Raw genomic sequence first — 55,915 nt, forward strand, 5'->3', positions numbered from 1 at the left:
TGATCGGAATGCCCGCCCTGGAATGTCCACACGAACCCACTTGCGGATCCTCGATTCGGCTGCGTAGGGTCTCATGCGGCGCGTTCGGCCACAGAAAAAACCATTCTTCAATGCCATGGCGGAAGCATGTCGTCCGCCGGACCGCGCCCTTCGACCGCGTCACAGAGAACCGGCGTGGAAACCTGCACCCGGCTCGGATCTTCCCCCGTCTCCCGACGCCCCCAGGGAACGGCACAGCATTCATTGCAGAACCGTCCCGCGTCGCGAAAAAATCGATGCGTCCCGCCGGAACCAGAACTCCCGAAACCGCGTCACCCCCTTCACCCACATACCCCTGGAGACCTGGCGTAACGTCACATCAGATGCTTTCGACCCTTTGCGGTCCTCTCGCCCGTCCCTGTGTTCGCGTCAGGTCATCGCCCCGGATCGGAGTTTCATGCCGCCCGAACTGCCCCCCGTGCTACGGACCGTGGTCGATCAGTCCGCACGCGTTCTTCAGACCTATGAGGTCGATCCAGGGCTCATTCCGGAACACGCGAACGGGGAGAGGCGGATCACCCAGGGCGGATACGGCGACCGCCAGCTTTTCGAGTTGGTCCAGAACGCCGCCGACGAGATCGCCGCCGATCCCGGAGGGACCACGCACGTCGTTCTCACGCGCACCCATCTGTACTGCGCCAACGAAGGAGATGTGGTCACTCCGGAAGGCGCCGAGACGATTCTCCGAATGAGTATGTCGCGCAAACGCGGCGGCCAGATCGGACGTTTCGGAGTGGGTGTGAAGTCCGTTCTCGTCGTGTCCGACACTCCACAATTCTTCGGCCGGACCGGCAGCTTCGGCTTCGACCGCACCTGGTCGCACGACCGGATCAGGGCAGTCCCAGGAGTCGTGGAGCGACTCGGACGCGACTTCGAGGCACCCGTACTACGGATGGCCCGCCCTCTGGACGAGCAGCGGGAGCGCGGAGTCGACCCGATCCTCGACGAACTGCTGGCCTGGGCGACCACTGTCGTACGACTCCCGTTGCTGCCAGGGGCCGATGACCGGCTCGGCCTGGACATGCACGGCGGGCGGGCGCCCATCCGCGGCGAGGAACGCGAGGAGTTCCCCCTCGGCTTCCAGCTCTTCTCCCCGCACGTGTCCAAGGTCGTTCTTGAGGACCGCCGTCCCCGTCCGCTCGCCCGTCGCATGCTGACCACCGAACAGATCGGCGAGCTGCGCACCGTGGTCGAGGAACGCACGGGAAGACCCACGGTCACCGAAGGTTGGCGGGTCTTCGCCACCACCCACGAACCCGGCCCCGCGGCCCGCGCCGACGCGGGCGAACTGCACGACCGGCTCTCCCTCGAAGTGTCCTGGGCGACGCCCGCCCTGGAGAAGGATCCGGAGAGTGGGCTGTATGTCCGTCCCAAGTCGCGGCGCGGGCGCGGTCGTTTCTGGTCCTTCTTCCCCACCAAGTACGAGATGTCCCTGAGCGGATTCCTCAACGGTGCCTGGAAGACCAACGAGGACCGTCAGAACCTTCTCGACTCCTCTCCCTTCAACCAAGAGATGATCAAGGTCTCGGCCGCGCTGGTCGTCGACTCGCTCCCCCGGCTGGCCCCGCCCGAGGACCCCGCCGCACACCTCCCCCTGCTGCCCGGCCGGGCAAAAGAGTCGATCAGTTGGGCCGACGAGTTCCTGACCCGGGAGATCTGGGCGCGGGCCGCGGTCCGGCCGTCGCTGCCGGACCAGGAGGGGGTGTTGCGCGTGCCCACCGAACTGCGGATCCACCCCCGGTTCGACAAGGACCAGAGGCGGCTGGCCGGCTGGCTGTGGATGTGGCACGAGTGCCCAGGTCGCCCCGAGAACTGGTTGCATCCCGCCGTCGAGGCCGACGCGCTGCGGTCCGGGAAGGTCGAGCACGTCCTCGCCGCCGCCGGACACCGCAGGACCGACGTCCGTGAGTGGTTGGAGGCGCTCGTCGAGCGCGGCACCGCCGAGACGTCGGCGGTGGCGATCCGGATCCTGGCCGACATGGTCGAGATCGCCTCCTCGTACGCCGCGGAGGCCAGGAAGGCGAGGGTCGTGCTCACCGAGGAGCACGGCCTCGTCGCCCCCGTGCACGGCAGGGTCTTCCGCCGAGCCGAAGAGGGCGGTCTTCGCGAATCCCTGGTGTACGTGGTCGGCGCGATCGCGCGGGATCCGTCGCTCGCCCACGCGCTCGATGTCCTCGGCATCCGGGAGGCGGATGCCGAGGGCCGGTTCATCAGCGTCCTCGACCAGGGCTTCGACGCCTACGGCGACGCCGACTGGGAGCGGTTCTGGGAGCTGTTCCGCCAGGCAGGGGGGCGTCGTCTCGCGCGGCACGTGCAGGAGCGGGTCCCCGAACCGCGCAAGACGCTGCGTGTACGGACCGCGGACCGGAGGCTCCGTCCAGTGCGCGACTGCATGCTGCCGGGCCCGGTGGTCGACGCGGGGCGCGATCCGGGCATCGCCGTCGACCTCAAGTTCCACTCCGACGACCTCTCGTTCCTCCGAGAACTCGGTTTGCGAGAACTGCCCTCGACCGCGGAGCACCCGGAGGGCGAGGCATGGTTCGAGGAGTACCGGCAAGCGGTCCACGCCGCGTATCTGCGAGGGCTGGACGAGCGCACGCCGCGTCCCCAGCTCAACCGCATGAAGGTGGAGGGCTCCGCGATCGGCGGACCCCTGCACCTCTTCCGATCGCTGTCGGAGGAGTCTCGCGCCGCCTTCCTCAAGGCGCTGCCCGACGACGCTGTGGTGGACCACTGGACCAGACAGATCGGCGCGCAGACGGCCACCCGGCAGGCTGTGGTGTCGCCGATCCGGTGGATGCTCGGGAGGTACGGGACCGTGACCACCTCCCAGGGGATCAAGCCGCTGGCGGAGGCCGTCGGGCCTCAGTTGGCCGCGTACCGCGACGTGCTGCCGGTCGCTGAAATCTCGCCGGAGAAGGCGCGCAAGCTACGGCTGCCGACCACGATCGAGGAGGTGCCGGCGGACCGCTGGGCCACCCTGCTCGACGAGGTGTCCCGCAGCGAGGACGACGTCTTCGTCGGCTCCACCTACGTGATGCTGACCCGCTTCGGGGCCGACTTCCCCGAGGACTCGCTGACCCGTTGTCGGATCGGCGACGTCTGGAGCGCCCGCCACGATGAGGAGATCACCCTCGCGGTCGGCGCCGCCGAGTACCGGGCACTGCGGGCAGAACAGCTTCCCGCGCTCCTCGTGGCGACCCCGGGGGACGCCGAGCTGATGGTCGAGAAGTGGGGCATGCTCCGCTACGCCGACGTGATCAGCCGGGAGACCCGCGAGGTGCCGGAGGGCGACCCCGTACCGCTGGTCGAGCTGTTCCCCGCCCTGCGGCAGCGACTGAACAGCGGGAACCGGAACAGCCTGGTGCAACGGTGCACCGAGCTGGAGGAGGTCACCCGCACACCCAACGGAACGCACGCGTTCCCTCTGGACGCCGTGCGCCAGGACGGGACCGTGAAGGTCCGGGTGCCGCTGGAGCCCGAGGCGATACTGCGGTTGATCGACCGCGAGCTGGTGCTCGGGCTCGGCGCGGCCGGCTGCCGCGCCGTGCTGGAGCACCAGGAGCGGATGGCCCGGGACGGCGAGCTGAAGGCGGCGCAGCGGGCCGTGCGCGAGGCCGAGGACGTGGTGGCCAAGATCGAGCTGCTCGTGGGCGCGGACGCGCTCCGGGCCGGGCTTCCCGAAGGGCTGATGGAGGCCGAGCTACAGGCGACGGACGGGGTGGAGCCGTCGGGGCGTCGGATCGCCCAGATGGCGTTCAACGCGCACGGCGACGGGGTGCTCCAGCAGCACGCCCGGGACATCCAGGGGCGCTTCCCCAACGCGCCTGTCGGGTACGGGGGTTCGTCGGCGGCCGTCGCGTTCGTCTCGGATCTGAGGCTGCCCGTCGCCTTCGCCGGTTCGAGGACTCCGTCCCCGCCCTCGTCCGAGACGGTCGAGGGCCCTCGGGACTTCCCGAGCCTGCACGGCTATCAGGAGGACCTGGTCCGGAACATCTCCACCATGCTGGACCGGCTGGCCCCCCAGCGCGGCATGCTGTCCCTGCCCACCGGCGCCGGCAAGACCCGGATCACCGCCGAGGCCGTCATCCGCTGGGTCAAGCGGGTCGGCGACCTCGACGGTCCCCTGCTGTGGATCGCGCAGACCGAGGAGCTGTGCGAGCAGGCCGTACAGAGCTGGAAGTTCGTCTGGAGCAAGGTCGGCGCCGAGCGTCCGCTCACCATCAGCCGACTGTGGAGCGGCAACGAGGTCGGGGACGTCGTCGAGCACCCCCATCTGGTGATCGCCACCGACGCCAAGCTGGAGCGGTGCCTGGGCACCGACCAGTACGCCTGGCTGCGGCGGGCCGCGCTGGTGATCGTGGACGAGGCGCACACCGCCATCTCCAAGCGGTACACGGAGATCCTGGGCCGATTGGGACTCACCCAGTACGAGACCGGCCGGCATCTGCTCGGTCTGACCGCCACCCCGTTCCGCAACACCAACGAGGACGAGACCCGACGCCTGGCCGTTCGCTTCGGCAACAGGCGGCTCGACCAAGGGGTCTTCCCGTCGGGCGACCCGTACCGCGACCTCCAGGATCTGGGCATGCTCGCCCAGGTCGAGCACCACACCCTCGAAGGCGGCCGGATCGAGCTGACCCGGGACGAGAAGACGCACGCCGATCGCATGGCGATGCTCTCCCGCTCCGCCGAGCAGCGCCTCGCCGACGACCACGCGCGCAGCGGGCGCATCGTCGACTCGGTGACCGGTCTGCCGGACGACTGGCCGACGTTGCTCTTCGCCACCTCGGTCGACCACGCCAAGTATCTGGCGGCGCTGCTCAACGACCGGGGTGTGCCGGCCGCCGCCGTGGACTCGACGACCAGTACGCAGGACCGGCGCAGGCGCATCGAGAACTTCCGAAACGGACGCGTCCGGGTGCTCACCAACTACGGTGTCCTCACCCAGGGTTTCGACGCGCCCGCCACCCGGGTCGTGGTGGTGGCCCGCCCGGTCTACAGCACCAACGTCTACCAGCAGATGATCGGGCGCGGCCTGCGGGGGCCCAGGAACGGCGGCAAGGACACCTGCCTGATCCTCAACGTCAGTGACAACATCGCGAACTTCGACACCCGACTGGCGTTCACCCAGTTCGAACATCTGTGGAGCCGGACATGACCGACGCCTACCTCGACAGCCCCCCGCTCACCGCCGAGCAGCGCACCGTCGTCGACCAGCCCTGGAACGCCCGGGTCCTGGTCACCGCCGGAGCCGGGGCCGGCAAGACCCACACCCTGGTGCGTCGGCTCGACGCGCTGTGCGGGCACGAGGATCCCGAGCAGGCGCTGGAGGCGGCCGAGATCCTGGTGCTCACCTTCTCCCGGGCCGCCGCGCGGGAGTTGCGGGAACGGATCGCCCGGCACGGGGAGCGGGCCCGGCGGGTGCGGGCGCAGACGTTCGACGCGTGGGCATACGGAGTCCTGCTCGGGGCGTATCCGGACGGCGAGTGGGGCGCGGTCGGCTTCGACGAGCGGATCTCGGCGGCGACCCGGGCGGTGGAGAAAGGGGCGCTGGAGGCCGGCGACGCCGTCCCGCCCGCCCATGTGGTGATCGACGAGGTGCAGGATCTGCTGGGCGGGCGCCGGGAACTCGTGGAGACACTTCTCGACCGGTACCAGGACAGCAGCGGTTTCACGGTCGTCGGCGACGCCGCCCAGTCCGTCTACGGGTTCCAGATCGAGGACGTGACCGAGCGCGCCGACGAGACCGGACGGTTCTTCGACTGGCTGCGCCTGTCGTACCCCGACGACCTGGTGGAACTCCGGCTCACCCGGAACTTCCGGGCCGCCACCCCCGAGGCCCGGATCGCGCTCGCGCACGGTCCCCGGCTCCAGCGCGTCACCGACGCGGACGAGGCGGCGACACGCTACGAGGAACTGCGCGACCTGCTCCTGGACCCGACGAACGGGATGGGCGAACTCACCGACCCGTTCACCCTGGACGGCCTGCGCAACCTCTCCGAGACCTGTGCGATCCTCACCCGCGACAACCGCGAGGCCCTGGTGGTCTCCGACCTGCTCCACGAGCACGGGTTGGAGCACCGGCTGCGCCGCCCCCTGGAGGAGCGGCCGGTGCCGTACTGGGTGGCCGAGTTGCTGCGCCGCACCGGGGCGAGCGGCCTCACCGAGGACCGGTTCCGTTCCCTTCTCGCGGAGATCCCCCTGCCGTACGAGCCGAACGCGTCCGCGTTGTGGACGGTGCTGCGTCGCGTCGCTCGGGGCGGCGGGCGCGACACGCTCGCCCCGGACCGGCTGCGTCGCGCGGTCGCCGAGGGCGGGTTCCCCGACGAGGCGGCCGACCCGGAGACCGGCCGGATCGTGGTCTCCACCGTGCACCGGGCCAAGGGCCTGGAGTTCGACCGGGTGATCGTCCTGACCCCGCCGACGGTCGCCGAGCTGCGCAAGCGGTACAAGGACGCGGCGGACCTCCCCGCCGAGGCCCGCGCCCTCTACGTGGCGATGACGCGCGCCCGCCAGGATCTCCACCACGCGGTCCCGCCCGAGTCGCCGATGTTCAGGAGGGCGGGGGACCGGAGGAACGGCCGCCGGTACGTGGGGGGATGGCGGTCGTACGACCGGTTCGGGATCGTCGCGGAGGCCGGGGACGTCTGCCAGGACAACCCGCCCGGTCACGGGACCGACGCCGTGGCGACACAGGCACACCTCCTGGAGCGGGTCGGCCCGGGGACGGCGGTGGTGTGGCGCAAGCGCCACGACCTGCCGTTGGGCGAGCGGCAGAGCCCGCCGTACGCCCTGATCCACGAGGGGCGGGAGATCGGTGAGGCGTCGGAGCGGTTCCGGGAGGAGCTGTTCCAGGTGCAGAAGGTGAACCGGACGTGGGACCCCTGGTGGCCCGACGAGATCCACGGCCTGCGGATCGACACGCTGGAGACCCTGACGGGCAGCACCGCCGCCGGTGCCAACGCGGGCCTCGGTGACCGAGGTGTGTGGATCGCCCCCCGGATCACCGGCATCGGGCGGTACCGACGGGCCGACGACGACAAGGAGCAGCGCGCATGACGCACGGGGCGGGACGACACGCCGAGCACTACCGGGTCCGGGACGAGGATCTCCTGGTGGGGCTCGGTCGGGAGCTGCTGGGCCCTGCGGTGGACGCCGATCCGGCCGACCGGGACGAGGTGCTCACCCAGGACGCGCCGATCGACCGCTATCTCACCGGCGTCCTGTACCCGCGAGCGGCGGACCGGGCCGCGCGGCGCCGGAAGGGCGAGGAGCACGCCCAGCTGGACGGTCTGGACGCCACCCCGCTGCTCACCCGCGACGACGTCGAGGATTCCGGCACCACGCAGGACACCGGCGCCGCGACGGACCGTCGTCCTTCCTCGATGGGTCTGACCTTCGCGGTCGACCCGGCCGTGTGCGACACGATCGTGGTCTCCGCGCGAGCCGCCGTCTACGAGCCCATCGACGCCGACGGCAGCCCGACCGAGGCCCGTCGCGCCGAGGCCCGCACCACGGCCGACCAGCGGGAACGGTGGCGGCGCCGGGAACTCGACCTCCCGGACCGGTCGATCGTCGTGACGGCGCCGGTCGAACCGATCGAACTCGCCCCGGAGGCCGGGCTTCACCTGACCGTCCGGCGTCCCGATCCGGCCACCGGCACGGTCACGATCACGGTGACGCTGATCAACCCGCAGCGGGTCGGCGAGTGGGATCTCCAGGACGCGTTCTCCCTGTTCCAGTGCGGTCTGACGGTACGCGCCGCCGACGGCTCCACCGTGTTCGTGGAGCGCCCCGCCCCCGCCGCGGCCCACGATCCGGAGATCGCCACGAGCCGGCTGTTGCACCGGCACGCCCCGACCTTCGCCGTCGGTCACGGCTGCGCCGCCGCGTGGGACTGGAGCCCGCCGCCGATCGGCGTGACCGACACCGTCCGGGCCGCCGTCGCCGAGGTGCGCAGCACCTTCGTGCCCACCGTGGAGGTGTTGCTCACCGACTCCAACCCGGACATCGACAGCTCGGCGCTGTCCATGCTGGGGCTGGCGGAGCGGTCCGACGCCGAGGTCCTGGCCGCCCTGGAGGAGCTGGCCACGGGCTACGAGCGCTGGATCGACCGCAAGGAGGCCGAGGCGGAGGCCCTGACGGGCGACACCCACGAGAAGCCCGCGCGGGAGCGGGTGGCGGCCTGCCGCGAGGCACTCGACAGGATCCGCGAGGGGATCGGGCTGCTGGGGACCCGCTCCGATCTGATGAGGGCGTTCCGACTGGCCAACCGCGCGATGGCCGACCAGCGGGCCCGCAGCGCCTGGGTGAAGGGCGGACGCGTCGGATCCCCCGATCCGGGCGCCGGGCGCTGGCGGCCCTTCCAGATCGCGTTCGTGCTGCTCTGTCTGGCCGGCATCGACGACCCGGAGCACCGCGACCGGCGGGTCTCGGACCTGCTGTGGTTCCCCACCGGTGGCGGCAAGACGGAGGCGTATCTCGGGCTGATCGCCCTCACGTCGTTCCTGCGCCGCATCCGCAGGGGTGCCGACGGCGGCGGGGTCACCGTCCTCATGCGCTACACGCTGCGGCTGCTCACCCTTCAGCAGTTCGAGCGCGCGGCGATCCTGCTCTGCGCCATGGAGAACATGCGGCGCGGCACACCGGAGCTGGGACGGGAGGAGTTCTCCGTCGGCATGTGGGTGGGGCGTTCGGCCACCCCGAACACGCTCGCCGACGCCGGCCTGAAGCTGGACGAGCTGCGCAGGAGCCTCGACAAGCGCCTCGCCACGGAGAACCCCGTCCAACTGCACGCCTGCCCCTGGTGCGGGACCCGCCTCGACGCCCGCGACTACCAGGTCGACCTGAACGCCGTGCGGATGCGGATCCGGTGCCCCGGCGCGGGCTGTGCCTTCGCCGACGGCCTGCCCGTCCACCTGATCGACGAGGCGATCTACGCCGCCCGGCCGACGCTGGTGATCGCCACCGTCGACAAGTTCGCCTCGATGCCGTGGCGCCCGTCGACGGCCGCGCTCTTCAACCGCGACGACCCGACCGACGCCACCCCTCCCCCGGAACTGATCGTCCAGGACGAGCTGCATCTGATCTCCGGCCCGCTGGGCACGCTCACCGGCCTCTACGAGACGGCGGTCGACGCCCTCGCCGGCCGCCCCAAGGTGATCGCCTCCACGGCGACCATCCGTCGCGCGGCCGACCAGGGCCGTCATCTCTTCGCCCGCGAGGTGCGGCAGTTCCCGCCCGCCGGTCTGGACGCCCGCGACTCGTGGTTCGCCGTGGAGACACCGCGCGAGGAGAAGGCGACCCGCCGCTACGTCGGTCTGCTGGCCCCCGGCACCAGCCAGTCCACCCTGCTGATCCGCACGTACGCCACCCTGCTGCACCGTGCCCAGCGGGCGGACACCAAGGACGAGGTGCGCGACGCGTACTGGAGTCTCGTCGGGTATTTCAACAGCCTGCGGCTGCTCTCGGCGGCCGAACTCCAGGTGCATGACGACGTGGTGGCCTATCTGGAGCTGCTCGCCGAGCGCGAGGGCGGGGCGGTGCGCTCCGTCGCCAACTACTCCGAGCTGACCAGCCGGATCGACGCCAGCGAGATCCCCACCCGGCTCAAGGGCATCGAGAAGCGGCTTCCGGACGAGGACACCGTGGACGTCCTGCTCGCCACCAACATGATCGCCGTGGGGGTGGACGTGGACCGTCTCGGTCTCATGGCCGTGATGGGGCAGCCGCAGACGACCGCCGAGTACATCCAGGCCACCAGCCGGGTCGGCCGCGCCCACCCCGGGCTGGTCGTGGTCATGCTCAACTCAAGCCAGGCCAGGGATCGTTCCCACTACGAGAGCTTCCAGCATTACCACTCGGCCCTCTATCGCGAGGTCGAGTCCACGTCCGTCACCCCGTTCTCCGCCCGCGCCCGCGAGCGGGGCCTGCACGCGGTGATCGTCGCCCTCGCCCGCATCCTGATCCCGGCGGCCCGCGAGAACAAGGACGCCGGCGCGGTCGAGTCCTACGAGGATCTCCTCCGGGACTCCATCAAGCCGCTGCTCCTGGACCGGGTCCGCGAGGTCACCCCGGAGGAGACCGAGGCAGTGTCCCTCGCCTTCGACGAGTTCATCGCCTGGTGGCTCGAAGCGGCGGACATCCACAACAGCCTGGTCTTCGAACCCCAACGGGGCAGTCGTGCCCCGTCGCTGCTGAGGGCGTACGACGACGAGTCGGAGCGCGCCCAGGCATGGTCCACGCTCTGGAGCCTGCGCGACGTCGACGCCGAGTCCGCCCTGTTCATGGAGGGAACCCGATGACCCCGCCCCCCGCCCCCCGTCGGCGGACCGGCGCGAAGGGCGCCGCACCCGCCCAGAATCTCCCGCGCCGCGGCACCGTCCGCCGGGCCCAGGCGATCACCACGTACGGCATGGGATCGCTGATCGCCGTCGACCACGAGTCCTTCGTCGTCTCGGGGCTGGACGGGGCCGAGGAGAGCTGGAGCAGGGACGAGTCCCCGCGGATCCACGAACGCCGGCTGGCCCGGGTGCTCGGCGTCGCCCATTTCCGACTTCCTCCCGCGTCCGACGACAGGAGCAGGGACGGGCTGCGCGTCCGGCGCTTCCCCCTCATGCACTCCTGCCCCGAGTGCACCGAACTGCGGCGGCACCGGGACTTCAACCCGCCCGTCGGCAAGAGCGTCTGCGGCGTGTGCGAGGTCGAACTCGTCCCCTCGCGTTTCGTCGTCGCCTGCGAGGCCGGGCACCTCGACGAGTTCCCGTACTGGGAGTGGGTGCACCGCTCCGCGGAGCGCGGTGCCGGCACGGCGGGCAGGTGCGGGGGGACGCTCCGGCTGCGCACGTCCGGACGCACGTCCTCGCTCCGCTCCATCCTCGTCTCCTGCACCTGCGGGCGGGCCCCCGAGGTCTCGATGGAGGGTTCGTTCCGCAGGAACGCGCTCAGGGATCTGGGCCTCACGTGCCGAGGCTCCCGCCCGTGGCTCGGCACGTCCGCCACCCAGGGTTGCGGATCCGCCTTGCGTACGCTCCAGCGCGGTTCGTCGGCGGTGTGGCAGCCGGTGCTGAAGTCGGCGCTCTCCATCCCGCCGTGGAGCGACGGCCGGGCGGATCCGCTGGCGGAGCACTGGGACGCGCTCCGCTCGTACGACCGGCGGGAGCACATCGAGATCTATCTCCAGGGCGCCTTCCAGGGACAATGTCCCGTACCGCTCGACGAGGTGATGGCCCTGCTCGACGCGGAGCGCGAGGAGGACCCGGCCGACGGTTCCGACGCCACCTTCGACCACCGTTACCGCGCCTTGCGGGAGAAGGAGTACGAGCGTCTGCGCTCGGGCAACGACGAGCGCGAGCACTCCCACGACGAGCAGTTCGTCTGCGAGACCCCGCTGGGCGACGGGAGCGTGCTCGCTCCGCTCGGGATCACCGGCCCGATGCTGGTCAAGAAGCTCCGTGAGGTACGCGCCCTGAAGGCGTTCACCCGGCTCTCCGATCCCGACTCGACCACCGGATCGAAGGAGATGCCGCTCTCCGAATCCCCGCTGCGGTGGCTCCCGGCCATGGAGGTGCGCGGCGAGGGGGTCTTCCTGCGGCTGGACGAGGACCGACTCGACGCCTGGGAAAGGGCGCCGGCCGTGGCGGCCCGGATCGAGCGGATGCGCACCGCCCACCAACGGGTGCTTGAGCAGCGGGCCGGCGACCCGAGCCTGGTCGTCCCCTCCCCGGCCACCCCACGCATGGTGCTGCTGCACACGCTGGCCCACGTCCTGATCACCGAGTGGAGCCTGGAGGCCGGTTACCCGTCGGCGGCCCTGCGAGAGCGGCTGTACGCGGCCGAGGACATGGCCGGGGTGCTCGTCTACACGGCGACGAGCGACTCCGCCGGCAGTCTCGGCGGTCTCGTCGCCCAGGGCGAACCGGACCGCCTCGACCGTTCGATACGCTCCGCCGTCCAGCGCGCCGAATGGTGCTCCTCCGACCCGCTGTGCGTCGAGTCCGAGGCGTCCGGAACGGGCGGCACCAACCTCGCCGCGTGCCACGCCTGCGTGATGCTCCCCGAGACGAGCTGCGAGCACAACAACATCCTGCTCGACCGCGCGCTGCTCGTGGGCACCCCGGAGGACCGGGAGCTGGGCTACTTCGCGGCACTGCTGGACGGCTGACGGACGGCTACCGGGTACCGGGTGGTCCGTCGCCGGTCCGGCAACGCGGGCAGTGGCACGGGGGCCAGCGGAGGGAGTCGGCGAGGGTGAGGGGTCCAGGACCCGGCCGGTAGACGCGTGTCCGGGTACGGTCCACGCGCTCGCCGTCGGGCCGGACCCGATACGTCTCGATGGTCATGCGGGAGGCGCCCGGAGCGGGCGGGGTACCGGCGTTCACCGGGTGGCCTCGCCGTCCGGGGTGCGCTGGATGACAGCCTTGAGTACGGCGGAGAGGGCCCGCTGGAACTCGGGGCTGTGCGCGATGGCTTCGTGTTCGGGGTCGGTGTACTGCCAGGTGTGGCACCCGGGATGACCGGCGTACAGGATGCACGCCTCGTCCTTGGGGGTCGGACCGGACAGGGTGTTGCAGTCGGGCACGACCCGGAACGCGTCGGGGCGCCGGCCGTCCGCCCACTGGGCCCACACCTCGCCCTCGCTCGCGTCATCCAGCTCCCACGCCAGGTCGTGGTGACGGCCCCCGGAATGCTCCTGGAGCAGGCAGCGCAGCACCGGCCGTACGTTGCCCGGGGTGCTGGAGTCGTGGACCGACGCGAACATCTCCGCGATCAGACCGACCGGCATCAACGCGGTGGCACCACACACCCGAGGCCGGGGCCGGGGTTGTTTGATCAGCGAGACCACACCGCACCCCCCGCCGCCGCATCCCGAACCCACGAGCCCAACACCCTTGGCAGGGTGCCCACTTCGCCCACGTCGCCGTTGTCCACGCGGACCACTCCTCTCCGTAGCGGTTCCACTACCGGGTGGAGTCAGCGTGGGGTAGAGTGGCGGACCAATCAAGTTGGCAGGGGAGAAGGAAGGGTTGGTCATCCCACCTTGAATCGCAAGGAGTTGAACCCAGAGAGCAGCCCCGAAGCTGCGTACGGCGCCCGTTTACGCAGCTCACGAGAGGCGCGCGGCTGGACCCAGGAGGAGCTTGCCGCCCTCACGGGATATTCCAGTCAGCACATTTCGGCGGTGGAAACTGGTCGCAAGCCTCCGACCCGGCGTTTTTCGCGGAGTACGGATATCGCCTTCGGCCTCGAAGGGACCACAGACACGTTCGAGCGCGCGGCGGACGAGATCCGGCACGGCGCGCATCTGGAAGGCTTCCCCGAGTATGTGAAGCATGAGGCGCGGGCCACAGAGATCCGGCTGTTCGATTCGGGGCTGATCCCCGGATTGCTCCAGACACAGGAGTACGCGACGGCCCTTGAGGCGAGCAACGTAAAGCGAGGCTCCATCACGGCCGAGCAGGCCGAGGAACGGGTCACGTTCCTGATAGAGCGGCAAGCCGCCCTGGCTCGGCCGCTGACCCCGCTGTTGTTCGCGGTGCTGGACGAGAGCTGTATCCGTCGGCCTATCGGGGGGCTTGAGGTCATGGATCGGCAGTTGGCGCACTTGGTCGAGTTCGCGGAGGAGTCGAACACCGTGCTCCAAATCGCGCCCTATGCCATCGGCGAGGCTCGGCCGTTCAACAGACTGGTCAATCTACTGACCCTGTCTGATCGCTCCGTGATCTCCTACGTCGAGTCGCAGACGCACGGGTACATGGACCGCGAAACCACCGCCGTGGTTCCGCTGTTGAGGGCCTACCATCAGATGCAGGCACACGCGCTCTCCCAAGCGGCATCTGTGGACATGATCACTCAGGCACGAAAGGGCACCCCGTGACGACCGACTCTCGCTCTCTCCGTTGGGTCAAATCCTCGTACAGCGGCAACGGCGGTTCCTGCGTCGAATGGGCCCCGTCGAACGCGTCCGCCACCGGCGTCGTCCCCGTCCGGGACAGCAAGCGCGCTGACGGTCCGGTCCTGATGCTCTCGACCGGAGCGTTCGCCGGACTGGTGACGTTCGCCCGCAACGCCGACGTCGGCTGAGTCTCTTCGAACTCGTGGACCCCGTCCGGTCGCCATACCGGGCGGGGTTCCCGCGTTCCGGGGTCGAGCACTCGTCCGCCGCGGGAACCAATGGAAAGTTCGCAGGTGCGTCGGCAAGCCTGACCTACGCGGCGCTCGACATCGCCCGTCGGCTCACCTAGACCCAAGAGCAGCGCGAACCCCGTCAAGGATCGAGTGCGCCCCCTGGTCGATGAGCAGTGCGGCCAGGGCGGCGCCGAGCTTTTCCGGCTCGGCGGACGGGCCGGTCAGCGTCTCGGCGACCCGTACGCGTCCGTCCAGCGACGTGACTTGACCCGCGAGGGAGAGTTCCCCGGTCGGCAGCGTCTCGGCGTACGCCCCCACGGGCACCGAACACCCGCCGTGCAGCTCGGCGAGCAAGGCCCGCTCGGCACGGACCGCGGCGTCAGCGGACGCGTCCCCCACCGTGGACAGCATCGCTCGCAGACGGGCCGAGTTGTCGTCCATGCGGACCTGAATCCCGAGTGCCCCTTGCCCGGGGCTCGGCGGGAACAGGTCGAGCGGCAGTACGTCCCCGATCGCGTCATCGAGCCCGAGCCGGCGGAGCCCCGCGACCGCGAGGACCACAGCGTCAAGGCCCATGGATTCGATCTTCTTGAGGCGGGGCGGGACATTCCCACGGATCGGGACCACCTCAAGGTCGGGTCGCACCGCAAGGAGCTGGGCAACCCGCCGAGGGGCCCCTGTGCCGACGTGGGCCCCCTTCCGTAGCTCCGCGAGCGTGGATCCGCACAGAGCGTCGCGCACGTCCTCGCGGCCGGGCGGAGCCAATAGCGTCAACCCGGGCGGGTTCGCCGTAGGAAGGTCCTTGAGCGAATGAACGACCACGTCGACGTCGCCCCGGGACAGGGCCGCTTCCTGCTCGCTGCTGAATGCCGATCCCCCACTCACGGCGGACACGGCGGACAGGGCCGACTCACGGTCTCTGTCGCCCCCTTCCACGATCACGCGATGCGTGAAAGTGACCTCGGGGAACCGCTCACGCAAGGGGCGCAGATACTCGCGAACCTGTGCCTTGGCGAGACTGCTTGCACGGGATCCGACGAGGTACGTGGTCACGGTGGCCCCATTCCGAAGGGTGGCACGGTCTCACCAGGCTATGAGCCTCGCCCATGTGCTCATGCAGACACCGGGTCGGAATCGGCGCATCGCGCACCCACTTGTGCGGGGCATCCGGATCATGTGCACTCCCGGGCCGGAAGCATGACCGCAAGACGGGGCAGTGCTGGCCGATTCAAGAGGTCGTCCCGCCGTTCCCTGTGTACGTTGCCCGAATGGCTGACGCTGACACGGATGGTGCCCGGCTGGGGAAGGAAGCCGCTCGGCGGCTCGCGGCGATTCCCGGGTGCGAGATCGCGGCCGGACTGAGCGAGGCCGAGTTCCGCAGGATCGAGAGCACGTACGGTTTCGAGTTCGCCGCCGATCACCGGGCTTTCCTCGCCGAGGGGCTGCCCGTCGTCGCCCCGGCCAAGCGCGGGGCGGTCTGGGAGGAGCCCTGGCCCGACTGGCGCGACGGCGACCCCGAGGATCTGCGGTACCGGCTGGAGTGGCCCGCCCGGGAGGTACTGCGCGAGGTGGAGCTGGGCGGCTGGCATCCCAGGGCCTTCGGGGCACGTCCGCGCAGTGCGCGGGCCGCCGTCGACATGGCCCGCCGCAAGCTGGCCCAGGCCCCCGTCATGGTCCCGCTCTACGGTCACCGTTTCCTGCCTGCCGGGGCGGGATCGTACGAGCATCCCGTGCTGTCGATGTGGGGCACCGGCATCCGGTGCCACAGCGACCACCTGGTGGACTACGTCGAGCGGGAGTTCGGGGGGCTGGACGACGGGGGGCCGTGGGATCCGCTGCCCACGGTCGCCGTCTGGTCGGACTTTCTCTAGCCGAAGCCGACGATCCTGCTCTCCTCCGGGCTCCTCCGGGCTCCTCTAGCCGGTGAAAGGTTCCGGTCCCATGCGGCCCCACGCCACGAACACCGCCAGGGCGAAGTAGCCGACATTCACCAGCACGAACGCCGACTCCCCGCGTCGGCCGTGGGTGATCATCGCGCCGATCATGAGCAGGATCCAGCAGCCGGCCGTCACCGGGACGAGCGTCGGCGCGATGCCGGTGACGGCCGGCAGGATCAGCCCCGCCGCGGCGAGCAGTTCGACCACCCCCAGCGTCTTCACGAACCCGGCGCTCACCTCGCCGGTCCAGCCCCCGCCCGGCGCGGCGGCCAGCTTCTCCCTGGGCACGAACGCCTTGCTGACGCCGCCGGTCAGAGCGACGGCGGCGAGCAGTCCGGCGGCGATCCACAGCGCGAGATTCACATCAGCTCCTGGGTCCTGGAAGGTCTCCGGGTCTCTCCGGGTCTCTCCGGATGTCTCCGGATGTCTCCGTCTTCCGCCGCTACGACGAGGCAGGCGTCGCCGCTGTGACATACGGGACCGGAGACATGCCCCGGGCCGGGCTCAGTCGCCGTCCGGCATGGCATGGCATGGCATGCCGGTGATCGTGCGCCGGGACTGGGCGAGGCAAGGTCCGTCGGGGTGAGCGCGGGGGGCGCCCGAGGGGCCGCCGCGACCCGCGCGTTAGCCTCGAAGCCACACACCCTCGCTCTCAGGAGGCACCGATGGCCAAGGTCCCCAGCGCGCTCGTCGCCGCGAGCGGACTCGTCGGCGGGTACGGGGTCGCCCGCTGGACCAAGAAGCGCGAGCTGGGCGGGGTCGTGCTGGCCGTCGCGGGCGCCGCAGCGGCCGCCCAGTGGCGGGCGCGGGCCGGCGGGACGGCCGCGGGCGCGCTGACCGCCGGGTACGTCGTCGCGTTCGGGGCGTCCCACCCGCTCGCCAAGAAGGTCGGCGCCTGGCCCGCCGTGTTCGGCGTCGCCGGAGCCGTCGCCCTCGCCTCCTGGGCCGTCGCCGACCGACGGGCCTGAAACCGGATCAGGCCCCGGATCAGGCCCCGGACCAGGCCCAAGCACCGGCCCAGGCCCCGGCCCACTCACCCCCGGCGGTCACCAACCGACCGACGGGCCTGAACCACCCCGGTCCCCGGTCCCCGGACGCCCTCACCCCGCCCGAAACGCCCTCCGATACGCCCGCGGACTCGTCCCCACCACCCTGCGAAACCGCTCCCGGAACGCCGTCGGCGACCCGAACCCCGCCTGTCCGGCGATCCGCTCCACGGAGTCCGACGTCGTCTCCAGCAGATGCTGCGCCCGCCGCACCCGCGCCCGGTGCAGCCACTGCACCGGCGTCGTCCCGGTCTGTTCCCGGAACCGGCGGTTGAGGGTGCGGGTGCTCATGCCCGCCCGCGCCGCGATCTCCTCCAGGGCGAGATCACGGTCGCAGTGGTCCTCCATCCAGCGCAGCAGCGGTTCCATCGTCGCGCCCGCCGGGGCCGGCGGCAGGTCGTGCACGATGAACTGGGCCTGCCCGCCCTCCCGTTCCAGCGGCATCACCGCCATCCGCGCCGCCTGCGCGGCCACCGCCGAGCCATGGTCCCTGCGCACCAGGTGCAGACACATGTCCAGCGCCGCCGCCGCGCCCGCCGACGTCAGGAACTGGCCGTTGTCGACGTACAGCACCTGGGGGTCGACGGTCACCCTCGGATAGCGCGCCGCGAGGTCCGGCGCCGCGAACCAGTGGGTCGTCGCCCGCAGCCCGTCCAGCAGTCCCGTTGCCGCGAACAGGAACGCCCCCACGCACACCGACGCGATGCGCGTGCCGTTCGCCGCCGCCGCGCACAGCGCCTCCGTGACGCCGGGCGGCAGCACCTCCGGCGGGTCCTCGACGCCCGGCAGCACGATCGTGTCGGCCTCGGCGAGCAGTTCGAGCCCGTACGGCGCCCGGATCGTGAACGGGCCCGCCCGCACCTCCTCGCGCACCGAGCAGACCCGCACCCGGTACGCCTCCCGCCCGTCCGGCAGCCGCGCCCAGCCGAACACGTCGATCGGCGCCGAGAGGTCGAAGGGGACGACCCCGTCCAGTGCGAGTACGGCCACGGTGTGCATGGCCCGAGGGTAGGGGCAGGGCGGGGGGCCTGGCGAGAATCCGTTGATGCATGGCACTCTCGCCACTTCTCCCCCGCCCCGGAGCTGCCTAGCCTCGGTGCCCGTGACCAAGTTCCTGCTCTCCGTCCATGTCCTCGCCGCGATCATCGCCATCGGGCCCGTCACCGTCGCGGCCAGCATGTTCCCGCCCGCCGCGCGCCGCGCCCTGGAGGCGCCGGACGACCCCGGGGCGACCGGGACGGTGGCGCTGCTGCACCGGATCTGCCGGGCGTACGCCGCTCTCGGCATCGTCGTCCCGGTCTTCGGGCTGGCCACGGGCCTGGCCATGGGCGTGCTCGGGGACGCCTGGCTGATCACGTCGATCGTGCTGACGGGGCTGGCCGCCGCCGTCCTGCTGGCCCTCGTCCTGCCCCGGCAGGAAGCCCTGGTGGAGGGGGCGGGGACACGCGAGACGACCGTACGGCTGGCCATGTTCACCGGGATCTTCAATCTGCTGTGGGCCACGGTGACGGTGCTGATGATCGTCCGACCGGGGTCGACCACGGGCGCGTAGCGGGCGCCGGATCGCGTATGCCGGGTTCCGGATCGCCTGTGCCGGTTCCGGATCGCCCGTGCCGGGTACAGGATCGCCCGTGCCGGGTGCCGGATCGCGCCTGGCGGGCAGGGGCCGCTCAGCCCTCCGCCCCCTCCGCGCCCTTCACCCCATCCACCCCATCCACCCCCTCCACCCCATCCACCCGATGGCTGAGCACATTCACCACCCACCCATTGGGCGCCCGCACGAAGAAGCGCCGCACGCCCCACTCCTCGTCCCGTATCCCCCGTACGACCTCCGCGCCCGCCGCCCGCACCTGTGCGTACACCGCGTCGACGTCCTCGACCTCCACGCTCAGGTCGGGGACGACGGGCGCGGTGCGTTCCTCCGTGAAGAAGCTGATCTGGGCGGTGGGCTGGGTGGGAGAGGCGAGGGTCGTCACCCAGCCCATGTTCATGACCTCCGCCAGGCCGAGCAGGCCGTAGAAGTCACGGTGGGCCCGCATGGACTCCTCGGACGCCACCCGGACATTCGGCACGACCCTGCGCACGCTCATCAGGACCAGCCCCTTCACCCGCACCCGGACAACCGCGCAGCTGCCACAGCCACGCATCCGGACAATCACGCACCCGGACCACCCCGTACCGAACCACCCCGCATCCGGACAATCACACACCCGGACAATCACGCACCCGAACCACGCTCACGGCACCGCATCCTTCGGTCCCGTCATCGTCGCCGACACCACTGACAACGGCGTCGCGATGTCCTCCAGCGACCTGCGCTCGGCCTTCACCGCCAGGAACGCCGCCACCAGACCCGCCGCGCACATCAGGCCCGCGCCGATCCGGAAGGCGAGCGCGGTGTCGCCGACCACGCCGGACGCGGTGAGGTCGGCGAACAGGAGCGGTCCGCTGATGCCCCCGGCGGCCGTGCCGAGGGCGTAGAAGAAGGCGATGGCCATGGCGCGGGTCTCCATGGGGAAGATCTCGGAGACCGTGAGATACGCGCTGGACGCGCCCGCCGAGGCGAAGAACAGCACCACGCACCAGCAGGCCGTCATCGTCACCGCCGACAGCGAGCCGCGGTCGAAGAGCCAGGCCGTGCCGAACAGCAGCAGGCCGGAGACGATGTAGGTGGAGGAGATCATGATCCGGCGGCCGACGGTGTCGAAGAGCCTGCCGAGCAGCAGCGGGCCGAGGAAGTTGCCCGCGGCGATGACCGCGAAGTAGTAGCCGGTGCCGCCGGTCGGCACATCGAAGAACGTGATCAGGATGGTGCCGAAGCCGAAGGTGATCGCGTTGTAGAGGAACGCCTGGCCGATGAAGAGCGACAGGCCGAGGACGGCCCGCCGGGGATAGCGGTGGAAGACGGTCCTGGCGACCAGGCCGAAGCCGATGCTCTTGCGCTGGTGGATGGTGATCTCACCGGCCGGCGGCGGCAGCGGCTCGCCTCTCTCCCGCTCGATCTCGCGCTCCACGGAGGAGACGAGCGCCTCGGCCTCCGTGCTCTTGCCATGGATGAACTGCCATCGTGGACTCTCCGGCACATGCCGTCTGACCAGCAGGATCACCAGGCCCAGGACCACCCCGAGGGCGAAGCTGAGCCGCCAGCCGAGGTCCTTCGGAAAGATCGCGGTGTCCAGCATCACGATCGACAGCAGCGCGCCGCCGATCGCGCCGAGCCAGTAGCTGCCGTTGATGATCAGATCCACCCGGCCCCGGTAGAGGGACGGGATCAGTTCGTCGATGGCGGAGTTGATGGCCGCGTACTCGCCGCCGATGCCGAAACCGGTCAGAAACCGGAAGAGGAAGAACCACCAGGACTCGAAGGACAGCGCGGTCAGCGCGGTGGCGCTCAGATAGACCACCAGAGTGACCATGAACAGTTTCCGGCGGCCGTGGCGGTCGGTGAGCCAGCCGAAGAACAGCGCGCCCGAGCAGGCGCCGGCCACATAGAGCGCGGCGGCGGTGCCGGTCACCTGGGCGGAGGTGATGTCGAGCCCGCTGCCCTGCTCGGCGAGCCGGCCGGCCACATTGCCGACGATGGTCACTTCCAGCCCGTCCAGGATCCAGACGGTGCCCAGGCCGATGACGATCATCCAGTGCCAGCGCGACCACGGCAGCCGGTCGAGACGGGCCGGGACGGCCGTGGTGATGGTCCCCGTCTCGGCGGGCACGGCATCCGGCGACGAGGGCTGTGCTGCGCTCATGGAATGGCTCCCTCTCCGTCGAGGCGACCCCTTCCCCGGGGGCCGTTCCCCGGGGGTCGGGAACCGGAGCGGGAGCGAACACCCGCGGCCCGGGGGCTATGCCCCCAGCATGCGCGAGACCGTGTAGATCAGCAGCCCGGCCAGCGAGCCGACGATGGTGCCGTTGATCCGGATGAACTGGAGGTCACGGCCGATATGGGCCTCGATCTTGCGGGTGGTGTGCTCGGGGTCCCAGCTCGCCACCGTGTCGGTGATCAGGGAGGTGATCTCACCCCGGTAGGTGGTCACGACATGCACCGCCGCGTCCTCCACCCAGCTGTCGACCTTCTCCTGGAGGCTGGGCTCGGTGGCCATCCGGGCGCCCAGCGACAGCAGCGAGGCACGCACCCGCAGCCGCAGTTCACTGCGCTCGTCATCGGCCGCAGAAACGATCATGGTGCGTACGGCCGTCCAGGCGGACGCGATCAGATCCTGGACCTCGCCGCGGCCCAGCACCTCGCTCTTGAGCCGCTCCACCTTCGTACGGGTCTCGGTGTCGGACTGGAGGTCGGAGGCGAAGTCGGCGAGGAACCGGTCGAGGGCGCCGCGCGCGGGATGGGACGGCATGTCCCGCATCTCGGCGCAGAACCGCAGCAGCTCCTTGTAGACCCGGTCGCCGATCTTGCGGTCCACGAACCGCGGGGTCCAGCCGGGGGCGCCGCCCTGCACCGCGTCCATCACGGAGTCGCCGTGCTCCACCAGCCAGTCGTGCGCCCGGGTCACCACCAGGTCCACGACCCGGTTGTGGCCGCCGTCGGCGACGACCTTCTCCAGCATCTTCCCTATGCCGGGCGCGATCTCCTGGGCCTCGGCCCGCCGGGTGATCGCCTCCCCCACCACCGCCTGCACATCGGAGTCGCGCAGCACGGTCAGCGCGCCGCGCAGCGCGGTCGCCAGCTCGGCGGTCACCCGGTCGGCGTTGGCCGGCTGGGTGAGCCAGGCGCCCAGCCGGCTGCCGATGCCGACCGCGCGCAGCCGCTGCCGGACGACCGTCCCGGACAGGAAGTTCTCCCCGACGAACCCGCCGAGCGCGACGCCCAGCTGGTCCTTCTTCCGGGGGATGATCGCGGTGTGCGGGATGGGGATGCCGAGCGGGTGGCGGAACAGCGCGGTGACCGCGAACCAGTCGGCGAGCGCGCCGACCATGCCCGCCTCCGCGGCGGCGGCCACATAGCCCGTCCAGGGACCCGCGCCCGCGTTGCCGGCCCACTTCGCCAGCACGTAGATCACGGCGACCAGCAGCAGCAGCCCGGCCGCGGTGAGCTTCATCCGCCGTACGCCGCGCTGCTTCTCCTCGTCGGCGGCGCTGAACGTGGTCATCGCGCGCACGCCGGGGCGGATGCCGGGGGTGCCGACGCGGGCACTGTCCCTTCCGACCCCTCCGCCCGCTATCTCCTTTTTCAGGAGATCTTCCCGATTCCCCTGCTCTTCGTCAATTTTCGTACGATCCATCCGCTCCACCCGTTCACGATCCTCCACAGCACCATTGTCCCTGCCTGACCGACTCCCGGAACGGATCAGGAGTTCCCGGCGTCTGTCCGGTCGGAGACGCACACGCCGTCATCTCATGACCCATCATGAGGTGATCACACCGGAGCCGGCCCGGGGCTCCGCCGCCCGAGGAGACCCATCACCCCATGCCCAGGCGCCACGACCACGCACTGCTCGCCGCACTGCTCGCCCTGGCCGTCGCGGTGTCGGGCGGCATATACCTCGGGGTCGCCGCCGACGAGGGGCACACCGAGCGCCCGCTCGCCGGACGGTCGGCCCCCCAGTCGGCCGCGCCCGCCTCCGCGGGCACCTGGGTCAGTTCCTGGTCCGCGTCCCCGGCGGCGGCCGAGCCCGGCACCGAGCCCGGCACCGGCAGGGGCGGCCTCGCGGGCCGGTCACTGCGCAATGTGGTGCACACCAGCGCGGGCGGCACCCAGGCGCGGATCACCCTCTCCAACCTCTACGGACAGCAGCCGCTCACGATCACCCACGCGACGATCGCCCTGGCGGCGGGCTCGGGCGGGGCCGCGGCGGTGCCCGAGAGCATGCGCCGGGTGACCTTCGGGGGCAGCGGGCGGGCCGTCGTACCGGCCGGGCAGCAGCTGATCAGCGACCCGGTGGAGCTGCGTGTCCCGCACGACAGCGACGTCCTGGTCACCACGTACTCCCCCACCGGCGCCGGGCCGGTCACCCATCACCCGCGCGCCCGCCAGATCTCGTACGCCGCCGTCGGCGACCACGCGGCGGGCACGACCGGCGCCGCGTACACCGAGCAGGTGGAGGCGTGGCGGTATCTGACCGCGCTGGACGTGCTCAGCGACGACTCCGACGGCACGGTGGTGGCGTTCGGCGACTCGCTCACCGACGGGGCGATGTCCACGGTCGACGCGAACCGGCGCTGGCCCGATGTGCTGTCCGACCGTATCCGCGAGGCCGTCGCCTCGGGTACGGCGGACGTGCCGCGGCACAGCGTCGTCAACCAGGGCATCAGCGGGAACCGGCTCCTGTCCGACGGCTCCGACGACCTGGGCCGCCCCGCCGACAACCCCAGTGGCCTGGGCCGCTTCGCCCGTGACGTCCTGGGCCGTACGGACGTCGAGGTCGTCGTCATCGACCTCGGTGTCAACGACATCCTCCGGCATCCCGGCACCGCCGACCCCGACCGCATCCTCACCGGCCTGCGCACCCTCGTGGACCAGGCGCACGCCCGGGGCGTCAAGGTCATCGGCGCCACGCTCATGCCGTTCCACGGCCACGGGGGGTACACGGACGCGCGCGAGGAGGTACGGCGGCAGATCAACGCCGAGATCCGCGCGGGGCGGGTCTTCGACGCGGTCGCCGATTTCGACCGGGCGGTACGCGATCCCTACGACCCCCGCCGGTTCCACCCCGACTACGACTCGGGCGACCACCTCCACCCGAGCGACAGGGGCTACGCCCGGATGGCGGACTCCTTCGACCTGACGTCCCTGAGCGGCTCGGCTCCGGCCCGGCTCTGAGTTCCGCCGTAGGGGTGTCCCTGGTACGCAGACCGCGGCCCGTACGTGGCTGATCGCGCAGTTCCCCGCGCCCCTAGGGATGTGCCCCCACCGCCGCTGCAATAGCCCCCCAGCTGCGGGCAGTCGTGCCGCGCGGGTGAGCCAAAACCACCTCACCCCCGGTGAGCGCAACCCCGACGCCCACACCAACCCCCGCCTACTCCCCCCGCTCCCGCCGCTCCCGATGCCCGTCCAGCATCCGTCGATGCGCCTCGTACGCCTCATCCCGGTGAGCCTGCATGAGCTGCCGCCGCGCCGCCCGGCGTTCCACCCGCTCCTGCCGCCGCTCCGCCTTCAACCGCTGCCGCTCGGACCGCGTGACCTTCCGCTCGACCCCCACCCCGCCCCAGAAGGCGAACCCGGTGACGATCACCCGAGGGGCCCCGGGATCCCCCGGCACCCCGTCCTCACGGTGGTCGAATCCCCCCATGACCCCGATGCCGCGCACCACGACCTCGACCCCCGGCGGCACGATGATGTGCACCCCGCCCATGATCGCGACGCAGTTGATCACCACCTCGCGCTCCGCGAAATTCGCCTCACGCAGGTCGATCTCCCCGCCGCCCCAGAAGGCCACGCTGTTGAACCGCTTCGGCATCGTCCAGCGCCCCTTGCGCTGGAACCCCGCCAGCACGGCCACCCCCCACCCGGACGTCCCGTCGGAGCCGGTCAGCCGCCCCGCCCAACCCCCGCTCTCCTCCGGCCCCTTGACCAGGGACACGGCGGGCGGCGGCGCGACCACCCCCGCGCCGGGCAGATCACGGGTGATCGGGGCCAGCTCACCGTACGTCCGCGCCCGGTACGTCTGATCCAGCCGTTCCTCGAACTCCGTCATGTCCAGTCGGCCCTCCGCGAGGGCGTCCCGCAGGACCTCGGCGACTCGTTCGCGATCGGCGTCGGAGGCGCGCAGCTCCGGGGCATCGTCGGTCATACCAGCAGCCTACGAGTTCCGCGCGCCGGGCACTACGCGGCTTGCGGCACCGCTCCCGGCGCCCCGAGGGGAGCACCGCCCGCTACACACTCGCCCGCCCCGCGTACATCCGCGCGATCACGGCCTCGATGTCCGGCTCCCGTACCGACAGATCCACCAGCGGATACTCCGCCGCGACCCGCGCCACCAGCGGCGCCGCCGACTGCGCGGCCGGGAAGGCCAGCCACTGCCGGGGCCCCTCGACGCGCACGACCCGGGCGGGCGGCACGTCGATGGGGGGCAGTTCGCGCTCCAGGTCCACGACGAGGGTCCGTTCGCTCTCGCCCGCCTCGTGCAGGCCGGTGAGCGGACCGTCGTACATGAGGCGCCCGTGGTCGATCACCATCACCCGGGAGCACAGTTGCTCGATGTCCTGGAGGTCGTGCGTGGTGAGCAGGACCGTCGTGCCCTGCTCGGTGTTGAGGTCGCGCAGAAAGCCGCGGACCTTGGCCTTGGAGATGACGTCCAGGCCGATCGTCGGCTCGTCGAGGTAGAGCACCTCGGGGTCGTGCAGCAGCGCCGCGGCGATGTCGCCGCGCATCCGCTGGCCCAGCGAGAGCTGGCGGACCGGGACGTCCAGCAGTTCGCCCAGTTCGAGGAGTTCGACGCAGCGGTCGAGGTTGGCGCGGTAACGGGCGTCGGGGATGCGGTACATGCGGTGCATCAGCCGGTAGGAGTCGATCAGCGGGAGGTCCCACCACAAGGTCGTGCGCTGTCCGAAGACGACCCCGATGCGATGGGCGAGCCGCCCGCGTTCGCGCGAGGGGTCGATACCGGCCACCCGCAGCCGCCCGCCGCTCGGGGTGAGGATGCCGGTCAGCATCTTGATGGTGGTGGACTTCCCGGCGCCGTTCGGCCCGATGTAGCCGACCATCTCGCCGCGCGCCACCCGGAACGACAGCGAGTCGACCGCCCGTACCTCCCGCCGCTCCCGCTTGAGGAAGCCGGTCCGCTTACGGACGTCGAAGACCTTCTCCACCCGGTCGAGTTCGATGAAGGCGCCGGTCCCCGTCCCCGGCTCCGTGTCCGTCATGGCCATGGCGTCTCCCTCACGTCGTCAACTGCCCGTACTGCGATACGTCCTGAGCCCCGCCCGCCACGCCAGCCCGGCCAGCGCGCAGCACCCCGCGGCCACCAGCGGCGAGCCGAACGCCACCCAGTCCGGCAGGTCCAGCGGGTAGGGCCGGCCCAGGATGTAGCTCGCGGGCACCCAGTTGACGAAGGCCAGCGGCAGGACGAAGGTCACCCCGCGCACCAGCTCCTGGCCGAAGACGGCCGGCGGATACTGGAGCAGGGTGGTGCCGCCGTAGGTGAACGCGTTCTGCACCTCGGAGGCGTCCTGGGCGACGAACTGGAAGGCGGCGCCGCCGACGAACACCGCGCAGAAGATCAGCCCGCCGCTGAGGATCATCACCGGCATCAGCAGCAGCTTGGCCACCGTCCAGTCGAGGTCCAGATGCGTGAGCGCGTAGCCCAGCACCAGGGTGCCCTGCGCCACCCGGCCCACCCGGCGCGGTGCGAAGCGGTCGGCGGCGACCTGCGCGAGGACCGGCGCCGGGCGCACCAGCAGGGTGTCCAGGGTGCCGTCGCGCACCCGGCGCCCGAGCCGGTCCATGGAACCGATCGCCAGGTCCGCGAGGCCGAAGGAGACGCTGGACAGACCGTAGAGGAAGGCGATCTCCGGCAGCGCGAAGCCGCCGAGGGCGTCCACCCGGGAGAACATCAGCAGGATCGCCACGAAGTCCAGCCCGGTCGCCAGGAAGCTGCCGAGCGTGGTCAGCGCGAAGGAGACGCGGTAGGCCATCGTGGAGCGGATCCACATGGCGACGATCAGGCGGTACGCGCGCAGCCCCTCCCGCAGCCGCCCGACATGACCGTAGCCATAGCCATGGTCAAAGCCATGGCCGTACGAGAACTCCCGCACCTCGGTCCCGGCCTCGGTCTCGGCCCCGGCGTCAGCCACCCTGCACCACCACCCGCCGTGTCGCCGCCGACTGCACCAGCCGGCCCACCGTCAGCAGCGCCGCCGCCCAGGCCGCCTGGAAGGCGAACGTCTGCCAGATGTCCCCCTGGCCCAGCAGCACATCCGCCGGGGCCTGGAGCAGCGACGACCAGGGCAGGGCGCGGACGATCTCGCCGAGCGCGCCCGGGAAGACATTCAGCGGGAGCAGCATGCCGGAGCAGAAGAAGCAGAGCAGCCAGGACAGCTGCGCCACCCCGGAGCCGTCCATCAGCCAGAACGCGCTCAGCGCGACCAGATAGCGGATCCCGAAGCTGACCAGCATGCCCAGTGCCACCGCGACCGCGAAGGCGGCCCAGGTCCCCGCGTCCGAGGGCAGCGCGGCCTCGAACATCAGCGCGCCGAAGAGGAAGGGCAGCACCCCGCGCGCCACCAGCTGGAACACCGCCCGCCCCAAGTCGCTGGCGAGCCAGAACAGTTGGAGGTCGGCGGGCCGGTAGAGGTCGATGGCCACATCGCCGGTGCGGATACGGTCCATCAGCTCGTCCTCGATGCCACCGCCCCCGATCGCCAGGCTCGACAGCAGGGCCTGACCGAGCCACACATAGGTGACGGCCTCGGCCTGGTCGTAGCCGCCGAGCTGCGGACGCTGGTCCCACAGGGCCAGATAGGTGTAGACGAGGATGATCCCGAAGACGGTGTTGGTGAACACCCCGGCGGCGGTGGCCACCCGGTACGTGGCGTACCGTCGCACTCCCCCCGCAGCGACGGCCAGGTACAACCGTCCTGCGCCCACTCCCACCACCCTCCCCGCACACGCGGACCCGCGAAAGAAACCCAAGCGCAGGAGCCTAGTGAGCGCGCGGTGACGCATGCCACTGCTTTTTCGGTCCGGTCGTGTGCCGTGAACCGGGAACGGTTCGGCGGGTGCGAGAGTCTTCACAGGGGGGCGTGAAGCGTTACAGAGGGCGTACGGGGACCGTACGCCGCGAAACAGGAGTCCGTGCACGAGATGAGCGACCAGCCGCAGCCGCAGCAGCCGACCGAGGGCTCGGCACCGCAGCCACCGCCAGAGGGAGGAAAGAAGAGCCGGCCCAAACGCACGGGCTGGCGGCGGCTGATCCCGACCTGGCGGATGACACTGGCCACCTGCGTGATCGGCCTGCTGCTGCTCGGCGGGCTGTTCTTCCTCGGCTACTCACTGGTGAAGATCCCGCCGGCGAACGCGCTGGCGACCAAGCAGAGCAATGTGTATCTGTACGCCGACGGCAGCCAGCTGGCCCGCGACGGCGAGGTCAACCGGGAGAACGTGCCGCTGTCCCAGATCTCCAAGGACGCCCAGCACGCGGTGCTGGCCGCCGAGGACCGCGAGTTCTACACCGAGTCGGCCATCGACCCCAAGGCGATGGTCCGGGCCGCCTACAAGACCGCGATGGGCGAGGGCAAGCAGTCCGGGTCCACGATCACCCAGCAGTACGTGAAGAACTACTACCTGGCGCAGGAGCAGACCGTCACGCGCAAGGTGAAGGAGTTCTTCATCTCGATCAAGCTGGACCAGGAGAAGAGCAAGGACCAGATCCTGGAGGGCTATCTCAACACCAGCTTCTTCGGCCGCAACGCGTACGGCATGCAGTCCGCGGCCCAGGCGTACTTCGGCATCGACGCCGCCGATCTGGACGCCGCGCAGGGCGCGTATCTGGCGTCGCTGCTGAACGCGCCGAGCGAGTACGACGTGATCGCCCACCCGGAGAACCGGGACGCCGCCGAGGCCCGCTGGAACTACGTGCTGGACGGCATGGTCACCGAGGGCTGGCTGACCGAGGAGAAGCGGGCGACGCTGAAGTTCCCGGTGCCGCGCGAGACGACGCAGTCGACCGGCATGTCCGGGCAGCGCGGCTACATCGTGGAGGCGGTCAAGCAGTATCTGACCGAGCACGACATCCTCACCGCGGAGCAGCTGGAGGTCGGCGGCTACCGGATCACCACCACGCTCCAGAAGCCCAAGCAGGACGCCCTGGTCAAGGCCGTGGACGATCAGCTGATGTCCGAGCTGGACAAGGAGGGCCGCGAGGTGGACAACTACGTCCGCGCGGGCGGCGCCTCCGTCGACCCGGAGACCGGCGAGGTCGTCGCGATGTACGGCGGCATCGACTACGTGGAGCAGTACACCAACGGCGCCACCCGCCGGGACTACCAGGTCGGCTCCATCTTCAAGCCGTTCGTGTTCACCGCCGCCGTCGACCACGACTCCAGCACCCAGAGCGGGCGGACGATCACCCCGAACGCGGTGTACGACGGCACCAGCGAGCGCCCGGTGGAGGGCTGGAGCGGCGGCCTGTACGCCCCGGAGAACGAGGACGACGTCAACTACGGCGACATCACCGTGCGCGAGGCCACCGACAAGTCGGTGAACTCGGTGTACGCGCAGCTCGCGGTGGACGTCGGGCCGGAGAACGTGGTGGAGACGGCGGTCGACCTCGGGCTGCCGCCGGACACCCCGTCGCTCGAACCGGGCCCCTCGATCGCGCTGGGCGTGGCCAACGCGAGCGTCCTCGACATGGCGGAGGCGTACGCCACCCTCGCCAACCACGGTGAGCACGGCACGTACACCCTGGTGAAGAAGATCACCAAGGAGGGCGCGGAGGAGATCCCGCTGCCCGACCGCAAGACCACCCAGGCGGTGAGCCGCGAGGCCGCCGACACCACCACGTCGGTCCTCCAGAGCGTGGTCGACAACGGCACCGCCACCGCCGCGCAGGCCGCCGGCCGCCCGGTCGCGGGCAAGACGGGCACGGCGGAGGAGGACAAGGCCGCCTGGTTCGCGGGCTACACCCCGGAACTGGCGACGGTGATCGCGGTGATGGGCCAGAACCCGGAGACGGCCGTGCAGGAGCCGCTGTACGGCGCGCTGGGGCTGGCCCGGATCAACGGCGGCGGTCCGCCGGCCGAGATCTTCGCGCAGTACACGAAGGACGCCCTTGAGGGGACCCCGGTGACGGACTTCGACCTCCAGGTGCAGGACGGCGCCGACGAGTGGGTGGACCCGTCGGTGCCGCCCAGCACCGGGCAGCCCGACGCCGGGGACCCGAGCGATGTCACCGTCCCGCCCAGCGAGGAGGCGGGCAGCGGCGACGGCGGCAGCGGCACGCAGACACCGGACGGTGACGCGTCCACCGACCCGGCGGAGGGTGGCACGGCCACCGGCGGCGACACCGGCACCACGACGACCGGCGGCACGACCGGCGAGAGCACCGGGGGTGGTACGGCCGACGGAGGGACGACGGGCGGCGACACGACCGGAACCACCACGGGCGAGTCCCCGAGCGGCGGCACGGACGGGGGCGCCGACGGCGGGACGGAGGGCGGTCTGACGACGGGGACGAGCGGGTCGCCGACGACGCCCTGAGAGTGCCGCGGACGTGACCCGGGGGCCGCCTGCCGCTACGGCGGACGGCCCCCGGGTTCAACGGCTTCAGGTCAGTGGCCGGAGGTCGCCTTCAGGCCCACGACGGCGACCAGCAGCAGCGCGATGAAGAAGATACGGGCGGCGGTGACCGGCTCACCCAGGATGGCCATGCCGAGAATCGCCGCACCGGCCGCGCCGATACCGACCCAGACGCCATAGGCGGTGCCGATCGGCAGGGTCCTGGCGGCCTGGGCGAGCAGGAACATGCTCGCGACGATCCCGGCGCCGGTGAACACGCTGGGCCACAGCCGGGTGAAGCCTTCGGTGTACTTCATGCCGATCGACCAGCCGACTTCGAGCAGACCGGCGATGAGCAGCAGAATCCAGGCCACGACGAGCACCTCCGAGACGAGTGTCACTGAACGGGGTGCGTCGTCTTTGCTTCAGCCCGGTACGGCGCGTCTCGTCGGGTGCCTCACAAACATAGCAAAGGGCCGCCAAAAAGGCTGGTGACGATGGTCACCAGCCCCGTGGACCCTCACTTCACAGGTACAGCCCCGTCGAGTCCTCCGAGCCCTCGAAGCGGTCGGCGGCGACGGCGTGCAGATCGCGCTCCCGCATCAGGACGTAGGCGATGCCCCGCACCTCGACCTCGGCGCGGTCCTCGGGGTCGTACAGCACCCGGTCGCCCGGCTCCACGGTCCGTACGTTCTGCCCGACGGCGACCACGTCGGCCCAGGCCAGCCGGCGGCCCACGGCGGCGGTGGCGGGGATCAGGATGCCGCCACCGGACCGCCGCTCGCCCTCGCCGGCGTCCTGCCGGACCAGGACACGGTCGTGCAGCATGCGGATGGGCAGCTTGTCCGGGTGGGTACTGGAGTCGTTCGTGTTGGCGCTCACGGCTCGAACCTACCTGTCCTCAGCACATCCGTACGCGTGGGGTCGGCCCGTGAGGTCGGCGCGGGATCGGCCGATGGGGTCGGCCCGTGGAGGTCGGCTCAGCCCTTGCGGCGTCGGGCGGACAGGGCCAGCAGGCCCACCACGCCGGCGGCGACGAGGGCGACCGGCACGATCCGCTCAAGGCGGGGAGCGCCCTCCTCGTTCACAAAGCGCCCTCTGACCTCGCTCACGGCCTTGTTGACCTGGACATACGCTTTCCCGAGGGTCCGGTCGACGTTGGACGCGGCCTTGGCCTTGGCGTCCCCCACGATCGTCCTGGGGTGCACCCGTACGCCGATTTCGTCGAGGGTCTCGGCCAGCACCTCGCGGCGGGCACTGATGTCCGCCTCGATCTGCGCCGGGGTTCTGGTGTCCGACGTGTCCGCCACCGTACGGCCTCCGAAGTTGTCCGAACTCTGCTGTCGCGCGGGCTGTCGCGCTGTTGCGGACAGTCTGTCAGCTTCCCGGCGCGGCGCACTGTCAGCACCCCCGGTTACGCTCGATCCCATGAGTGAGCGACTCCAGCCCGGGGACGTGGCCCCCGCCTTCACCCTGCCCGACGCCGACGGCGAGGACGTGTCCCTGGCCGACCACAAGGGCCGCAAGGTCATCGTGTACTTCTACCCCGCCGCGCTGACACCCGGCTGCACCAAGCAGGCGTGCGACTTCACCGACAACCTGGAGCTGCTGACCGGCGCCGGGTACGACGTGATCGGCATCTCCCCGGACGCCCCGGCGAAGCTCGCCAAGTTCCGCGAGCAGGAGCACCTGACGATCACGCTGGCCGGCGACCCGGACAAGACGGTGATCGAGGCGTACGGCGCGTACGGCGAGAAGAAGAACTACGGCAAGACCTACCTGGGCGTCATCCGCTCCACGGTGGTCGTGGACGAGGAGGGCAAGGTCGAGCGGGCGCTGTACAACGTCCGGGCGACCGGTCACGTGGCGAAGATCATCAAGGATCTGGGCATCTGACGCCCCTGCCCGGCCAGTAGCATGGCCGGGCAGCAGCAGGCGGCCGTGGTGGAATTGGCAGTCACGCTGGGTTTAGGTCCCAGTGGGGTAACTCCCGTGAGGGTTCGAGTCCCTCCGGCCGCACCAGTTCATTCCCGTGCGCTCACCCGCACTCACCCGCTCGCGCTCAGCGACTCGCGCTCAGCGACTCGCGCTCAGCCTCCGACGAGTTCCCGTACGACGGGGACCAGCGCGCGGAAGGCTTTGCCCCGGTGGCTGATGGCGTTCTTCTCCGCGGGGCTCAGCTCGGCGCAGGTCCGGGTGTATCCGTCGGGCTGGAGGACCGGGTCGTACCCGAACCCGTTCGTCCCGGCGGGTACGTGTCTCAGGGTCCCCCGGAGTTGCCCTTCCACCACCCGTTCGGTGCCGTCCGGCAGGGCGAGGGCGGCGGCACAGGCGAAGTGGGCGCCCCGGTGCTCCTCGCCGATGTCGGCGAGCTGGGCGAGCAGCAGCTCCAGGTTGGCCCGGTCGTCGCCGTGCCGTCCGGCCCAGCGGGCGGAGAAGATGCCCGGCGCCCCGTTCAGCACGTCCACGCACAGCCCCGAGTCGTCGGCGACGGCCGGCAGCCCGGTCTCCCGCGCCAGCGCGTGCGCCTTGAGCAACGCGTTCTCGGCGAAGGTGACACCGGTCTCCTTCACATCCGGAATCTCCGGGTACGCCTCCGCCCCGACCAGCTCATGCGGGAGCCCTGCGTCGGCGAGGATGGCCTTCAGTTCGGTGATCTTCCCGGCGTTGCGGGTGGCGAGGATCAGACGGGTCATGGGGTCAGTATCGCGGGGGGTGAGGGACGGGGGCGGAGGGGGCTGGGCGTCCCTGGGGTCGAGGGCGTGCGGGGGCGGGGTTCTTGGGCCGGGCGGAGGGGCGCCGGGTGCCGGGCGGAGGGGCGCCGGGTGCCGGGCGCGGGAGTGCCGGGTGCCGGGCGCGGGAGTGCCGGGTGCCGGGGATGACGGACATCGAACGCCGGACCACGGGACGTACGGCACGCCAGGCCACCGGACCTGCGGGAGGAGACCGGACCGCCTCCGGGGCAGGCGGCCCTGGGAGGAGCGGGCGGTGCCCATGAGGCCCCCGGGGGTGGCGCGCATCGGCTGTCGGCCGGGAGGGGATGGAACGGGCCCTCCCCGTATCGCCCGGTGTGGTGGGGAGTTGGGCCCGGCTCCGGGGGCGGGCGAGCCCTGCGGGTCGGCCGGTCACCGGCCGGGGCGGAAGTGCGCCTCGGCCGGCGAGAACGGGGGGCGGGCCCCGGCCCGCGAGGGCCGCAGGCACGCCCCGGGCGTCCGTAGTACTACGGCGTGCACACCTTCGTCAGTTCGCCCGCCGCGTCCGTCACCGGGCTGATGTCCGGGGTGGCGTCGCCGTTCTCCACCGAGGCGTGGACGTTGTCCACGGCCTGCTGGAGGTCGTCGACCGCCTTGTTGACGTCCGTGTTGTCGGTCTTGTCGCCGATCTCCGCGAGGTTGTCCTCGATGGACTGGAGGGACTCGTTGAGCTGGGTCGGGTCGTTCGCCGCGGCGTCGACGGCCTGCTGGAGATCGGTGACGCTGTCGGCTATCGCGTCGGCGGCCTGGACGCAGTCCAGCGCCTTGCTGACGGCCTCGCAGCCGGTGGTCAGCCCGGCGGTGAGCGCGACGGCCGCCAGGGTGGCGGCGACGGCTGCGGTGCGGCGACGACGGCTCGCGGCCATGGAACGGTCCCTCCCTCTGATGCGGGCCCGGACACGGCCCATTGCCGCCCCCTGTGCCCTGAACTGCTGGCCGGGCGCACAGGGATGAGCCATGCGCCCGTACCCCTAGTGACGCTCGGGCGGTCGGCAACGGTTGCCGCCGCCGACCGGCTGATTTGGTACGCCCTTTACTTTCGGGCTCGCGTTCCGGTTCGGTGCCCGGATTGCCGGCCGGTGTCACTTCCGGGCTTTGTGCCCGGTTGACGGCCGGTTCGGGCGCGGTTCAGCCTCCCGGCTTGCCGATTTCTGCCCACCGCCCACCGCCTACCGCCGACTACCCGGCCGCGATGTCGAGCGCCGCGCGCTGCGCGGTGGCCAGTTCGGCGCAGCCGGCCACGGCGAGGTCGAGCAGCGCGTCGAGTTCCTCGCGGGCGAACGGCTCGGCCTCCGCGGTGCCCTGGACCTCCACGAACCGCCCGTCGCCGGTGCAGACGACGTTCATGTCGGTCTCGGCGCGCACATCCTCCTCGTAGCGGAGGTCGAGCAGTGGGACTCCGTCGACGATGCCGACCGAGACGGCGGCGACTGTGCCGGTGAGCGGCTGGCGGCTCGCGCGGATCAGTTTCTTCTCGCGCGCCCAGGTGACGGCGTCGGCCAGCGCCACGTACGCGCCGGTGATGGCCGCGGTGCGGGTGCCGCCGTCGGCCTGGAGGACGTCGCAGTCCAGGACGACGGTGTTCTCGCCGAGCGCCTTGTAGTCGACGACCGCGCGCAGGGAGCGGCCGATCAGCCGGGAGATCTCGTGCGTACGGCCGCCGATCCGGCCCCGGACGGACTCCCGGTCGCCGCGGGTGTTGGTGGCGCGGGGCAGCATCGCGTACTCGGCGGTGACCCAGCCCTCGCCGCTGCCCTTGCGCCAGCGCGGGACGCCCTCGGTGACGGAGGCGGTGCACAGGACCCGGGTGTCGCCGAAGGAGACGAGGACGGAGCCCTCGGCGTGCTTGCTCCAGCCGCGTTCGATGCTGACCGGGCGGAGCTGTCGGGGGGTGCGGCCGTCGATTCGTGACATGGGAGGAGCCTAGTGCCCCCGGGGCCGGCCCCTGCCGTCAGGTGCGCATCGCCCGTACCGGCGGGTACGGAGGGGAACGCGGGCCGGGGCGCACGGAAAGGGCCCCTCCGGTCCGTACCGGAAGGGCCCTTCTCAGATCGGTCGGCGCCGACTCACCAACGACTCACATCAGGTCTTCGATGTCCGCCGCGATCGGGTCGGCGTCGGTGCCCACGACGACCTGGATGGCGGTGCCCATCTTCACCACACCGTGGGCGCCGGCGCCCTTGAGAGCGGCGTCGTTGACCAGGGATGCGTCCGCCACCTCGACCCGCAGGCGGGTGATGCAGCCCTCGATCTCCTCGATGTTGTCGATGCCACCGAGCCCGGCAACGATCTTCTCAGCCTTGCTGGCCATGTTCCTTCTCCCTGATCCGAACCGCTTTGTCGCAGTAACCCACAGTTGGCCCAACTTCGCGAGCGGTCATGCCGTCCGTACCGAATGATGGCGACACGACAGCGGAACCCTCAGTCAACTGGTCTACACCACCGTGCCGACCACCGCCAACCCCGGCCCCACCGGGAGGAGTCCGATGAGTGCCGAGAGCGCCGTCAGCCCTGGACGGTCCCGCTGGAACAGTGTGTTCCAAGGGCTCCAGAAAATGGGCCGGAGCCTCCAGCTTCCCATCGCGGTCCTCCCCGCCGCGGGCATCCTCAACCGCCTCGGCCAGCCCGACGTGTTCGGCGCCGACGGGCTCGGCTGGACCGATGTCTCCAAGGTGATGGTCGGCGCGGGCGGCGCCCTGCTGGACTCCTCGCTCGGCCTGCCGCTGCTGTTCTGCGTCGGCGTGGCCATCGGCATGGCGAAGAAGGCGGACGGCTCGACCGCGCTCGCCGCGGTGACGGGTTTCCTCGTCTACTACTCGGTGCTGCGCCAGTTCCCGATCGCCTGCCCGGCGGGGGCGCAGGTGGTGGTGGCGGGCTGCCAGGCCCAGGACGGCACGGTGGGACCCTTCACCTACCAGAATCCCGGGGTGTTCGGCGGCATCGTCATGGGGCTGCTCGCCGCGTACTTCTGGGCCCGCTTCCACCGCACCAGGCTGGTCGACTGGCTGGGCTTCTTCAACGGCCGGCGGCTGGTGCCGATCATCATGGCGTTCGTGGCGATCGCGTTCGCCGCGCTGTGCCTGTGGATCTGGCCGCCGATCGGCGGCGCGCTGGAGAGCTTCTCCCAGTGGATGGACGACCTGGGCGCGTGGGGCGCGGGCATCTTCGGCGTCGCCAACCGGGCGCTGCTGGTGATCGGCCTGCATCAGTTCCTGAACGTGCCCATCTGGTTCCAGTTCGGCACGTACACCAAGCCGGACGGCACGGTGGTGCACGGCGACATCAACATGTTCCTGGCGGGCGACCCGGACGCGGGCCAGTTCACCACGGGCTTCTTCCCCATCATGATGTTCGCGCTGCCCGCCGCGGCCCTCGCGATCACCCACACCGCGAAGCCGCACCGCCGCAAGGAGATCGGCGGCATGATGCTCTCGGTGGCGCTGACCTCGTTCGTCACCGGCATCACCGAACCGATCGAGTACTCGTTCCTGTTCATCGCGCCCATGCTCTACGTGGTGCACGCGCTGCTCACCGGCGTGTCGATGGCGGTGACCTGGGCGCTCGGCGTCAAGGACGGCTTCAGCTTCTCCGCCGGTCTGATCGACTACGTCATCAACTGGAACCTGGCGACCAGACCCTGGCTGATCATCCCGATCGGCCTGTGCTTCGCCGCCGTCTACTACGTGATCTTCCGCTTCGCGATCACCAGGTTCGACCTCAAGACCCCGGGCCGTGAACCGGAGGACGAGGTGGAAGACGTGACCAAGGTGTAACCGTCTCCACAGGTACCCCAACCGGCTTCCCCACCAGGGCCCTTGGACGTCACGTCCGAGGGTCCTTCGGCGTGCCCTCGGCTGGTTCGGAACGGCATCCCAGACGTTATGAAAGGAGGGTTCCTTATGCGCTGCTCATCTGCTAGAACAGGTCTACACCACTGAGTGGTGTAGACCACCACCCGTTGGAGGAAGTATGAGTTCCGCCACCACCACGGCGGCCCCCGCGAAGCGGCGGGGATCCGGTCTGTTCCAGGGCCTCCAGAAGATCGGCCGCAGCCTGCAGCTCCCGATCGCCGTCCTCCCCGCGGCCGGCATCCTGCTGCGCCTCGGCCAGCCGGATGTGTTCGGCCCGGACGGGCTGGGCTGGGACAGGGTCGCGTCCGTGTTCGCCACCGCCGGTGGCGCGATCTTCGACAACCTGCCGCTGCTGTTCTGTATAGGTGTGGCCATCGGCTTCGCCAAGAAGTCGGACGGCTCGACCGCGCTCGCCGCGCTCGTCGGCTTCCTGGTGTACAGCAATGTGCTCAAGGCGTTCCCGGTCACCGAAGCGGTGGTCCAGGACGGCGCGGACGCCGCCGCCACCTACAACAACCCCGGTGTGCTCGGCGGCATCCTGATGGGTCTGCTGTCCGCCACGCTGTGGCAGCGCTACCACCGCAAGCAGCTGGTGGACTGGCTCGGCTTCTTCAACGGGCGCCGTCTGGTGCCGATCATCATGGCGTTCGTCGGCACCGCGATGGGCGTGCTGTTCGGCTTGATCTGGGAGCCGATCGGCAACGGCATCTCGGACGTCGGCGAGTGGATCACCGGCCTGGGCGCCGTGGGTGCCGGTCTGTTCGGTCTGATCAACCGCGCACTGATCCCGATCGGTATGCACCAGTTCGTCAACACCGTCTCCTGGTTCCAGATCGGCGACTTCACCAACGCCGCGGGCGAGGTCGTGCACGGCGACCTGAACCGGTTCTTCGCCGGTGACCCGGACGCCGGTCAGTTCATGTCCGGCTTCTTCCCGATCATGATGTTCGGTCTGCCCGCCGCCGCGATCGCGATCGCACACGCCGCCCGGCCCGAGCGCCGCAAGGCCGTGATGGGCATGATGATCTCGCTCGCCCTGACCTCGTTCGTGACCGGTGTCACCGAGCCGATCGAGTTCGCGTTCATGTTCATCGCCCCGCTGCTGTATGTGATCCACGCGGTGCTCACGGCCCTCTCCATGGCGATCACCTGGGCGCTGGGCGTCCATGCGGGCTTCACCTTCTCCGCGGGCTTCATCGACTACGCGCTGAACTGGAACCTCTCCACCAAGCCATGGCTGATCATCCCGATCGGCCTGGTCTTCGCGGCGATCTACTACTCGGTCTTCCGTTTCGCGATCGTGAAGTTCAACCTTCCCACCCCGGGCCGCGAGCCCGAGGAAGAGGTCGAGGACCTCACCAAGGCGTAACCCCCGCAGGGGCGTCACCCCATCCTCCCTGGGGTTCCCTCCCCCGAACGCCCCTGACGAAGGCCCCGGCATCATGGAGATGCCGGGGCCTTTCGTATGTCGTTCGGTATTCGTCCAGTGTTCGTTCGATCAGATCTCACTCGATCAGATCCACTCGGTCAGATCCACTCGGTCAGATCCACTCGGTCAGATCCACTCGGTCAGATCTCGTACGACACCCTGGGCGCCGCCAGCTCCACCGGCCCGTCATACACCTCACGCGCGTCCGCCAGATTCAGCTGAGGGTCCGTCCACGGCGGGATATGGGTGAGGACCAGCCGGCGGGCACCGGCGCGGGTCGCGGTCTCGCCCGCCTCACGGCCATTGAGATGCAGGTCCGGGATGGACTCCTTGCCGTGGGTGAACGCGGCCTCGCACAGGAACAGGTCGGCGTCGCGGGCGAGTTCGTCCAGCGCCTGGGTGACGCCGGTGTCGCCCGAGTACGTCAGGGTCCGCCCGGCGTGCTCGACGCGGATGCCGTAGGCCTCCACGGGATGCGCCACCCGGTCGGTGTGCATCGTGAAGGGGCCGATCTCGAAGGTGCCCGGCTTGACGGTGTGGAAGTCGAAGACCTCGCTCATGGACGAGGCGGTCGGGGTGTCGGCGTAGGCGGTGGTCAGCCGGTGTTCCGTGCCCTCCGGTCCGTAGACCGGGATCGGATCGGCCCGGCCGCCGTCGTGCCGGTAGTACCGCGCCACGAAATAGGCGCACATGTCGATGCAGTGGTCGGCGTGCAGATGGCTCAGAAAGATCGCGTCGAGGTCGTAGAGACCGCAGTGGCGCTGCAACTCGCCCAGGGCACCGTTGCCCATGTCGAGAAGCAGCCGGAAGCCGTCGGCCTCTACGAGGTAGCTCGAACAGGCCGATTCCGCGGACGGGAACGACCCCGAGCAGCCGACGACGGTGAGCTTCATGAAACAGAAACCTCCGCTGGCGGATAAGGAGAGACGGGGGTCGTGCGGTTTGTCGAGCGTAAGGCGCAAAACCTCCGGTCGCTCCTCCGCCCAGGGCTGTTGTGGGCGAACTCACCTGTGGTGTCACCGGTTCGGCTGGACGTACGGGGCACGGGGGCCGGGCGCGGCGGACGGCCCACGGCACGGCACCCGGCGTCGGCCGGGCGGGCCGGTACCGTCGTCCGTATGGACACGTCATGGTGGCCGGCGCTCGCGGCGGTGGTGCTGCTCGCGCTGGTCGCCGCGCTCGTCGACGGGTGGGGGCGAGGGCGGCGGCCGGGCGGGCGGCGCCGGCCACCGGGGCGCGCGAAACGCCCGGGGCGGCGGGCGGCGCGGGCCGATCCGCGGCCCGGGGAGATCTGGTGGGCCCAGGTGCCCTACGAGGACGGGCCCGGTGGCAAGGACCGGCCCTGTCTGGTGCTCGCGGTGCACGGGCGGCGGGCGCTGGTCGCCAAGATCACCACGAAGTACCGCGACGAACGGGCCGGCGTGCTCCGGCTGCCGCCCGGCTCGGTCGGCGACGCGCACGGCCGCCCGAGCTTCCTGGAGACGGACGAGCTGCGCCGGGTACCGGTGACGGACTTCCGGCGGCGGGCGGGGACGGTGGATCCGGCCCTGTGGGACCAGGTCCGCCATCTGGCGAAATGAACCCGCGCGTCATGATCCTTGGCGTCATGATCCTGCGCGTCATGAGCCGGAGCGGGCCGTATCAGCCTGAGCGGGCCGCGTGAGCATGGGCGGGCCGTATGAGCCTGGGCGGGCCGCGAGTACCTGGGCCACAGGAATCCAGGCCACATGATCACGCGCGACACGATCATCCGCGCGTCACCCGCGCCCCCGCGGAACGAGCACGCGCGTGAAACGAACACGCGCGGATGATCGAACGAGCTACGCCCAGAGCTGGCCCTGGAGCGTTTCGATCGCTTCCTCCGTGGTCGCCGCCGTGTACACCCCGGTCGACAGGTACTTCCAGCCACCGTCCGCGACGACGAACACGATGTCCGCGCTCTCCCCGGCCTTGACCGCCTTCTGGCCGACACCGATCGCGGCGTGCAGCGCGGCGCCGGTGGAGACGCCCGCGAAGATGCCCTCCTGCTGGAGCAGCTCACGGGTGCGGGTGACGGCGTCGGCGGAGCCGACCGAGAAGCGGGTGGTGAGCACGGAGGCGTCGTACAGCTCGGGCACGAACCCCTCGTCGAGGTTGCGCAGGCCGTAGACCAGGTCGTCGTAGCGCGGCTCGGCGGCGACGATCTTGACGTCCGGCTTGTGTTCGCGCAGGTAGCGGCCGACGCCCATCAGGGTGCCGGTGGTGCCGAGTCCGGCCACGAAGTGGGTGATCGAGGGCAGGTCGGCGAGGATCTCCGGGCCGGTCGTGGCGTAGTGCGCGCCCGCGTTGTCCGGGTTGCCGTACTGGTAGAGCATCACCCAGTCCGGGTGCTCGGCGGCCAGTTCCTTGGCGACGCGCACGGCGGTGTTGGAGCCGCCCGCGGCCGGGGAGGAGATGATCTCGGCGCCCCACATGCCGAGCAGGTCCCGGCGCTCGTGCGAGGTGTTCTCGGGCATCACGCACACGATGCGGTAGCCCTTGAGCTTGGCGGCCATGGCGAGGGAGATGCCGGTGTTGCCGGAGGTGGGCTCCAGGATGGTGCAGCCGGGGGTGAGCCGTCCGTCCTTCTCGGCCTGCTCGATCATGTGCAGGGCGGGGCGGTCCTTGACGGAACCGGTCGGGTTGCGGTCCTCCAGCTTGGCCCAGATCCGGACCTCGGGGGACGGCGAAAGCCGCGGCAGGCGCACCAGGGGGGTGTTGCCCACCGCGGCCAGCGGGGAGTCGTAGCGCATCGCGGGTCAGCGGCCCTCAGGCCATGCCGCCGGCCACGGCCGGCAGGATCGTCACGTTGTCGCCGTCGGTGAGCTTGGTGCTGATGCCGTCCAGGAAGCGGACGTCCTCGTCGTTGAGGTAGACGTTGACGAAGCGGCGCAGCTGATCGCCGTCCACGATGCGGGCCTGGATGCCCGCGTGGCGGGTTTCGAGGTCGGCGAACAGCGCGGCGAGGGTGTCGCCACTGCCCGGCACCGCCTTCTGACCGTCGGTGTACTGGCGCAGGATGGTGGGGATGCGGACCTCGATGGCCATGATTGCGGGCTCCTGTCAAAAGAGGCGGGTCGGTGGGCGCGCGGCGGCGCTGGTGCGGCGGGGTGGTGCGACGGGATGGTGCCGCGCCGCGGCTCACGGCCGTACGGCGGCAGGGAACGTCAACAGATGGCGCTGTTCAGCCTGCACAGGTCGACGTGCAGCCGCGCCACGAGCAGCACGGTGCTCGGCGCCTTCTCGCTCACGTCGTTCAGAACCATGCGGTCATCGTATCGATTCCCGGTCCGGCCTTTGGAATGTGATCTCGCATACTGGATGAATTCTGACCGAATGCCGGGATCAGTAGGCCGTCACGACCGTGACCTCCTCCTCCGTGACCTCACCCTCCACGATCCGGAAGGACCGGAACTGGAACTCGCCCGCCCCGTCGGCGTCCGCCGTGGACACCAGCACATAGTGGGCGCCGGGCTCGTTGGCGTAGGAGATGTCGGTGCGGGACGGATACGCCTCGGTCGCGGTGTGGGAGTGGTAGATGATCACCGGCTCCTCGTCGCGGTCGTCCATCGCGCGGTAGAGCTTGAGCAGATCCCCGGAGTCGAACTCGTAGAACGTGGGCGAGCGGGCGGCGTTCAGCATCGGGATGAACCGCTCCGGCCGGCCCGTGCCCACCGGGCCCGCGACCACGCCGCACGCCTCGTCGGGGTGATCCTCGCGCGCGTGGGCGACGATCTGGTCGTACAGGGCCTGTGTGAGGGTCAGCATGGTCGCCAGGATAAGCAACGGGGCTGTCCCGTACCGATGGCCGGTACGGGACAGCCCACATGCTGGACGCTTCGGTGATCAGCCGACCTTGTCGGCCGTCCGGACCGGGTCCTCACCCACCTGCGGGTTGCGGGTCTTCAGGACCTGCCAGCCGATCCACAGTGCGGCGGCCCAGCCCGCCATCACATACAGACAGACCCGCGCGTCGGCGTCGTAGGCGATCAGACAGGTCACGAAGAGCAGGAACGCGATGGCGATGTACGAGCACACCGCCCCGCCCGGGGCGGGGAAGGACGAGCGCGGCAGCCGGCCCGCGTCCACGCCCCGGCGGTAGAGCACATGGCTGACCAGGATCATCAGCCAGGTCCAGATGCCGGCGGCGGTGGCGATGGAGACGACGTATCCGAACGCCTTTTCGGGGACGATGTAGTTGAGGATCACGCCGATCCCCATGAACAGCACCGAGACGGTGATGCCGAACGCCGGGGTGCGGGTGGAGGACAGCTTGCTGAAGACGCGCGGGGCCTCGCCGTTGTCGGCCAGGGTGCGCAGCATGCGGCCCGTGGAGTACATGCCGGAGTTGCAGGACGACAGGGCGGCGGTGAGCACCACGAAGTTCACGATGCCGGCGCCCGCCGGAATGCCGATCTGCGCGAACGCCTCGACGAACGGGCTCACCCCGGGTGCGAACTCGGTCCACTTGACCACGCACAGGATGACCGTGAGCGCGCCGACGTAGAAGAGCGCGATCCGCCAGGGCAGGGTGTTTGTCGCCTTGGGGAGGGTCTTCTCGGGGTTCTCCGACTCACCGGCCGTGACACCGACCAGTTCGACCGCCAGGTAGGCGAACATCACGCCCTGGAGGGTCATCAGGGACGAGCCGATGCCCTTGGGGAAGAAGCCGTCGAAGGCCCACAGGTTGGAGACCGCGGCGGTGTCCCCGGCCGAGCTGAAGCCGAAGGTGAGCACGCCCAGACCGATCACGATCATGCCGAGCAGGGCGGTGACCTTGACCATGGAGAACCAGAACTCGATCTCGCCGAACAGCTTCACCGAGATCAGGTTGGCCCCGAACAGGATGATCAGAAAGACAAGAGCGGTCACCCATTGCGGGACGACCGGCCACCAGTAGTTCACATAGATCGCGGCGGCGGTCAGTTCCGCCATCCCGGTGACCACCCACATCAGCCAGTACGTCCAGCCGGTGAAGTAGCCGAAGAACGGGCCCAGGAACTCCCGCGAGTACTCCGCGAAGGAGCCGGAGACCGGGCGGTAGAGCAGCAGTTCGCCCAGGGCCCGCATGATGAAGAAGATGATCACGCCCGCGACGGCGTACATGAGGATGAGGCTCGGACCGGCCTTGGCGATGTTCGCCCCGGCCCCCAGGAAGAGGCCGACGCCGATGGCGCCGCCGATCGCGATCATCTGGACCTGGCGGCTGCCGAGTCCGCGTTCGTAGCCTTCCTCGGGCGCGTTGCCGCTCCCGGCCCCGTCGCCGTCGTAGGTCTGGTCGACCTGCGCAGAGGTCATCAGTGGTGCGCCTTTCTCCATGCCCGGTCACGGCCGTCGCACGGCCGCGGACCGGATTTCGATCCCCCCGGATAGATGGAGTGCCAGGCCGGCGGTCGGCCGGCTCGGTGGCGCACCCGGTCGGACAGGGGTGGCGTCCGCCGGGCGAAGTGCAGATCTATCACGCTGGAATCGTCGAACGGCCGCGCAACATGTGGCGCACGACACAAGGAGAAGGGGACAAACGTGGGACGCCTCCGCCATAAACGGCGACCCCGGTGACGCGATCGTTATCCCGATTTGAGCGTCCGCTGAGCGAACAAAACCCCGTCAGAAGCACGGGACACGAAAGATTCGTCGGTGTGTCGACGCGGGAGTCCGAGCGGGTGAACATCGGAGGCGTGATCGTTCGAACATCACGGCCCGGGCGGGGACGATCACCGGGTGAAGGGACGGGGCGGGCCGATCACGGGAGGGAGGGTCGGCCGATCACGGGAGGGCCGATCGGACGATCACGGGAGGACCGATCGGACGATCACGAGGCGGAGGGCCGGACGCTCACGCCAGGACCGGCCGGACGCTCACGGCACCCCCGCCCGGATGATCGCATGAGGACCGGCCGGACGGTCACAGGCGGACGGTCACGCCAGGACCGACCGAGGAATCACAGGACGCGCGAACGGACGATCACGGCATGAGTGTCTGGACGAGAGTCTCCTGGAGGCCGCCCAGCCACAGATACGCCATCACCATCGGCTTGCGCTCGTCGTCGTCCGGGAGCCGGTAGAGCAGGGCGCTCTCGTCCTCGTCGGTGATCTCCAGCCGGGTGGCGATCGCCAGCCGCAGATCGTTCAGGGAGCCGAGCCAGGGCCGGGCGTCCTCGGGGGAGAGCTTCAGCACCGCGCCGGAGCCGGTGGCGTCCGCCGCCAGCTCGTCCAGCGAGCGGATCACCGCGAGGGCGTTGTCGCGCTTGCCGGCCCTCAGGTCGTTCTCGGTGAAGCGGCGGAACTCCGCGGAGTGGGAGCGCCGCTCCTCGGCCTGTGCGGCGGAGGCGGGCGTGTGCTCGGGATCGGTGTAGGCGTCCGGGAAGAGCCGCTTGAGGACCGGGTCGGAGGGCGGTTCGCTCGGGCCCTCGGCGAACAGCTCGGCGAGCGGGTCGTCGGGCGTGTCCTCGGCGGGGCCGGGTCCGATCAGTTCCAGCAATTGGACGGTCAGCGACCGGATGATGGAGATCTCGACCTCGTCGAGCGCGACGGCCGCGCCGCCGCCGGGGAGCGGTTCGAAGGTTCCTGGCATGGCGGCGATCGCTACTTCCGGTCCTGCTGGAGGGTGGCCCACAAGCCGTAGCCGTGCATGGCCTGCACGTCGCGTTCCATCTCCTCGCGGCTCCCGCTGGAGACGACCGCACGGCCCTTGTGGTGGACGTCGAGCATGAGTTTGTGGGCCTTGTCCTTGGAATAGCCGAAGTACGTCTGGAAGACGTAGGCCACATAGCTCATGAGGTTGACGGGGTCGTTGTGCACGATCGTGACCCAGGGGACGTCGGGCTCCGGTACGGCAGAGACCTCCTCCGCCGACTCGGTGCGTTCGATCTCGATGGGAGCGGCTGACGTCACAACCCCCATGCTGCCACGTGCGCCACAAATCGTCACACTGACGAAATGGGGTGTAGCATCAAGGGTCATGAACACAGCAGACCTTGGGCTGCCGGTGGATGTCCCCTCGACGGCGCTCTTCACGGACCAGTACGAGCTGACGATGCTCCAGGCGGCCCTCAAGGCGGGCACCGCGCAACGGCGCAGTGTCTTCGAGGTCTTCACCCGGCAGCTCCCCCACGGCCGCCGCTACGGCGTCGTCGCGGGCACCGGCCGGGTGCTGGACGCCGTCGAGAACTTCCGCTTCGACGCCGCCGTGATCGGTTTTCTGCGCGAACGATCGATCGTGGACGAGGACACCCTGGAGTGGCTGGCCGGATACCGCTTCGGCGGGGACATCTGGGGCTATCCCGAGGGCGAGGTGTACTTCCCCGGGTCGCCGATCATGCGCGTCGAGGGCTCCTTCGCCGAGTGCGTGCTCCTGGAGACGGTGATCCTCTCGATCCTCAACCACGACTCCGCGATCGCCGCGGCGGCCTCGCGGATGTCGTCGGCCGCCGGGGACCGCCCGCTGATCGAGATGGGCGCCCGGCGCACCCACGAGCTGGCCGCGGTCGCGTCCGCCCGCGCGGCGTACATCGGCGGCTTCTCCTCCACGTCCGACCTCGCGGCCGGTTTCCGCTACGGCATCCCGACCGTCGGCACCAGCGCCCACGCCTTCACCCTGCTGCACGACCACGAGCGGGACGCCTTCCGCGCCCAGGTGGACTCCATGGGGCGCGGCACGACGCTGCTGGTGGACACGTACGACGTCGCCGAGGCGGTCCGTACGGCCGTGGAGGTGGCCGGGACCGATCTGGGGGCCGTACGCATCGACTCGGGGGATCTGCTGCTGGTCGCGCACCGGGTGCGGCAGCAGCTGGACGAGCTGGGGGCGACCGGGACGCGGATCATCGTGACGTCCGACCTCGACGAGTACGCCATCGCCTCGCTGGCGGCGGCCCCGGTGGACGCGTACGGGGTGGGCACGCAATTGGTGACCGGGTCGGGGCATCCGACCTGCTCGATGGTGTACAAGCTGGTCGCGCGGGCCGAGTCGGGCGATCCCAGGGCGCCGCTGGTGCCGGTCGCGAAGCGGTCCACCGGGGGCAAGACGTCCATCGGCGGGCGCAAGTGGGCCGCCCGGCGGGTGGACGAGCGGGGGGTGGCCGAGGCCGAGGTGATCGGTACGGGGTCCGTTCCCGGCGAGCTGGCCGATCTTCAGCTGCTGGTCGAGCTGATCAAAGGTGGTCAGGTGATCACGCGCGAGCCATTGGACGTCGTGCGCGAGCGGCACGTGGCGGCGCGTGCGAGGCTGCCCTTGTCGGCGACCCAGCTGTCTCGCGGGGAACCGGTGCTCCCGACCGAGTACGCGGCGGCCGGATGAGGCCGTGTGCGAATGCTCCGCGCGTGGTGATCGTTCGCGCAGTTCCCCGTGTTTCCCCGCGTTCCCCGTGCACCCCGTGCACCCCGTGCACCCCGTGCACCCCGTGCACCCTTCGGGGCGTCGGCGCCCCTCCCCCATCCGGCCCCGATTCTCTAGGCTCGTAGGTTCCGCCCCCGGAACCCCACCGTCGAAGGACACCGAACATGCGTCGTGCGTTGCTCGTCATCGATGTGCAGAACGACTTCTGCGAGGGGGGCAGTCTCGCGGTGGCCGGAGGGGCCGACGTGGCCGCCGCCATCACCGATCTGATCGCCCAGGCCCCGGCCGGCTACCGGCATGTCATCGCCACCCGTGACCGCCACATCGCGCCGGGTGGCCATTTCGCGGACAATCCGGACTTCGTGCACTCCTGGCCCGCGCACTGCGTCGCGGGCACGGAGGGCGTCGGCTTCCATCCGAACTTCGCCCCGGCGGTCGCCTCCGGCGCGGTGGACGCGGTGTTCGACAAGGGGGCGTACGCGGCGGCGTACAGCGGCTTCGAGGGGGCCGACGAGAACGGCACCTCGCTGGCCGACTGGCTGCGCGCGCGGAAGATCGACGAGGTGGACGTGGTCGGCATCGCCACCGACCACTGTGTGCGGGCCACCGCCCTGGACGCCGTCCGCGAGGGCTTCCGCACCCAGGTCCTGCTGGACCTGACCGCCGGGGTGGCCGCGGAGACCACCGAGCGGGCCCTGGAGGACCTGCGCGGGGCCGGGGTGGGACTGACCGGCAAGCCGGTCGTGAACGGCCAGGGACCCGCCTAGAGCCCCTCAGGCCCGCCCTACGACCCGCCAGCCCCTCAGGCCCGCCCTACGGCCGGCCCGCCCTCAGGCCCCCTCCAGGGCCTTCCCGCGCAGGTGACCGACCGGGACCCTACGCAGGCGCCGCCGGTCTGCGCAGCAGCGCCCGGATCGGGTGCCACAGCTCGGTCACGCCGAGCAGGTCCTCCGGGGCCGTGCGCCATATGAGGCCGTCGGGGTGGTGCAGTACGGCGGTGACCTCGTCCGGGGTGGGCGGGGCCGTGTTGCCGCGCAGGTAGATCGCGCGCAGGCCGAGATTGCGCAGCCTGGTCAGGGCGCGCGCCCGGTTCTGGGCGTGGACGAGCACACGTACGCCCGCCGGGCGGTCGGGGGCGGGGCTGGGCAGATTCAGCGCCACCACCACCGTGCCGTTCGGCAGCTTGCAGAAACCTCCTGCGGCCATGCAGTCACTCCCCCGTACGAGCCGGTGTCAATAAGAGAACCACAGGACGCACCTAAACACGATCGGCGGCAGCCCGCCAAGGGGCTCCCGCCGATACGCGCCTGACCTGCGTAAATGTCGCTTACTTCACCGCACGACCCACTTCGAGCGTGATCGTGGAGCCATTCTTGGCCTCATTGACGATCTTGATCTTGGTGTTGGTGTCAGTGATCTTGACGCCCGCCGTGGGGTTCGTCTGGTCGTAGTACGTGTTCGTGTGATCGTTGAAGACCGACACGCCCTTCGACGAGGGAATCCGGGTCGGCACGCCCGCCTTGTGCAGCGTCATGCCGTCCGTGCGGGAGAGGCTGAACGTCGAGTCGTAGGACTGGATGCGGTTGCGCATCAGGGTGCCGTCCGACCACTTCAGCGGCGTCGCGTGGGAGTCGACCGGCAGCACCAGACCGGCGCCCGGGTGGACGCTGGTGTTGTTGTCCGCCTGCGAGGTGTCCCACTTCCAGATCAACAGACCGTTCTGGTACGCGTAGTGCTCCACCCAGTCCGGACGGGCGGAGAAGCCGAAGTTGTACGGACCGACCTCAAGGGTCTCGTCGTACGACACGTACTGGCGGTTCTCGGCGATGTAGTACTGCGCGTAGTCGTCGGTGAACGAGGCGCCGATGCGGGAGAAGCCGCCGGCGGTCCAGGCCGCGTCCGCGCTCTCGGCGTTGTCCGTGAACAGCGCGGTGCCGTCGGCGACGACCGAGATCCGGTCGGCGGCGAAGCCCTTGAGCGCCACTCCGCCGTCGGTGGCGTAGCGGAAGCGCAGATCGATCTGCCGGCCCGCGTACGCGTCGAGCGAGTACGAGAGCTGCTGGTAGGAGTCGACCGTGCCGGTCAGGGCCGGCTTGTCGCTGCCGTCGCGCGGGATCGGCTGACCGTTCACCGTGCCGTCGATCGACGTCCAGTTGGCGCCGCCGTCGGTGGAGACCTCGGTGTAGAGGTAGTCGTAGTCGGCCTCGATCTGGTACCAGCCGTCGAACGTCAGGTCCGCCGATGTCTTTCCGGTCAGATCGATCGATCTCGTCAGCGTGTTGCGCAGATCGTCACCGCTGCCGCTCCACCACTGCGTGGCGCCCTCCGCAGGCGGCACCACTTCGGTGGTGACCTCCTTGTCCGGCAGTTCGACCACCAGGGCCTGCGCGTTCTTGGTGTTGTACTCGGCGACGCCCAGGGTGTGTTTCGACGCCGTCGCGGCCGTGGCCGTGTCGTAGTTCAGCCAGCCCAGCTGGAGCTTGTCCCAGGCGGTCATGTCACCGGGCAGATCGCCGATGGAGTCCTCGCCGGTGCCCAGCCAGGAGCCGGAGGACATCAAGGTCCAGAACCCGGTGGAGTTCTCGCCGCCCTGGGTGTCGTAGTGGTCCGGCAGACCGAGGTCGTGGCCGTACTCGTGGGCGAAGACACCGAGGCCGCCGTTCTCCGGCTGGATGGTGTAGTCGCCGACCCAGATGCCGGAGGTGCCGATCTGGGTGCCGCCGAGCTTGTTGCCCTCGGGGCCGGTGGCGCCTGCGTCCGTGCCGAACGCGTACCAGCGGTGCGCCCAGATGGCGTCCGTGCCCTGCGCGCCGCCGCCCGCGGACTCGTCCTCACCGGCGTGCACGATCTGGAAGTGGTCGATGTAGCCGTCGGGCTCGTTGAAGTCGCCGTCGCCGTCGTGGTCGTAACGGTCCCACTGGTCGTACTCGGAGAGCTTCGCCGTGATCTCGGCGTCCGTCTTGCCGGCCGCCGCCTGGCCCGCGGCCCAGGCGGTGACGCCGTCCTGCACCGCGTACCAGGCGCAGTTGTCCGGGTCGCAGCTGTTGGAGCCGTAGCGGGCCTCGTTGTAGGGGACCGTGACCCAGTCGGAGACCTCGCCCTCGATCGAGTAGCGGCCCGAGGACTGCGTCTCGTAGTAGGTCTTCATCGAGTCGGCGCCCTCGCCGAAGTACAGGTCCTGGTAGTGCTCCTGGTTGTAGTCCGCCTGCCAGTCGGTGCTGTTGTCCTTGGACCGGTCGGGCTCGGCGATCTCGTTGTGCAGGGGCCCGGGGGTGCCGCCGTAGCGGCTGTCTATCTGGTCACCGAACTCGACCAGGATGGTGAAGATCTTGTCGGTGCTCTCCCGCCCCAGCTCGACGTACTTGCTGTCGCCCTTCTTGGACTCCAGCTCGACGACCTGCGAGCCGTTGCGCTCCTGGACCTCGGCCTCTCCGGAGATGACCTGGTTGAGAGCTTCCTCGCGCTGGGCGGTCTGGGTGTCGGTGAGCGGTCCCTTGAGGTTGTGGGGCTCTTCGTTCGCCTGGGCCGACGCCGGGTCCTGGCGGTCGACGGCCGTGGTGGCGGACGCTTGGGTGGAGTCGGCCTGGGCCACGGTGAAACCGGAGATCGTGGCGGTGGCCGCGGCGAGCGCTACGGCGGTCGCCGCTGCTCTGAACATCCAGGGTCTACTGGTCACTTGAGTTCCTCCTCCGCGTCCGGGCGCGCGGAAGGAGGGGTCCGGGAGTGGTGTGGAACCCGCGCGCTCCTGATCAACGCGTGTAGTCAAGTGACGTCATTCGACTAGAGGTTGAGAAGAAAAGACAGATCTTGACTTGGACAGGTCAATTGCACTATGCGGTACGTTCACCCCGCTGAGCGAACGTGGCACCGCCGCCCATCCCCATCCAAACTGCCCCGCACCTGCGCGTACATGCGGAACCATGCCGTCAACGGGCGCGCGCGACCGTCCACTTGGTGGACGTCATGACTCGGTGCGCCCCCTGTGCTCCGGCACAGTAGGTCAGGTCACGCTTACCGTTCGTTCCCCTCGGGCATCCACGCCGTTAGAGTCGAGTGGCGGAACGCCCGGAAGTCGGCGGAAAGCCAGGCCGACAACCTAGTCTCACCCCCACTTCCGAGGACACGATTGCCATGCCTCGTCCGACTGCCGCACAGCTCGTCTACGGCTCGTGCACCGTGATCCTGTCGACCCTCGCCATGCTGCTGCTGTCACAGACGAACTCCCCCGGGGGGATCGCCGTCGTCACCGTGACGGCACTGGCCCTGGGCCTGGTCGTCTCCGTCACGGCCCCTGTGAAGAAATCCCCCAAGCGGATCCCCTCCACCACCGTGGCACCCCCCGTGCCGCAGCACCCGGTGGCGGTCACGGTGCCCGCCGGCCCCCGTCGGCGTCAGCCGGTCCGGGAACCCACCCGCTCCTGACCCGGTCGTACCGCTCCACAGCTGAATACGCCGACGGCGGGCCCCGTGGTTCCACGGGCCCGCCGTCGTGTGCGCGGGGCGTTCGCGCGGGGGCGTTCACGCGGGGGTGCGTGCACCCTGAGGGTGCGCTCGCGCGCGGTGGCGGCGCCGCCTCAGCCGGTGCTCACCACCACCGTCTTGGCCGGTTTGTCGTGCAGCCCCTGCTTGTACGGCTTGTCGAAGAAGCTCCAGCCACCGCAGATCGCCGTCCACACGCAGGCGCAGCAGAAGGCGAACGGAATCCACAGCACCGCCGCGCGGATCAGCGAACTCTGCACCGACGGCGTACTGCCGTTGTCCAGATTCGCCACCCGCAGGTTCAGCCACTTCTTCCCGAGCGTCTGACCGGTCCGGGAGATCAGGAACGTGTCGTACGCCATGTAGAGCACGGCCGCGATCGCCGACTGCACGAGCGAACGGCCGAACTGCACGTTGTCGGAGTTCACGTTGTACTCGTCGACGTTGAAGCCCCAGGTGATCAGCCACACCACGATACCGACCAGGATCATGTCGATGATCCGCGCGAGCGTGCGCCGGCCGCTGTCGGCGAGCGGCGGCATCCCGGCCAGCGGATCGCCCGGATAACCGCCGGGGGGCGTGCCGTACGGGGACTGACCGCCGTAGGGGCCACCGCCGTACGGGGGCGGCTGGTCGCCCTCGGAGGGGGGCGGCTGGTCGCCGTAGCGGGGCGGCTGGTCGCCCGGCGGGGGTGGTTGGCCGCCGCCGGCCGGCGGGGGCGGGGGCGGCTGGGGGGCGTCGTACGGTGAGCCCGCGCCTTCCCCGGGCGGGGGCTGCTTCCTGAACGGGTCGTCGTCCGGCGGCTCGCCGGAACCGGGAGGCGGTTGGGTGCTCATGGCCCGAGTGGACCGCGAACCCCCCACCTCCGCATCCGGCGAGGGGCCGTCCGGAGTACCGGATCATCCGGGGCGGAGGGGGAGGGGCGGCTGTCGTGTTCGCCGTATGGGGGGGGTACGGGGGTGGGCGGGTGGCGTAGGGCGGGTGGGGTGGTTGGCGTAGGGCGGGTGGGGTGGTCGGCGTACGAAGGTGTGGTCGGCGTACGAAGGTGGGGTGAGCGGGGCTCGGGGTGGATCGAGCCGGGGGGCGAGGGCCGTCGGCCGGCGTGCGAGGGACGGGGCTGGTGGTGTAGGGCGGGCGGGGCACGGCGTACGGGGGTGGGGGCGACCCGGGGGGTCTGGCGGGGCGATCAGCCGGGGAGGGCGAGGTGCCTGGCTGGGCGATCAGGGGGCGGCTCCGGCCGTGCACGCAGTCAGTCGCTCAGCGAACGGCCCGGCGGCGCCTCCAGCCCCGTACCGGGCCGGCAGGCCCTGTTTCGGTTCAGCCCGCCACGAACGTCCGTGCCGCCTTGTCGTGCCAGCACTGCCGCCACGGTTTGTCGAACAGGCACCACAGGACGCCGATCAGCCCGAAGCAGAGCAGCCCCGGCACGCTGTAGACCAGCCAGCGGCGCAGCGCGGCGCCGAAGGTCGGGGGCTCGTGCCCCTCGATGTCCCGCACCTCCAGGCCGAGCAGCCGCTTCCCGAGCGTGCGGCCCCATTTGGCGGTGGGCAGCACCTCGTAGAGCACGCCGAAGAGCAGCAGCACGCCGAGGACGATGGCCAGATAGACCGACGTGGTGCTGTCGAGCAGCCAGACCGTGACGGTCCGTCCGGAGAGCTTCGCCTCGTCGATCTTGCCGTTGATGTGGTCCAGCGCTCTGGTGCCGAGGGGCACGGCGGCGACCGCGGTGACCGCCGCGACGGCCAGCGTGTCGACCAGCCGGGCCACCAGCCGCTTGCCCAGCGCGGCGGGGCGGGCCTCCGTCTGACGCCGGGCCATCGCCTGGAAGGGGTCGTCGGCCGGCGGACGCCAGGGCGCCACGGGCTCGCCACCGGAACCACCGGCTCCACCGGACGCCCCGGCCAGCCGGTGCACCTGCTGCGCCCAGGAGGACTGTCCGCCGCCGGGGCCGCTGGTAAGGGGGGCGCTGGAGGGGGCGCCCGAGGGAGTGCCGGACTGCGGCGGGACGGATTGGGGGGTGGGCTGCGGGGCGGGTTCCGGGGTGCGCCGCGGGGGTGTGGACTGGGAGGGGACGGACGGGGCCGGGGCCTGGGCCTGGGCCTGGGCTTGTGCCGGGGCGGGGGCATGGGTCTGTGGGGTGCCGTGCTGGGCGGCGCCCGCGCGGTCGGCCGCGGTCATTCCCGCGCCGAAGCCCGGTCCTGAGCCTTGCGCTTGGATCTGGCCTTGGCCCTGGGCCTGGGCCTGGGCCTGGGCCTGATGGTGCGCGGGGCCTTGGGTGTGGCTGTAGCCCTGGCCCTGCCTCCGGCCCTGTCCCTGCCCCTGTCCTTGTCCTTGATTCCGGCCGGGCGTGGACACTCCCTGGGGTCCGCTGCGAGGCGGTACCGGGCGGAAGGTCATGGTGCCGGGGTCGGGGATCGGTGCCGCGCCGCTCGCGGACTCGGCCTGGGGGCCCGGCCCCGAGGTACGGGGGCGGCGGAAGACGAAGGTGCCGGGGTCGGGGGCCTCGCCGATGCCCTCGGTGGGCGGGATGGTCGCGATGCCGTCGGCGCGGGAGGACCGGCCCTCGGGCTGGGCGGGGGCGGACGGCTGGGCCGCGGCGGGCGGTTCGGCGCCGTGGGCCACGCGCGGGTCGGCGGCCTGCCGTGGGGCGTCGGGGTCCGGGGAACCCCAGGACACCCGCCGGTCCTGGTCGCCGCCGTAACCGGCCTGGCGGCTGCGGTCGGCCCCCCAGGCGGTGGCCGGTTCGGGACGGCTGCCGTAGTGCTCGCCCGCGGCCGGGGCGGGATCGGGGTCCTCGTCGAAGAAGTGCGGGCCGGTCTCCTCGACCGGCGCGGCGGGGGCGGCGGCAGGGGCCGGGGTGGCGGGCTGGACGCCGGGCGGGGGGCTGAGCGGTTCGCCGTCGGCCGGGGCGGGGCGGCTGGTGCCCGGCACCCAGGAGGCGCCGTTCCAGTAGCGGACATATCCGGGGATGGAGGGGTCCGGGTAGTACCCCTCGCGGGGCCTGTCGTCGCCTGGTGCCGGGGTTGGGGCGCTCATGTCCGTCGTCCCGTATCTGCTCGCGGGTGGGTAAGGGGGCTCCACATCTATCAGACCGGCGCAATCCCCACGCCCCGTCCCGCCGGACCCACTCGTTCCGGGCACGAATGTGCTACGTCCCTGAAGATCGCCGGGGACCGGAGGGGCGTTCGAGGGGGCCTCCGAGGGGCGTCCGGAAGAGTCCCGGAAAAAAATCTCGCCGAAGTCGCGTAATGCTCCGCCCCTTTGCCTCTCTGCACTCGCGCGGGCCCGCGAAAGGCGGCCCATTCGGACACGAGCGCGTGCGAACACGCACGAGTACGTACGAGCACGTACGAGCACGCACGAACAGGCAAGAGAGGAACCGCCCGTCATGCACACCGTCGTGGAACGTGAGCTGGAACTGAGGCTCATCCTGTCGCCCGAGCGGAGCGTCCCGGTGCCGGCCCGGCTGAGCTACCGCACCGACGATCCGTACGCCATCCACATCTCCTTCCACATCAACTCCGAGCACCCGGTGAACTGGACGTTCGCGCGCGAACTGCTCGTGGAGGGGGTGTTCCGGCCGTGCGGGCACGGGGACGTACGGGTGTGGCCGACGAAGGTCGAAGGGCGCACCGTCGTTCTGATCGCTTTGAGTTCACCGGACGGCGACGCGCTGATGGAGGCCCCGGCGGCGCAGGTGTCGGCGTGGCTGGAACGAACATTGCGGGTGGTCCCGCCGGGCACCGAGGCCGAGCAGCTCGGCATCGACGACGGCCTCGCCGAGCTGCTGGCCCCCACCCCGGCCGACGATCTGTGGCTGCGCGACCCGTGGCCCTCGGACGAGTCCAAGGACGGTGAGTAAAGCGCCGGGGCCCGGCAGAAGTGAGGTCAGAACAGCTTGCCCGGATTGAGGATGCCCAGCGGGTCGAAGGCATGTTTGACGGCCCGCTGCATCTCCAGCCCCACCGGGCCGATCTCGCGCGCCAGCCACTCCTTCTTCAGGACGCCCACACCGTGTTCGCCGGTGATCGTGCCGCCGAGTTCCAGGCCGAGCGCCATGATCTCGTCGAAGGACTCGCGGGCCCGCTGGGACTCCTCGGGGTCCTGTGCGTCGAAACAGACGGTGGGATGCGTGTTCCCGTCGCCCGCGTGGGCGCAGACGCCGATGGTCAGCCGGTACTTGTCGGCGATCCGTTCGACGCCTTCGAGCATCTCGCCGAGGCGGGAGCGGGGAACGCACACGTCGTCGATCATCGTGGCGCCCTTGACCGCCTCCAGGGCGGTGAGCGACAGGCGGCGTGCCTGGAGGAGCAGTTCGGATTCGGCGGTGTCGTCGGCCGGGACCACCTCGGTGGCGCCCGCGGCCTCGCACAGCGCCCCGACCGCCGCGAGATCGGCCGCGGGGTCCGGCGTGTCGAACGCGGCGAGGAGCAGCGCCTCGGTGGTCTCCGGCAACCCCATGTGCGCGAGATCGTTCACCGCCTTGACGGTCGTACGATCCATCAGCTCCAGCAGGGAGGGGACGTGGCCGCCTGCCATGATCCGGCACACGGCGTCGCAGGCGTCGGCCGCGGAGGAGAACTCGGCGGCGAGCACGAGTTGCTCCGGCGGCTTGGGGCGCAGCGCCAGGACGGCTCGGACGACGATCCCCAGCGAGCCCTCGGAGCCGACGAACAGCCGGGTGAGGTCGTATCCGGCGACGCCCTTGGCGGTGCGCCTGCCGGTGGA

Annotated in this window: 50 protein-coding genes, 1 tRNA gene and 1 riboswitch (1 of these 52 only partly in view); of the genes, 20 read left to right on the top strand and 31 right to left on the bottom strand. The window is 70.6% G+C overall.

The annotated features are described in order from the left end of the window. The first annotated feature begins 436 nt into the window (after window positions 1-436). The 4 genes from ACFRFC_RS03570 to drmB are packed head-to-tail and all read left to right on the top strand — an operon-like array spanning window position 437 to window position 12,205. A complete protein-coding gene (locus ACFRFC_RS03570) occupies window positions 437-5,200 on the top strand; it encodes a DEAD/DEAH box helicase (protein WP_382681440.1) in 4,764 nt (1,587 codons plus the stop codon). Further along, on the top strand, window positions 5,197-7,101 hold the full coding sequence (locus tag ACFRFC_RS03575; protein WP_382681438.1) for a UvrD-helicase domain-containing protein: 1,905 nt from the start codon (window positions 5,197-5,199) through the stop codon (window positions 7,099-7,101). The genes ACFRFC_RS03570 and ACFRFC_RS03575 overlap by 4 nt, the downstream gene beginning before the upstream one ends. Beyond that, window positions 7,098-10,346 (top strand): helicase-related protein, encoded by a 3,249-nt coding sequence (locus ACFRFC_RS03580; protein WP_382681436.1) that lies wholly within the window; start codon window positions 7,098-7,100, stop codon window positions 10,344-10,346. The genes ACFRFC_RS03575 and ACFRFC_RS03580 overlap by 4 nt, the downstream gene beginning before the upstream one ends. Beyond that, entirely contained in the window at window positions 10,343-12,205 is a 1,863-nt protein-coding gene (gene drmB / locus ACFRFC_RS03585) for a DrmB family protein (RefSeq protein WP_382681433.1), read from the top strand. The genes ACFRFC_RS03580 and drmB overlap by 4 nt, the downstream gene beginning before the upstream one ends. A 213-nt stretch (window positions 12,206-12,418) precedes the next feature. Here the strand turns inward: drmB and ACFRFC_RS03590 are convergent, their stop codons facing one another. After that, window positions 12,419-12,826: a hypothetical protein gene (locus ACFRFC_RS03590; protein WP_382681431.1), complete on the bottom strand. Its 408-nt coding sequence runs from the start codon at window positions 12,824-12,826 to the stop codon at window positions 12,419-12,421. Window positions 12,827-13,081: 255 nt separating this feature from the next. Between ACFRFC_RS03590 and ACFRFC_RS03595 the strand changes: the two genes are divergently transcribed. Together ACFRFC_RS03595 and ACFRFC_RS03600 are read left to right on the top strand one after the other, a co-directional pair. After that, complete coding sequence (locus ACFRFC_RS03595) at window positions 13,082-13,918, top strand: helix-turn-helix domain-containing protein (protein ID WP_382681428.1); 837 nt, start codon at window positions 13,082-13,084, stop codon at window positions 13,916-13,918. After that, window positions 13,915-14,124, top strand: a complete 210-nt coding sequence (locus ACFRFC_RS03600) for a DUF397 domain-containing protein (RefSeq protein WP_382681425.1) — start codon at window positions 13,915-13,917, stop codon at window positions 14,122-14,124. Before ACFRFC_RS03595 ends, ACFRFC_RS03600 begins: the two co-directional genes overlap by 4 nt. 153 nt (window positions 14,125-14,277) lie before the next feature. Here ACFRFC_RS03600 and hemC read toward each other — a convergent pair whose 3' ends face one another. Continuing rightward, a complete protein-coding gene (gene hemC / locus ACFRFC_RS03605) occupies window positions 14,278-15,222 on the bottom strand; it encodes a hydroxymethylbilane synthase (protein ID WP_382681424.1) in 945 nt (314 codons plus the stop codon). A 215-nt stretch (window positions 15,223-15,437) separates the two neighbouring features. On the opposite strand from hemC, the gene ACFRFC_RS03610 reads away from it, so the two are divergent. Continuing rightward, complete coding sequence (locus ACFRFC_RS03610; RefSeq protein WP_382681422.1) at window positions 15,438-16,040, top strand: hypothetical protein; 603 nt, start codon at window positions 15,438-15,440, stop codon at window positions 16,038-16,040. Between the two features lie 45 nt (window positions 16,041-16,085). Here the strand turns inward: ACFRFC_RS03610 and ACFRFC_RS03615 are convergent, their stop codons facing one another. After that, window positions 16,086-16,469: a DoxX family protein gene (locus tag ACFRFC_RS03615; RefSeq protein WP_382681419.1), complete on the bottom strand. Its 384-nt coding sequence runs from the start codon at window positions 16,467-16,469 to the stop codon at window positions 16,086-16,088. A gap of 302 nt (window positions 16,470-16,771) precedes the next feature. Between ACFRFC_RS03615 and ACFRFC_RS03620 the strand changes: the two genes are divergently transcribed. Further along, a complete protein-coding gene (locus ACFRFC_RS03620) occupies window positions 16,772-17,074 on the top strand; it encodes a hypothetical protein (protein WP_382681416.1) in 303 nt (100 codons plus the stop codon). A gap of 132 nt (window positions 17,075-17,206) precedes the next feature. Here the strand turns inward: ACFRFC_RS03620 and ACFRFC_RS03625 are convergent, their stop codons facing one another. Further along, a complete protein-coding gene (locus ACFRFC_RS03625; protein ID WP_382681414.1) occupies window positions 17,207-18,151 on the bottom strand; it encodes a GlxA family transcriptional regulator in 945 nt (314 codons plus the stop codon). A gap of 103 nt (window positions 18,152-18,254) precedes the next feature. On the opposite strand from ACFRFC_RS03625, the gene ACFRFC_RS03630 reads away from it, so the two are divergent. Continuing rightward, on the top strand, window positions 18,255-18,704 hold the full coding sequence (locus tag ACFRFC_RS03630) for a hypothetical protein (RefSeq protein WP_382681411.1): 450 nt from the start codon (window positions 18,255-18,257) through the stop codon (window positions 18,702-18,704). A 118-nt stretch (window positions 18,705-18,822) separates the two neighbouring features. Here the strand turns inward: ACFRFC_RS03630 and ACFRFC_RS03635 are convergent, their stop codons facing one another. The 3 genes from ACFRFC_RS03635 to ACFRFC_RS03645 form a co-directional block, all read right to left on the bottom strand. Continuing rightward, entirely contained in the window at window positions 18,823-19,242 is a 420-nt protein-coding gene (locus ACFRFC_RS03635; RefSeq protein WP_382681409.1) for a VOC family protein, read from the bottom strand. 147 nt (window positions 19,243-19,389) lie between these two features. Continuing rightward, entirely contained in the window at window positions 19,390-20,898 is a 1,509-nt protein-coding gene (locus ACFRFC_RS03640; protein WP_382681406.1) for an MFS transporter, read from the bottom strand. A gap of 96 nt (window positions 20,899-20,994) precedes the next feature. Then, window positions 20,995-22,257: a DUF445 domain-containing protein gene (locus ACFRFC_RS03645; RefSeq protein ID WP_382681403.1), complete on the bottom strand. Its 1,263-nt coding sequence runs from the start codon at window positions 22,255-22,257 to the stop codon at window positions 20,995-20,997. 317 nt (window positions 22,258-22,574) lie between these two features. Between ACFRFC_RS03645 and ACFRFC_RS03650 the strand changes: the two genes are divergently transcribed. Further along, window positions 22,575-23,927 carry an SGNH/GDSL hydrolase family protein gene (locus tag ACFRFC_RS03650; RefSeq protein ID WP_382681401.1) on the top strand — a complete coding sequence of 451 codons (1,353 nt, stop codon included), beginning with the start codon at window positions 22,575-22,577 and terminating at the stop codon, window positions 23,925-23,927. Between the two features lie 196 nt (window positions 23,928-24,123). Here ACFRFC_RS03650 and ACFRFC_RS03655 read toward each other — a convergent pair whose 3' ends face one another. The 4 genes from ACFRFC_RS03655 to ACFRFC_RS03670 all read right to left on the bottom strand — a co-directional run bounded on the left by ACFRFC_RS03655 (window position 24,124) and on the right by ACFRFC_RS03670 (window position 27,692). Further along, window positions 24,124-24,897: a DUF1707 domain-containing protein gene (locus tag ACFRFC_RS03655; RefSeq protein ID WP_382681398.1), complete on the bottom strand. Its 774-nt coding sequence runs from the start codon at window positions 24,895-24,897 to the stop codon at window positions 24,124-24,126. An 82-nt stretch (window positions 24,898-24,979) separates the two neighbouring features. Next, the gene (locus tag ACFRFC_RS03660) at window positions 24,980-25,969 is read right to left on the bottom strand and encodes an ATP-binding cassette domain-containing protein (protein WP_382681395.1); all 990 of its coding nucleotides are present in this window, start codon (window positions 25,967-25,969) and stop codon (window positions 24,980-24,982) included. Between the two features lie 24 nt (window positions 25,970-25,993). Beyond that, on the bottom strand, window positions 25,994-26,758 hold the full coding sequence (locus tag ACFRFC_RS03665) for an ABC transporter permease (protein WP_382682061.1): 765 nt from the start codon (window positions 26,756-26,758) through the stop codon (window positions 25,994-25,996). A 133-nt stretch (window positions 26,759-26,891) separates the two neighbouring features. Beyond that, window positions 26,892-27,692, bottom strand: a complete 801-nt coding sequence (locus tag ACFRFC_RS03670; RefSeq protein ID WP_382681393.1) for an ABC transporter permease — start codon at window positions 27,690-27,692, stop codon at window positions 26,892-26,894. Window positions 27,693-27,908: 216 nt separating this feature from the next. Between ACFRFC_RS03670 and ACFRFC_RS03675 the strand changes: the two genes are divergently transcribed. Further along, window positions 27,909-30,302: a transglycosylase domain-containing protein gene (locus ACFRFC_RS03675; RefSeq protein WP_382681390.1), complete on the top strand. Its 2,394-nt coding sequence runs from the start codon at window positions 27,909-27,911 to the stop codon at window positions 30,300-30,302. A gap of 71 nt (window positions 30,303-30,373) precedes the next feature. Here the strand turns inward: ACFRFC_RS03675 and ACFRFC_RS03680 are convergent, their stop codons facing one another. The 3 genes from ACFRFC_RS03680 to ACFRFC_RS03690 all read right to left on the bottom strand — a co-directional run bounded on the left by ACFRFC_RS03680 (window position 30,374) and on the right by ACFRFC_RS03690 (window position 31,630). After that, a complete protein-coding gene (locus tag ACFRFC_RS03680) occupies window positions 30,374-30,694 on the bottom strand; it encodes a DMT family transporter (RefSeq protein WP_382681387.1) in 321 nt (106 codons plus the stop codon). Between the two features lie 34 nt (window positions 30,695-30,728). Next, window positions 30,729-30,800, bottom strand: a riboswitch (guanidine-III (ykkC-III) riboswitch). 45 nt (window positions 30,801-30,845) lie between these two features. After that, on the bottom strand, window positions 30,846-31,148 hold the full coding sequence (locus ACFRFC_RS03685; RefSeq protein ID WP_382682058.1) for a GroES family chaperonin: 303 nt from the start codon (window positions 31,146-31,148) through the stop codon (window positions 30,846-30,848). Between the two features lie 152 nt (window positions 31,149-31,300). Continuing rightward, the gene (locus ACFRFC_RS03690) at window positions 31,301-31,630 is read right to left on the bottom strand and encodes a DUF3618 domain-containing protein (protein WP_382681385.1); all 330 of its coding nucleotides are present in this window, start codon (window positions 31,628-31,630) and stop codon (window positions 31,301-31,303) included. 118 nt (window positions 31,631-31,748) lie between these two features. Between ACFRFC_RS03690 and bcp the strand changes: the two genes are divergently transcribed. Both bcp and ACFRFC_RS03700 read left to right on the top strand, forming a co-directional pair. Further along, window positions 31,749-32,216, top strand: a complete 468-nt coding sequence (gene bcp / locus ACFRFC_RS03695; protein WP_382681382.1) for a thioredoxin-dependent thiol peroxidase — start codon at window positions 31,749-31,751, stop codon at window positions 32,214-32,216. 39 nt (window positions 32,217-32,255) lie between these two features. Next, window positions 32,256-32,342: transfer RNA gene (locus tag ACFRFC_RS03700), tRNA-Leu, on the top strand. Between the two features lie 68 nt (window positions 32,343-32,410). Here ACFRFC_RS03700 and rdgB read toward each other — a convergent pair. The 4 genes from rdgB to ACFRFC_RS03720 form a co-directional block, all read right to left on the bottom strand. Then, window positions 32,411-33,016 (bottom strand): RdgB/HAM1 family non-canonical purine NTP pyrophosphatase, encoded by a 606-nt coding sequence (gene rdgB, locus ACFRFC_RS03705; RefSeq protein ID WP_382681379.1) that lies wholly within the window; start codon window positions 33,014-33,016, stop codon window positions 32,411-32,413. A gap of 524 nt (window positions 33,017-33,540) precedes the next feature. After that, the gene (locus tag ACFRFC_RS03710) at window positions 33,541-33,939 is read right to left on the bottom strand and encodes a hypothetical protein (RefSeq protein WP_382681377.1); all 399 of its coding nucleotides are present in this window, start codon (window positions 33,937-33,939) and stop codon (window positions 33,541-33,543) included. Between the two features lie 313 nt (window positions 33,940-34,252). After that, window positions 34,253-34,987: a ribonuclease PH gene (rph, locus tag ACFRFC_RS03715; RefSeq protein ID WP_382681375.1), complete on the bottom strand. Its 735-nt coding sequence runs from the start codon at window positions 34,985-34,987 to the stop codon at window positions 34,253-34,255. Between the two features lie 163 nt (window positions 34,988-35,150). After that, the gene (locus ACFRFC_RS03720; RefSeq protein ID WP_382681372.1) at window positions 35,151-35,384 is read right to left on the bottom strand and encodes a glucose PTS transporter subunit EIIB; all 234 of its coding nucleotides are present in this window, start codon (window positions 35,382-35,384) and stop codon (window positions 35,151-35,153) included. Between the two features lie 175 nt (window positions 35,385-35,559). Between ACFRFC_RS03720 and ACFRFC_RS03725 the strand changes: the two genes are divergently transcribed. Then, the gene (locus ACFRFC_RS03725; RefSeq protein ID WP_382681369.1) at window positions 35,560-36,846 is read left to right on the top strand and encodes a PTS transporter subunit EIIC; all 1,287 of its coding nucleotides are present in this window, start codon (window positions 35,560-35,562) and stop codon (window positions 36,844-36,846) included. Window positions 36,847-37,042: 196 nt separating this feature from the next. Then, on the top strand, window positions 37,043-38,293 hold the full coding sequence (locus ACFRFC_RS03730) for a PTS transporter subunit EIIC (protein ID WP_382681367.1): 1,251 nt from the start codon (window positions 37,043-37,045) through the stop codon (window positions 38,291-38,293). A 200-nt stretch (window positions 38,294-38,493) separates the two neighbouring features. On the opposite strand, the gene ACFRFC_RS03735 is transcribed toward ACFRFC_RS03730, so the two are convergent. Further along, window positions 38,494-39,246: an MBL fold metallo-hydrolase gene (locus ACFRFC_RS03735; protein WP_382681365.1), complete on the bottom strand. Its 753-nt coding sequence runs from the start codon at window positions 39,244-39,246 to the stop codon at window positions 38,494-38,496. A gap of 225 nt (window positions 39,247-39,471) precedes the next feature. Here ACFRFC_RS03735 and ACFRFC_RS03740 point away from each other — a divergent pair, with 225 nt between their 5' ends. After that, complete coding sequence (locus ACFRFC_RS03740) at window positions 39,472-39,933, top strand: type II toxin-antitoxin system PemK/MazF family toxin (protein WP_382681362.1); 462 nt, start codon at window positions 39,472-39,474, stop codon at window positions 39,931-39,933. 240 nt (window positions 39,934-40,173) lie between these two features. Here ACFRFC_RS03740 and ACFRFC_RS03745 read toward each other — a convergent pair whose 3' ends face one another. The 7 genes from ACFRFC_RS03745 to clpS form a co-directional block, all read right to left on the bottom strand. After that, the gene (locus tag ACFRFC_RS03745) at window positions 40,174-41,124 is read right to left on the bottom strand and encodes a PLP-dependent cysteine synthase family protein (RefSeq protein ID WP_382681360.1); all 951 of its coding nucleotides are present in this window, start codon (window positions 41,122-41,124) and stop codon (window positions 40,174-40,176) included. A gap of 16 nt (window positions 41,125-41,140) precedes the next feature. Beyond that, window positions 41,141-41,419 carry a MoaD/ThiS family protein gene (locus tag ACFRFC_RS03750; protein ID WP_382681358.1) on the bottom strand — a complete coding sequence of 93 codons (279 nt, stop codon included), beginning with the start codon at window positions 41,417-41,419 and terminating at the stop codon, window positions 41,141-41,143. 119 nt (window positions 41,420-41,538) lie between these two features. After that, a complete protein-coding gene (locus ACFRFC_RS03755; RefSeq protein WP_382681355.1) occupies window positions 41,539-41,637 on the bottom strand; it encodes a putative leader peptide in 99 nt (32 codons plus the stop codon). A gap of 79 nt (window positions 41,638-41,716) precedes the next feature. Next, complete coding sequence (locus ACFRFC_RS03760) at window positions 41,717-42,139, bottom strand: Mov34/MPN/PAD-1 family protein (protein ID WP_382681352.1); 423 nt, start codon at window positions 42,137-42,139, stop codon at window positions 41,717-41,719. A 78-nt stretch (window positions 42,140-42,217) separates the two neighbouring features. After that, window positions 42,218-43,669 (bottom strand): amino acid permease, encoded by a 1,452-nt coding sequence (locus tag ACFRFC_RS03765; protein WP_382681349.1) that lies wholly within the window; start codon window positions 43,667-43,669, stop codon window positions 42,218-42,220. Between the two features lie 666 nt (window positions 43,670-44,335). Further along, a complete protein-coding gene (locus tag ACFRFC_RS03770; RefSeq protein WP_382681346.1) occupies window positions 44,336-44,944 on the bottom strand; it encodes a DUF2017 domain-containing protein in 609 nt (202 codons plus the stop codon). Window positions 44,945-44,955: 11 nt separating this feature from the next. Further along, window positions 44,956-45,273, bottom strand: a complete 318-nt coding sequence (gene clpS / locus ACFRFC_RS03775) for an ATP-dependent Clp protease adapter ClpS (RefSeq protein ID WP_382681344.1) — start codon at window positions 45,271-45,273, stop codon at window positions 44,956-44,958. A 58-nt stretch (window positions 45,274-45,331) separates the two neighbouring features. Here clpS and ACFRFC_RS03780 point away from each other — a divergent pair, with 58 nt between their 5' ends. Together ACFRFC_RS03780 and ACFRFC_RS03785 are read left to right on the top strand one after the other, a co-directional pair. After that, entirely contained in the window at window positions 45,332-46,669 is a 1,338-nt protein-coding gene (locus ACFRFC_RS03780; protein WP_382681342.1) for a nicotinate phosphoribosyltransferase, read from the top strand. 203 nt (window positions 46,670-46,872) lie between these two features. Further along, a complete protein-coding gene (locus ACFRFC_RS03785) occupies window positions 46,873-47,475 on the top strand; it encodes an isochorismatase family protein (RefSeq protein ID WP_382681339.1) in 603 nt (200 codons plus the stop codon). A gap of 109 nt (window positions 47,476-47,584) precedes the next feature. Here the strand turns inward: ACFRFC_RS03785 and ACFRFC_RS03790 are convergent, their stop codons facing one another. After that, complete coding sequence (locus tag ACFRFC_RS03790) at window positions 47,585-47,914, bottom strand: hypothetical protein (RefSeq protein WP_382681337.1); 330 nt, start codon at window positions 47,912-47,914, stop codon at window positions 47,585-47,587. A gap of 121 nt (window positions 47,915-48,035) precedes the next feature. Continuing rightward, entirely contained in the window at window positions 48,036-50,384 is a 2,349-nt protein-coding gene (locus ACFRFC_RS03795) for an immune inhibitor A domain-containing protein (protein WP_382681335.1), read from the bottom strand. 449 nt (window positions 50,385-50,833) lie between these two features. Between ACFRFC_RS03795 and ACFRFC_RS03800 the strand changes: the two genes are divergently transcribed. Further along, window positions 50,834-51,130 (top strand): hypothetical protein, encoded by a 297-nt coding sequence (locus tag ACFRFC_RS03800; RefSeq protein WP_382682056.1) that lies wholly within the window; start codon window positions 50,834-50,836, stop codon window positions 51,128-51,130. A gap of 152 nt (window positions 51,131-51,282) precedes the next feature. Here ACFRFC_RS03800 and ACFRFC_RS03805 read toward each other — a convergent pair whose 3' ends face one another. Both ACFRFC_RS03805 and ACFRFC_RS03810 read right to left on the bottom strand, forming a co-directional pair. Next, entirely contained in the window at window positions 51,283-52,023 is a 741-nt protein-coding gene (locus ACFRFC_RS03805) for an RDD family protein (protein ID WP_382681331.1), read from the bottom strand. 481 nt (window positions 52,024-52,504) lie between these two features. Beyond that, entirely contained in the window at window positions 52,505-54,223 is a 1,719-nt protein-coding gene (locus ACFRFC_RS03810; protein ID WP_382681329.1) for an RDD family protein, read from the bottom strand. Between the two features lie 352 nt (window positions 54,224-54,575). Between ACFRFC_RS03810 and ACFRFC_RS03815 the strand changes: the two genes are divergently transcribed. Further along, complete coding sequence (locus ACFRFC_RS03815) at window positions 54,576-55,049, top strand: SsgA family sporulation/cell division regulator (protein WP_382681326.1); 474 nt, start codon at window positions 54,576-54,578, stop codon at window positions 55,047-55,049. Window positions 55,050-55,075: 26 nt separating this feature from the next. Here the strand turns inward: ACFRFC_RS03815 and ACFRFC_RS03820 are convergent, their stop codons facing one another. Then, window positions 55,076-55,915 carry the 3' portion of an FAD-binding oxidoreductase gene (locus ACFRFC_RS03820; RefSeq protein ID WP_382681324.1) on the bottom strand. Its footprint extends 567 nt past the window's final position, so only the last 840 of its 1,407 coding nucleotides appear in the window; the start codon falls outside the window, past its right edge; its stop codon occupies window positions 55,076-55,078.

The organism is Streptomyces sp. NPDC056734 (assembly GCF_042790455.1).
Classification (GTDB): Bacteria; Actinomycetota; Actinomycetes; order Streptomycetales; family Streptomycetaceae; genus Streptomyces.

Bases quoted from the DNA above. Each gene is read 5' to 3' on its own strand.
- ACFRFC_RS03625 (WP_382681414.1), bottom strand. From the start codon at position 18,151: ATGCACACCGTGGCCGTACTCGCACTGGACGGGGTCGTCCCCTTCGAC.
- ACFRFC_RS03760 (WP_382681352.1), bottom strand. From the start codon at position 42,139: ATGCTGACCCTCACACAGGCCCTGTACGACCAGATCGTCGCCCACGCG.
- rdgB (WP_382681379.1), bottom strand. From the start codon at position 33,016: ATGACCCGTCTGATCCTCGCCACCCGCAACGCCGGGAAGATCACCGAA.
- ACFRFC_RS03710 (WP_382681377.1), bottom strand. From the start codon at position 33,939: ATGGCCGCGAGCCGTCGTCGCCGCACCGCAGCCGTCGCCGCCACCCTG.
- ACFRFC_RS03610 (WP_382681422.1), top strand. From the start codon at position 15,438: ATGGCTGACGCTGACACGGATGGTGCCCGGCTGGGGAAGGAAGCCGCT.
- ACFRFC_RS03675 (WP_382681390.1), top strand. From the start codon at position 27,909: ATGAGCGACCAGCCGCAGCCGCAGCAGCCGACCGAGGGCTCGGCACCG.
- ACFRFC_RS03790 (WP_382681337.1), bottom strand. From the start codon at position 47,914: ATGGCCGCAGGAGGTTTCTGCAAGCTGCCGAACGGCACGGTGGTGGTG.
- ACFRFC_RS03725 (WP_382681369.1), top strand. From the start codon at position 35,560: ATGAGTGCCGAGAGCGCCGTCAGCCCTGGACGGTCCCGCTGGAACAGT.
- ACFRFC_RS03650 (WP_382681401.1), top strand. From the start codon at position 22,575: ATGCCCAGGCGCCACGACCACGCACTGCTCGCCGCACTGCTCGCCCTG.
- ACFRFC_RS03580 (WP_382681436.1), top strand. From the start codon at position 7,098: ATGACGCACGGGGCGGGACGACACGCCGAGCACTACCGGGTCCGGGAC.
- clpS (WP_382681344.1), bottom strand. From the start codon at position 45,273: ATGGGGGTTGTGACGTCAGCCGCTCCCATCGAGATCGAACGCACCGAG.
- ACFRFC_RS03810 (WP_382681329.1), bottom strand. From the start codon at position 54,223: ATGAGCGCCCCAACCCCGGCACCAGGCGACGACAGGCCCCGCGAGGGG.
- ACFRFC_RS03730 (WP_382681367.1), top strand. From the start codon at position 37,043: ATGAGTTCCGCCACCACCACGGCGGCCCCCGCGAAGCGGCGGGGATCC.
- ACFRFC_RS03645 (WP_382681403.1), bottom strand. From the start codon at position 22,257: ATGACCACGTTCAGCGCCGCCGACGAGGAGAAGCAGCGCGGCGTACGG.
- ACFRFC_RS03720 (WP_382681372.1), bottom strand. From the start codon at position 35,384: ATGGCCAGCAAGGCTGAGAAGATCGTTGCCGGGCTCGGTGGCATCGAC.
- ACFRFC_RS03635 (WP_382681409.1), bottom strand. From the start codon at position 19,242: ATGAGCGTGCGCAGGGTCGTGCCGAATGTCCGGGTGGCGTCCGAGGAG.
- ACFRFC_RS03575 (WP_382681438.1), top strand. From the start codon at position 5,197: ATGACCGACGCCTACCTCGACAGCCCCCCGCTCACCGCCGAGCAGCGC.
- bcp (WP_382681382.1), top strand. From the start codon at position 31,749: ATGAGTGAGCGACTCCAGCCCGGGGACGTGGCCCCCGCCTTCACCCTG.
- drmB (WP_382681433.1), top strand. From the start codon at position 10,343: ATGACCCCGCCCCCCGCCCCCCGTCGGCGGACCGGCGCGAAGGGCGCC.
- ACFRFC_RS03660 (WP_382681395.1), bottom strand. From the start codon at position 25,969: ATGACGGACACGGAGCCGGGGACGGGGACCGGCGCCTTCATCGAACTC.
- ACFRFC_RS03740 (WP_382681362.1), top strand. From the start codon at position 39,472: ATGGACACGTCATGGTGGCCGGCGCTCGCGGCGGTGGTGCTGCTCGCG.
- ACFRFC_RS03780 (WP_382681342.1), top strand. From the start codon at position 45,332: ATGAACACAGCAGACCTTGGGCTGCCGGTGGATGTCCCCTCGACGGCG.
- ACFRFC_RS03755 (WP_382681355.1), bottom strand. From the start codon at position 41,637: ATGGTTCTGAACGACGTGAGCGAGAAGGCGCCGAGCACCGTGCTGCTC.
- ACFRFC_RS03655 (WP_382681398.1), bottom strand. From the start codon at position 24,897: ATGACCGACGATGCCCCGGAGCTGCGCGCCTCCGACGCCGATCGCGAA.
- ACFRFC_RS03735 (WP_382681365.1), bottom strand. From the start codon at position 39,246: ATGAAGCTCACCGTCGTCGGCTGCTCGGGGTCGTTCCCGTCCGCGGAA.
- ACFRFC_RS03765 (WP_382681349.1), bottom strand. From the start codon at position 43,669: ATGACCTCTGCGCAGGTCGACCAGACCTACGACGGCGACGGGGCCGGG.
- ACFRFC_RS03785 (WP_382681339.1), top strand. From the start codon at position 46,873: ATGCGTCGTGCGTTGCTCGTCATCGATGTGCAGAACGACTTCTGCGAG.
- ACFRFC_RS03640 (WP_382681406.1), bottom strand. From the start codon at position 20,898: ATGAGCGCAGCACAGCCCTCGTCGCCGGATGCCGTGCCCGCCGAGACG.
- ACFRFC_RS03815 (WP_382681326.1), top strand. From the start codon at position 54,576: ATGCACACCGTCGTGGAACGTGAGCTGGAACTGAGGCTCATCCTGTCG.
- ACFRFC_RS03590 (WP_382681431.1), bottom strand. From the start codon at position 12,826: ATGCCGGTCGGTCTGATCGCGGAGATGTTCGCGTCGGTCCACGACTCC.
- ACFRFC_RS03745 (WP_382681360.1), bottom strand. From the start codon at position 41,124: ATGCGCTACGACTCCCCGCTGGCCGCGGTGGGCAACACCCCCCTGGTG.
- ACFRFC_RS03685 (WP_382682058.1), bottom strand. From the start codon at position 31,148: ATGCTGCACGACCGTGTCCTGGTCCGGCAGGACGCCGGCGAGGGCGAG.
- ACFRFC_RS03750 (WP_382681358.1), bottom strand. From the start codon at position 41,419: ATGGCCATCGAGGTCCGCATCCCCACCATCCTGCGCCAGTACACCGAC.
- ACFRFC_RS03665 (WP_382682061.1), bottom strand. From the start codon at position 26,758: ATGTGGATCCGCTCCACGATGGCCTACCGCGTCTCCTTCGCGCTGACC.
- ACFRFC_RS03570 (WP_382681440.1), top strand. From the start codon at position 437: ATGCCGCCCGAACTGCCCCCCGTGCTACGGACCGTGGTCGATCAGTCC.
- ACFRFC_RS03770 (WP_382681346.1), bottom strand. From the start codon at position 44,944: ATGCCAGGAACCTTCGAACCGCTCCCCGGCGGCGGCGCGGCCGTCGCG.
- ACFRFC_RS03805 (WP_382681331.1), bottom strand. From the start codon at position 52,023: ATGAGCACCCAACCGCCTCCCGGTTCCGGCGAGCCGCCGGACGACGAC.
- rph (WP_382681375.1), bottom strand. From the start codon at position 34,987: ATGTCACGAATCGACGGCCGCACCCCCCGACAGCTCCGCCCGGTCAGC.
- ACFRFC_RS03620 (WP_382681416.1), top strand. From the start codon at position 16,772: ATGGCCAAGGTCCCCAGCGCGCTCGTCGCCGCGAGCGGACTCGTCGGC.